This window comes from Christensenellaceae bacterium (assembly GCA_031260975.1).
Classification (GTDB): domain Bacteria; phylum Bacillota; class Clostridia; order Christensenellales; family UBA1242; genus JAISKJ01.
Map to the genome: position 1 here is coordinate 230,687 of JAISKJ010000003.1, position 57,671 is coordinate 288,357.

54 protein-coding genes (1 of these 54 cut by a window edge) are annotated in these 57,671 nt (G+C 40.7%); 48 read left to right on the top strand and 6 right to left on the bottom strand.

Annotated elements, in window-relative coordinates; genetic code table 11:
* The 15 genes from LBN07_01675 to LBN07_01745 form a co-directional block, all read left to right on the top strand.
* Positions 1 to 5,574, top strand: the 3' portion of a protein-coding gene (locus LBN07_01675) for an InlB B-repeat-containing protein (protein MDR0850172.1). It extends 1,179 nt beyond the left edge of the window; 5,574 of the gene's 6,753 nt are visible here — the last part of the coding sequence; its start codon lies off the left edge, out of view; the stop codon is at positions 5,572 to 5,574.
* Positions 5,575 to 5,751: 177 nt separating this feature from the next.
* The gene (locus tag LBN07_01680) at positions 5,752 to 7,152 is read left to right on the top strand and encodes an aminotransferase class V-fold PLP-dependent enzyme (protein MDR0850173.1); all 1,401 of its coding nucleotides are present in this window, start codon (positions 5,752 to 5,754) and stop codon (positions 7,150 to 7,152) included.
* 99 nt (positions 7,153 to 7,251) lie between these two features.
* Complete coding sequence (locus LBN07_01685; GenBank protein MDR0850174.1) at positions 7,252 to 7,611, top strand: hypothetical protein; 360 nt, start codon at positions 7,252 to 7,254, stop codon at positions 7,609 to 7,611.
* 123 nt (positions 7,612 to 7,734) lie between these two features.
* A complete protein-coding gene (gene scfA, locus LBN07_01690) occupies positions 7,735 to 7,896 on the top strand; it encodes a six-cysteine ranthipeptide SCIFF (protein MDR0850175.1) in 162 nt (53 codons plus the stop codon).
* Between the two features lie 192 nt (positions 7,897 to 8,088).
* Complete coding sequence (gene scfB / locus LBN07_01695) at positions 8,089 to 9,441, top strand: thioether cross-link-forming SCIFF peptide maturase (GenBank protein ID MDR0850176.1); 1,353 nt, start codon at positions 8,089 to 8,091, stop codon at positions 9,439 to 9,441.
* 200 nt (positions 9,442 to 9,641) lie between these two features.
* Complete coding sequence (rplU, locus tag LBN07_01700; protein ID MDR0850177.1) at positions 9,642 to 9,947, top strand: 50S ribosomal protein L21; 306 nt, start codon at positions 9,642 to 9,644, stop codon at positions 9,945 to 9,947.
* A gap of 25 nt (positions 9,948 to 9,972) precedes the next feature.
* Positions 9,973 to 10,296, top strand: coding sequence for a ribosomal-processing cysteine protease Prp (locus LBN07_01705; GenBank protein MDR0850178.1), 324 nt, complete (start codon positions 9,973 to 9,975; stop codon positions 10,294 to 10,296).
* Position 10,297: 1 nt separating this feature from the next.
* Positions 10,298 to 10,567 carry a 50S ribosomal protein L27 gene (gene rpmA, locus LBN07_01710; protein ID MDR0850179.1) on the top strand — a complete coding sequence of 90 codons (270 nt, stop codon included), beginning with the start codon at positions 10,298 to 10,300 and terminating at the stop codon, positions 10,565 to 10,567.
* A 268-nt stretch (positions 10,568 to 10,835) separates the two neighbouring features.
* On the top strand, positions 10,836 to 11,861 hold the full coding sequence (locus tag LBN07_01715) for a rod shape-determining protein (GenBank protein ID MDR0850180.1): 1,026 nt from the start codon (positions 10,836 to 10,838) through the stop codon (positions 11,859 to 11,861).
* Positions 11,862 to 11,978: 117 nt separating this feature from the next.
* Complete coding sequence (gene minD / locus LBN07_01720) at positions 11,979 to 12,764, top strand: septum site-determining protein MinD (protein MDR0850181.1); 786 nt, start codon at positions 11,979 to 11,981, stop codon at positions 12,762 to 12,764.
* 7 nt (positions 12,765 to 12,771) lie between these two features.
* Positions 12,772 to 13,011, top strand: a complete 240-nt coding sequence (locus LBN07_01725) for a cell division topological specificity factor MinE (protein MDR0850182.1) — start codon at positions 12,772 to 12,774, stop codon at positions 13,009 to 13,011.
* 31 nt (positions 13,012 to 13,042) lie between these two features.
* A complete protein-coding gene (locus LBN07_01730) occupies positions 13,043 to 13,954 on the top strand; it encodes a hypothetical protein (GenBank protein MDR0850183.1) in 912 nt (303 codons plus the stop codon).
* A gap of 117 nt (positions 13,955 to 14,071) precedes the next feature.
* Entirely contained in the window at positions 14,072 to 16,390 is a 2,319-nt protein-coding gene (locus LBN07_01735) for a hypothetical protein (GenBank protein MDR0850184.1), read from the top strand.
* 4 nt (positions 16,391 to 16,394) lie between these two features.
* Positions 16,395 to 17,090, top strand: coding sequence for a DNA alkylation repair protein (locus LBN07_01740; GenBank protein ID MDR0850185.1), 696 nt, complete (start codon positions 16,395 to 16,397; stop codon positions 17,088 to 17,090).
* Positions 17,091 to 17,138: 48 nt separating this feature from the next.
* A complete protein-coding gene (locus LBN07_01745) occupies positions 17,139 to 17,600 on the top strand; it encodes a hypothetical protein (protein MDR0850186.1) in 462 nt (153 codons plus the stop codon).
* Between the two features lie 44 nt (positions 17,601 to 17,644).
* On the opposite strand, the gene LBN07_01750 is transcribed toward LBN07_01745, so the two are convergent.
* From LBN07_01750 to LBN07_01765, 4 genes are all read right to left on the bottom strand, one after another.
* On the bottom strand, positions 17,645 to 18,334 hold the full coding sequence (locus tag LBN07_01750) for an RluA family pseudouridine synthase (GenBank protein MDR0850187.1): 690 nt from the start codon (positions 18,332 to 18,334) through the stop codon (positions 17,645 to 17,647).
* 100 nt (positions 18,335 to 18,434) lie between these two features.
* A complete protein-coding gene (locus tag LBN07_01755; GenBank protein ID MDR0850188.1) occupies positions 18,435 to 19,502 on the bottom strand; it encodes an NAD-dependent epimerase/dehydratase family protein in 1,068 nt (355 codons plus the stop codon).
* Between the two features lie 134 nt (positions 19,503 to 19,636).
* Complete coding sequence (groL, locus tag LBN07_01760) at positions 19,637 to 21,196, bottom strand: chaperonin GroEL (GenBank protein MDR0850189.1); 1,560 nt, start codon at positions 21,194 to 21,196, stop codon at positions 19,637 to 19,639.
* Positions 21,196 to 21,453 carry a co-chaperone GroES family protein gene (locus LBN07_01765; GenBank protein MDR0850190.1) on the bottom strand — a complete coding sequence of 86 codons (258 nt, stop codon included), beginning with the start codon at positions 21,451 to 21,453 and terminating at the stop codon, positions 21,196 to 21,198. The genes groL and LBN07_01765 overlap by 1 nt, the downstream gene beginning before the upstream one ends.
* A 201-nt stretch (positions 21,454 to 21,654) precedes the next feature.
* On the opposite strand from LBN07_01765, the gene LBN07_01770 reads away from it, so the two are divergent.
* Together LBN07_01770 and LBN07_01775 are read left to right on the top strand one after the other, a co-directional pair.
* Entirely contained in the window at positions 21,655 to 22,410 is a 756-nt protein-coding gene (locus LBN07_01770) for a hypothetical protein (GenBank protein MDR0850191.1), read from the top strand.
* Between the two features lie 63 nt (positions 22,411 to 22,473).
* A complete protein-coding gene (locus LBN07_01775) occupies positions 22,474 to 22,614 on the top strand; it encodes a zinc ribbon-containing protein (GenBank protein MDR0850192.1) in 141 nt (46 codons plus the stop codon).
* Positions 22,615 to 22,661: 47 nt separating this feature from the next.
* On the opposite strand, the gene LBN07_01780 is transcribed toward LBN07_01775, so the two are convergent.
* Positions 22,662 to 23,498: an RluA family pseudouridine synthase gene (locus tag LBN07_01780; GenBank protein MDR0850193.1), complete on the bottom strand. Its 837-nt coding sequence runs from the start codon at positions 23,496 to 23,498 to the stop codon at positions 22,662 to 22,664.
* Positions 23,499 to 23,745: 247 nt separating this feature from the next.
* Here LBN07_01780 and LBN07_01785 point away from each other — a divergent pair, with 247 nt between their 5' ends.
* From LBN07_01785 to LBN07_01810, 6 genes are all read left to right on the top strand, one after another.
* Positions 23,746 to 24,582, top strand: a complete 837-nt coding sequence (locus LBN07_01785) for an SDR family NAD(P)-dependent oxidoreductase (GenBank protein MDR0850194.1) — start codon at positions 23,746 to 23,748, stop codon at positions 24,580 to 24,582.
* 9 nt (positions 24,583 to 24,591) lie between these two features.
* Positions 24,592 to 25,512, top strand: coding sequence for a nucleoside kinase (locus tag LBN07_01790; protein ID MDR0850195.1), 921 nt, complete (start codon positions 24,592 to 24,594; stop codon positions 25,510 to 25,512).
* Between the two features lie 41 nt (positions 25,513 to 25,553).
* Positions 25,554 to 26,078, top strand: coding sequence for a YgjV family protein (locus LBN07_01795; GenBank protein MDR0850196.1), 525 nt, complete (start codon positions 25,554 to 25,556; stop codon positions 26,076 to 26,078).
* Positions 26,079 to 26,138: 60 nt separating this feature from the next.
* Complete coding sequence (locus LBN07_01800) at positions 26,139 to 29,063, top strand: ATP-binding cassette domain-containing protein (protein ID MDR0850197.1); 2,925 nt, start codon at positions 26,139 to 26,141, stop codon at positions 29,061 to 29,063.
* Positions 29,064 to 29,097: 34 nt separating this feature from the next.
* Positions 29,098 to 29,673 carry an MBL fold metallo-hydrolase gene (locus LBN07_01805; GenBank protein MDR0850198.1) on the top strand — a complete coding sequence of 192 codons (576 nt, stop codon included), beginning with the start codon at positions 29,098 to 29,100 and terminating at the stop codon, positions 29,671 to 29,673.
* 72 nt (positions 29,674 to 29,745) lie between these two features.
* The gene (locus LBN07_01810; GenBank protein ID MDR0850199.1) at positions 29,746 to 30,990 is read left to right on the top strand and encodes a hypothetical protein; all 1,245 of its coding nucleotides are present in this window, start codon (positions 29,746 to 29,748) and stop codon (positions 30,988 to 30,990) included.
* 39 nt (positions 30,991 to 31,029) lie between these two features.
* Here the strand turns inward: LBN07_01810 and LBN07_01815 are convergent, their stop codons facing one another.
* On the bottom strand, positions 31,030 to 31,668 hold the full coding sequence (locus LBN07_01815; GenBank protein MDR0850200.1) for a hypothetical protein: 639 nt from the start codon (positions 31,666 to 31,668) through the stop codon (positions 31,030 to 31,032).
* A 173-nt stretch (positions 31,669 to 31,841) separates the two neighbouring features.
* Between LBN07_01815 and LBN07_01820 the strand changes: the two genes are divergently transcribed.
* The 25 genes from LBN07_01820 (at position 31,842) to LBN07_01940 (ending at position 57,556) form a co-directional block, all read left to right on the top strand.
* A complete protein-coding gene (locus tag LBN07_01820; protein ID MDR0850201.1) occupies positions 31,842 to 32,546 on the top strand; it encodes a metallophosphoesterase in 705 nt (234 codons plus the stop codon).
* A 10-nt stretch (positions 32,547 to 32,556) separates the two neighbouring features.
* A complete protein-coding gene (locus LBN07_01825) occupies positions 32,557 to 33,105 on the top strand; it encodes a hypothetical protein (protein MDR0850202.1) in 549 nt (182 codons plus the stop codon).
* Positions 33,106 to 33,494: 389 nt separating this feature from the next.
* Positions 33,495 to 33,926 (top strand): division/cell wall cluster transcriptional repressor MraZ, encoded by a 432-nt coding sequence (locus tag LBN07_01830; protein ID MDR0850203.1) that lies wholly within the window; start codon positions 33,495 to 33,497, stop codon positions 33,924 to 33,926.
* Positions 33,916 to 34,848 (top strand): 16S rRNA (cytosine(1402)-N(4))-methyltransferase RsmH, encoded by a 933-nt coding sequence (gene rsmH, locus LBN07_01835; protein MDR0850204.1) that lies wholly within the window; start codon positions 33,916 to 33,918, stop codon positions 34,846 to 34,848. Before LBN07_01830 ends, rsmH begins: the two co-directional genes overlap by 11 nt.
* A gap of 30 nt (positions 34,849 to 34,878) precedes the next feature.
* Positions 34,879 to 35,475, top strand: a complete 597-nt coding sequence (locus LBN07_01840; protein MDR0850205.1) for a hypothetical protein — start codon at positions 34,879 to 34,881, stop codon at positions 35,473 to 35,475.
* 36 nt (positions 35,476 to 35,511) lie between these two features.
* The gene (locus LBN07_01845; GenBank protein ID MDR0850206.1) at positions 35,512 to 37,362 is read left to right on the top strand and encodes a PASTA domain-containing protein; all 1,851 of its coding nucleotides are present in this window, start codon (positions 35,512 to 35,514) and stop codon (positions 37,360 to 37,362) included.
* A 141-nt stretch (positions 37,363 to 37,503) separates the two neighbouring features.
* Positions 37,504 to 38,943, top strand: a complete 1,440-nt coding sequence (locus LBN07_01850; protein ID MDR0850207.1) for a UDP-N-acetylmuramoyl-L-alanyl-D-glutamate--2,6-diaminopimelate ligase — start codon at positions 37,504 to 37,506, stop codon at positions 38,941 to 38,943.
* The gene (gene mraY, locus LBN07_01855) at positions 38,940 to 39,923 is read left to right on the top strand and encodes a phospho-N-acetylmuramoyl-pentapeptide-transferase (GenBank protein ID MDR0850208.1); all 984 of its coding nucleotides are present in this window, start codon (positions 38,940 to 38,942) and stop codon (positions 39,921 to 39,923) included. Before LBN07_01850 ends, mraY begins: the two co-directional genes overlap by 4 nt.
* The gene (murD, locus tag LBN07_01860) at positions 39,920 to 41,260 is read left to right on the top strand and encodes a UDP-N-acetylmuramoyl-L-alanine--D-glutamate ligase (protein ID MDR0850209.1); all 1,341 of its coding nucleotides are present in this window, start codon (positions 39,920 to 39,922) and stop codon (positions 41,258 to 41,260) included. Before mraY ends, murD begins: the two co-directional genes overlap by 4 nt.
* Positions 41,253 to 42,347 (top strand): putative lipid II flippase FtsW, encoded by a 1,095-nt coding sequence (ftsW, locus tag LBN07_01865; protein MDR0850210.1) that lies wholly within the window; start codon positions 41,253 to 41,255, stop codon positions 42,345 to 42,347. Before murD ends, ftsW begins: the two co-directional genes overlap by 8 nt.
* Positions 42,348 to 42,392: 45 nt before the next feature.
* The gene (gene murA / locus LBN07_01870) at positions 42,393 to 43,652 is read left to right on the top strand and encodes a UDP-N-acetylglucosamine 1-carboxyvinyltransferase (protein MDR0850211.1); all 1,260 of its coding nucleotides are present in this window, start codon (positions 42,393 to 42,395) and stop codon (positions 43,650 to 43,652) included.
* Between the two features lie 7 nt (positions 43,653 to 43,659).
* Complete coding sequence (locus LBN07_01875) at positions 43,660 to 44,619, top strand: FtsQ-type POTRA domain-containing protein (GenBank protein ID MDR0850212.1); 960 nt, start codon at positions 43,660 to 43,662, stop codon at positions 44,617 to 44,619.
* 240 nt (positions 44,620 to 44,859) lie between these two features.
* Positions 44,860 to 46,041 carry a hypothetical protein gene (locus LBN07_01880; GenBank protein MDR0850213.1) on the top strand — a complete coding sequence of 394 codons (1,182 nt, stop codon included), beginning with the start codon at positions 44,860 to 44,862 and terminating at the stop codon, positions 46,039 to 46,041.
* A 13-nt stretch (positions 46,042 to 46,054) separates the two neighbouring features.
* Positions 46,055 to 47,260 carry a cell division protein FtsZ gene (gene ftsZ, locus LBN07_01885; GenBank protein MDR0850214.1) on the top strand — a complete coding sequence of 402 codons (1,206 nt, stop codon included), beginning with the start codon at positions 46,055 to 46,057 and terminating at the stop codon, positions 47,258 to 47,260.
* A gap of 93 nt (positions 47,261 to 47,353) precedes the next feature.
* Positions 47,354 to 48,121, top strand: coding sequence for a sigma-E processing peptidase SpoIIGA (locus tag LBN07_01890; protein ID MDR0850215.1), 768 nt, complete (start codon positions 47,354 to 47,356; stop codon positions 48,119 to 48,121).
* Positions 48,122 to 48,817: an RNA polymerase sporulation sigma factor SigE gene (gene sigE / locus LBN07_01895; protein MDR0850216.1), complete on the top strand. Its 696-nt coding sequence runs from the start codon at positions 48,122 to 48,124 to the stop codon at positions 48,815 to 48,817. It abuts the gene before it with no gap.
* 122 nt (positions 48,818 to 48,939) lie between these two features.
* The gene (sigG, locus tag LBN07_01900; GenBank protein ID MDR0850217.1) at positions 48,940 to 49,710 is read left to right on the top strand and encodes an RNA polymerase sporulation sigma factor SigG; all 771 of its coding nucleotides are present in this window, start codon (positions 48,940 to 48,942) and stop codon (positions 49,708 to 49,710) included.
* Positions 49,711 to 49,933: 223 nt separating this feature from the next.
* On the top strand, positions 49,934 to 50,398 hold the full coding sequence (locus LBN07_01905; protein ID MDR0850218.1) for a YlmC/YmxH family sporulation protein: 465 nt from the start codon (positions 49,934 to 49,936) through the stop codon (positions 50,396 to 50,398).
* A gap of 109 nt (positions 50,399 to 50,507) precedes the next feature.
* Complete coding sequence (nrdR, locus tag LBN07_01910; protein ID MDR0850219.1) at positions 50,508 to 50,951, top strand: transcriptional regulator NrdR; 444 nt, start codon at positions 50,508 to 50,510, stop codon at positions 50,949 to 50,951.
* 136 nt (positions 50,952 to 51,087) lie between these two features.
* The gene (locus tag LBN07_01915; protein MDR0850220.1) at positions 51,088 to 51,783 is read left to right on the top strand and encodes a hypothetical protein; all 696 of its coding nucleotides are present in this window, start codon (positions 51,088 to 51,090) and stop codon (positions 51,781 to 51,783) included.
* Positions 51,784 to 51,848: 65 nt separating this feature from the next.
* Positions 51,849 to 52,577, top strand: a complete 729-nt coding sequence (locus LBN07_01920) for a hypothetical protein (protein MDR0850221.1) — start codon at positions 51,849 to 51,851, stop codon at positions 52,575 to 52,577.
* A gap of 136 nt (positions 52,578 to 52,713) precedes the next feature.
* Positions 52,714 to 52,935, top strand: a complete 222-nt coding sequence (locus LBN07_01925; GenBank protein ID MDR0850222.1) for a ferrous iron transport protein A — start codon at positions 52,714 to 52,716, stop codon at positions 52,933 to 52,935.
* Positions 52,932 to 55,031: a ferrous iron transport protein B gene (feoB, locus tag LBN07_01930; GenBank protein ID MDR0850223.1), complete on the top strand. Its 2,100-nt coding sequence runs from the start codon at positions 52,932 to 52,934 to the stop codon at positions 55,029 to 55,031. Before LBN07_01925 ends, feoB begins: the two co-directional genes overlap by 4 nt.
* A gap of 112 nt (positions 55,032 to 55,143) precedes the next feature.
* Entirely contained in the window at positions 55,144 to 56,466 is a 1,323-nt protein-coding gene (der, locus tag LBN07_01935) for a ribosome biogenesis GTPase Der (GenBank protein ID MDR0850224.1), read from the top strand.
* Positions 56,467 to 56,827: 361 nt separating this feature from the next.
* Positions 56,828 to 57,556: a glycerol-3-phosphate acyltransferase gene (locus LBN07_01940; protein ID MDR0850225.1), complete on the top strand. Its 729-nt coding sequence runs from the start codon at positions 56,828 to 56,830 to the stop codon at positions 57,554 to 57,556.
* The last annotated feature ends 115 nt before the right edge of the window (positions 57,557 to 57,671 follow it).

A 57,671-nucleotide genomic window follows, 5' to 3' on the forward strand; every position in this document is an offset into this window, starting at 1 on the left:
GACGACAAATGCGAATTTAAGTATTGGGTAACCGAGGAAAACAAGGACCTTTCTTATGAAGATATAGATTTATTAGGTCTCACCAAATATGTTGCAGGAAGCTATATGTCTAATATCAGCAGCAATATAACCCTTTATGCTATTTGGGCACCAAAGCCCAAGCCCATGGCGGTGGAGTATAAGCTGACCAACACAGGAGTTGCGGCGGCGAGTGAAGCCTATGTTCAAGGGCTGTTTGCAAACGATTACACCACAGAATACGGATATTATTATACCATTCCAAGCTATGACGCAAGCTTGATTTTGCATGAATATAACGACAAGCTATTTGGCGGGTTTAAGATATTAAATGACTTGACAAACACAGCATATACTTCGGGCCAGCAGATTTTAGTGCTTGATGACATTACGCTTGTGTTTAATTGGGTTGACACCGGAAACAACATTATATTTGACCTTGGCGGGGGATACATGACAAGTGTAAGTGTGCCAAGCTATGTTGAAGGCTTTACGTTTACGATGCCGCCGGTTCCGTCACCTGAACGAACCAACTTTGAATTTAGGGGCTGGGTTTTGCAGAGTTATCTTGATGAGGAGCACGGCGGTGTTGCCCCTGATTGGGATTTGATACCTGATACGTGGCAAACAGAAACTGTAAAGTTTGCAAGTCTTAGCGGGCTTCTGTTTGTAATGCCCGAGGGAGGTATAACTTTTGTTGCGGTCTGGAGGGCGGCAGCATATAGCATAGAATTCAGCAAGGGCCTTAACACATATATAGAAGGCTCAATGTCTATGATATCCACAGTATTTGGTGCGTCATATGTTGTAACAAGTGATTATGATAGTGTAAATTCGGCTGTAGCGGGAAATCTTAAGGTGGGCTTTAGTTACTATGGTTATGAATTTATGGGTTGGTCGACAAGGGCAAACCAGACAAACCCAGAGTATAGCATAGGCAGCACTATAATTATGGACGCCGGCATAGGTAACAGGCATCTGATGCTTTATCCGTGCTTTAAGAGCATTAAAATCGTTATTAAGTATGACGGCAACGGTGGAACACATGAGGGTATGAACATTTTTGAAAACCAAAATTATTATTTTGGGCAGTTCATAACACTTAATCAGGCTTTTGAAAAACAGAATTATGAGTTTGTGGGCTGGAGCGTTGTTTCTGACGCAACACTCACAGGGTATAGTAACGGTGATGTCAGAACTGTTGCTCCCGCAGGGTCAACTATACTTGTTGACAGTCTGTTTATAGAGCAGCTGGATGCTTTGAGTATATCGCACTTTGCAAACGGTGATATAACAATTACACTTTATGCAATTTGGAGAGGAGCGCAGACGAATATTGTGTTTAGCAGTAACGGCGGCTTTGGCACAATGACTGCTCAGAGTGTTAGATATGGCGACACAGGTGTTGTGCTCACAACAAATACTTTTGTGAGAAACGGCTATGAATTTATGGGCTGGAGCACCAGCTCAAACGGGAGCGTGGAGTATGCTGATGCTGATTTAATTGATATTGCCGGCCCCATAACTCTTTATGCAAAATGGCGCGGTGTGGCGGTAACTCTGACAATCTATCTTAATGACCATGACTACACCTATTCGCCTGACTTTATAACAATAACACATGCCGGAGGGAATATCCTGCGTTTTGGCGACACATACAATTTTGAATCGATAGGCAATTTTGTGACTGTTAACCCCAATAAGGAGTTTTTTAGGTATAACACTCTGGCAACCGGCACCGGAGCCTCATATGACCCGGGCAGTGCTAACTCTCAAGACAGAAGTATTGTGCTTGGAAGCACAAATAACTTCTATGTAATATGGAAGGGAAAATCTAAAAATGTAACTTATGACCTGAGTGATGTAAGGCTTGACAACGGAAATACAATGTCAAACAAGACCTCGACAGGCGAATATAATCAGGCCTTTAGACTGACGCACATAAACGTAGATTATCAAGTTTACAGGCATTATAGTCCTCTGGGAGACCCATTGAACCACTATATAGTAGCAGGAGACATTGTGGCAGGTTTATGGATAAGCAACATCGGCAGCACAAGTTATACTTTTGTTGATGGTGTTACTACAATATATCCGTTGGGTTCAAATATTTTGATAACCGACAACACTGTTCTTAAAATATATTGGACAACCGACATGGCTCAGGCGGCAACTGTCACATTTGACCTGAATAACGACACTGATATTTCGACGGCACCGGGCAGTATAAATCCGATGGCCGGCGTGATAAATGCTCAGATAACCCTGCCTGTTGGACCCACGCGAAACAACTACATTTTTGACGGCTGGAACACTAAAGCTGACGGCACAGGCATAGGCTATGACGCGGGCGACCCTTATACATTAATCAGTGCGGCCTCTACGCTTTATGCACAGTGGACGCCTAAGAATAAGTTTATAAGATATAATGCAAACGGCGGAACGTTCAGCGGGCTTGCTCTTAACGGCGGCGACTATCTGTCAAGCGGAATTGCAGTCAAAGCTACCACATTGCTTGCTACATTCACTGCAGTGCAGCTTAGCAAGACCGATTATGAGCTTGTGGGCTTTAGTTTATCGGCTCAGGGCAATGGCGGCGGACAGCATGTGTATGCTCCGGGTGCGGCCTTCTATATGGCCGAGAGTCTGTTTAGCAACAGTGGTGCCGAAGTGACAGAAGTTACGCTTTATGCAATCTGGAGAGGTCAGGCGGTCACTATAAACTTCTTGGGTCAGGGCGGCACAATTTCAAGCAGTTCACCCACTTATAGCATAACAGCAAGAGTGGGCGACACAGTATCGCTGTATAACGACTTTAGCAGAACGGGTTACACCTTTAAATACTTTACTCATACTTCTTCTGACAGTGGAACAAAATATTGCGAAGTCAGCACTCCGTTGTCATTCAGTATTAATATAACAACGGCGGGCAGTATAACGCTTTATGCTCAGTGGCAGGCGCAGACAATGACCGTTACCATCAAAAAAGATACCACAGGCACCGTAAGTTATGAAATAGAAGTTCCGTATGGTGGCACATGGATTATGTTTGACCCATCAAGCACGACAGACGGTTGGAGCTTCCCGACAGGTGACGCTTTGTGGACTACTCCCGACAACGGAACTTTCTTGGGCTGGAAACAGGGCAGCACCGAATATCCGTGGAATGTTGCTTACCCGGGTGAAATAATTGTTACAGACTTCGTTGAATTTGAGGCTATGTGGAGCGTTACTCCGCCTATTACAATAATATTTGACAGAGGAACAGGACTTATAAACGATGCAGGAGTTCTTACGCAAGTATCAATTTCGGCGGCACTCGGCGGCGGATTTACCATACCGGGAAATCTTATAACCTACAGCGGCGGTACAGCACAGTTCTCTAAGGCAGGCTTTAGTTTTGACGGCTGGACATATATCACTAATTCCACAGAGTTTTATGTGGGCAGCAATGTTATGCTTAACAGTCTATATTTTAACACCTCTGACCTTAGCGCTTATACAATTACATTAACAGCAAGATTTGTTTCAAACACATATATTATAAATTATATCGCCGAAAACGGCACATTTGAGGGAGGATACCCAACTATTGTGGTGGTTGACCCCAATGTTATGCCGGCAAATTATGAGGTATATGGCGTCAACACAGTAACTCATCTTTCGGGAAATTATATTCTTGCAGGCTGGGATTTAATGGTTGCGGGAATATTTGACGGGGTTATAGATTATACACCGCTTCAGATAATTTCTACTCCGACAGGCAATATTACGCTCAGAGCGATTTGGGCGCCCAAAACCAAGACCGTTGATATTGTCAGCGGTGAGGCTACCTTTGTGCCTCTGACATCGTTGTCGTCAGGCGAAAAACTTACAATTGAGGCTGCTATCGCAACAGCTCTTGGCGGCATTGGCGGATTAGGCGGACTTTATGCGTTGACAGCACCCAACATTTACTATCCTGAGGTGTCAAACAGCACAATAGTAAGTATAGGTGTGTCTTATGGAAGTAAAATTAATATGTACGGCGAATTTGGAGCCTTTTGGCTTATTGTCGTTGTTAATGCAAGTGGTAATGTGACTGACATATATGTGGTTGAGATTGATGTGCCCATGGTAGGACTTACCCCCCAAACAGCAAAATTCTTCTCAAACGATAACGGAATTACTAAGCATGCAATCGGCGGCGTAAACGCCGGAGGAGCCGCGGTTGTGATTGCGGGCTATGTTGAATATACTATCTTGTGGCAGGGCGAGCAGCGCAACGTTGTGTTTGAAGGCAACGGCGGAACTTTAGGCAGTCATACGACGGTTTATACTTCAGTGCACTATGTGGGAGAGACTATAAACCTTGCCAACATATTCGTTAAAGACAACAGCACCTTTGACAAGTGGCTTTATAGCAACGATGCCGAAAGCGGCAGCGAAACTTATATTGCAGTTGGCGGAGCCTTTACTATTGACACCGGCAGTTACCTTCACAATGGCACTGATATAGTGTTTGTCGCTCAGTGGACGCCTAACAGCGTATATATAAACTATCAGGGCAACGGCGGTAGCATACTTGTTCAAATTGCAGGTCAAGGAACCCCTTATGACACAACTGACGATGAATACAGTAATCAGACATTGGTTCAGGATGCTGCACCGCTTGGAGAATATGTATATTATGAGGTTATTTCAAATCCGTTTATTTATTCAAGCTTCCAATTCCTCTATTGGAGCACAAGCAGTGCTTCTGACGCCACAAATGCCGGCACAAAATATTATCCGGGAAATTTTAGTAGCGGCCGTATAGAAAGCATCTTGGCATCCCTTACGCTTTATGCCATTTGGGGCTTGCCGCAATATACACTGACATTTAATAACAACAACGGCGGAGTAGTAGTTCAGGTTCAGGCAAGGGGCCCTGTAGTGGTTCCGGCACCGGGTGCACAGTTTAATGGTTCGCTGATAGATATTTCTAAGCCATATTGCAAGCTGTTGTATTGGAACACAATGCCAAACGGTCTGGGCATTATATACCATCCGGGCGACACCTTAGAAGTTAACGACAATATCACATTGTATGCAATTTGGGCTGACATTCCGGTTTATGTATACTTTGACGCAAATGGCGGAACGGGTAGCGTTTCATATGACCCTGTTGCACGTTTGGTTGGTGCTTCATATATTACTCCGCAGTGGTTTATTGAATTTACACCGCCTATGGGCGCAACCTTTATGGGTTGGAGCTTTGACCAATGGGCCACCGAGTTTGAAGCCGTGGCAGCAGGTCAGCCAATTATTATTGACGGCAGTTTTGCGGTGCTTGTGGGCGGCAATCCCGATTATTATGAAATTACATTGTTTGCAGTTTATGACGGGATATTTGCGGCTCCAAAAGTGTTTAACCAAATCAACACTCCGTTTACATACATGGGTTGGTACCCTAAAACCTTTGTGGGCACGGCGCTTAATACTACGCTTAATGGTGAGCAGGGTGGTCTTGGTCAATCAATTACAAGTGTTACATATAACATAGGTCTTCGTCCTGCTTTGAGGATAGCTATATAAATTTAAAATATTTTTTGTGAGCAACGGAGAAGCTGCCCTCTGAAAAGGGGGGCAGTTTCTTATAGCCCTAAAAAGTTTAAGCAGATATAAATGATTTGTATATCAAAACACAAATGAAAACACAAACAGAAGAAAAGATAAACAAAAAATATTATATAAATCAAAGGAGAAAAGAGCATGTCACTTTTGAAAATGCTGAAAAAAAATTATAAGGAAAATGTTTTGGCTATGCATATGCCGGGTCATAAAAGAAAGCCCATGGGAGGGCTTCCTACCGATATTGACATAACCGAAATTGAGGGTTTTGGCAATCTTATGCACGTTGACAACATTTTGGGGGACTTGCAGGCTGAGGCTGCCGAGGTTTTTGGGGCGGAGCGGGCTTTCTTTGTTGTCAACGGCAGCACGGGGGCAGTGCTTTCGTCGATTGTGGGGCTCACTCAGTATGGCGATGAGGTGATTATGACGCGCAACTGCCATAAGTCGGTTTATAGCGCGATTGAAATAAACGGACTTAAACCCACATATATTGCGCCAAATCTTGACGAAAACGGCATCGCCCAAAGTATTACTGTGGGACAAATTGAAGAAGCTATAAAAAAGGCACCTAAGGCCACCATTGTAATAGTTACTTGCCCCACATTTGAAGGTGTGGTGAGTGACATTAAAAGTATTGCTGAGGTTATTCACAAAAGCGGCAAAAAACTTATTGTAGACAGCGCACACGGGGCGCACTTTGGGTTTTGGGGTATGCCTGAGCACGCCAACAAATGCGGTGCCGATGTTGTAATTTGTAGCCTTCACAAGACTTTGCCAGCAATGACTTCAACATCCCTTTTGTTTTGTAAAAAAGAATTGGGCGAAATTATTGCCAAGTATGTGACTATGTTTCAGACAACCAGCCCGTCGTATGTGCTTATGGCCAGCATAGTTGAATGTGTAAATTTGTTAAAGACAGACGGCAGCAGAATATTTAAAGAATATGTAGTCAACCTTAAAGAATTTAGTGAAGGCACAAAACAGTTAAAGCATTTGAAGGTGCTTTGTAATGGATTTGATTCAAAACAAAATCATAAAGACTATTTTGATTATGACTTTGGCAAAATTGTAATACTGACCACCGGCACCAATATTACGGGGCCGGCACTTATGTCAAGCTTACGTAAACAAAAAATAGAGGCGGAAATGAGTTATAACAAATATGTTATTGCCATGACCAGCATTTTTGACACTAAAGCAGACTTGAAAAGACTGCTTGATGCTCTCATTTTGATAGACAAAACGCTGTCGCAGAAAGCTGACAAATATGTAGTTTCTTCGGTATATATTCCCGAATTTGTTTGCAGGTCAAGTGACTTAAAGCCTTTGAAGGCTGTTAAAACCGAAATAGGGCAGAGTTTAGGTAAGGTTAGTGCTGAATATATATGGGTTTATCCGCCGGGAATTCCGATTGTTGTTCCGGGCGAGAAAATAGACAAAAAGATTTTGGATATTTTAAAAGTGCTCCAACAAAACGGACTGAAAATCAACAGCACAGGCGGGCAGATGCCCGGGTTTGTTTTTGTGGCTGATAAATAACTTTTCTGTCGGAAAAAATATTATTTTTAGGTGTTGACAACGGTTAGATCTTTGTATATAATAAAAATATAATTTATGTATGGGGGGGGGTAAAGAATTATGGAAAATTTAGGAGTATTCGGTGAACTTTTCTATTTGGAGGGAGCGGCTTTAGAAAACTCTCAGCCGGTTAAAAGATGTGTAGAGTGTATAAAGTGGCGAGAAGCTTTTAGATGTAAATATTTTAAAAAAGTTGAAGACAATGACAATATCTTTACTGATATTATGAAGTGTAGAGCTCTGGATGAACGGGTTCATTATGATTATCCTCTTGAATATGGTGATTGGAATGTCAGAGCGTTACCAAATTGCCCGCTTATAAAACAACGTGGTGTATTTGTGGAGAGCACTGCCACTGCCGAAACATTTCCGGATTACCTACTGATGAAAGATGAGGCTGTAACATTTGAAGGCGGTTAATAACAAAAAAAGGTTATGTTATCAAACTATTTTTAACGCAGTAACAGATTTTATGTTAGGAATAGTTGACAGCAGGGCAAAAAAATGCTAAAGTTACGTATACTTATAAGGGCGGTAGATATTATGAAACACATAAAGACTTTGGTCAAAGGGAATTTAAATAAAAAGTACGGCGGTTGCGGAGAATGCGCTACCGGATGTCAATCGGCATGCAAGACTTCTAACCCTATGATATATCAAAGATGTGAAGCAAAGGCCAGAGGCCAGCGTATTAACAGAGATTAATAAATCAATTTAACAATTTTGTCGGCTGAGCCGGCATTTTTGTTGGGGCTGGAGCGGGTATTATGGGTGCGGTTTTGCGCGCCGCGATAGCGCGGCGCCAGCGCAGGCACTCTTTGTGCCTGCGTTGCAAAAACAAAGTTTTTGCGCAAAACCGCATCACTTTTGGTCCGGCAACCACTAGGGAGAAAAGAAATGATACATGAATATAAACTAAACGGCAAAAATATTGTGATAGACTGCGGCAGCGGGAGTATCCATTGTATGGATGATTTGGCGTTTGACATAACCACTGAATATGAAAGAGCTGACAGAAAGAAGCTTTTAGAAAAGATACAGAAACTGTACCCGAAAGTTAGTGAAAAAGATATACTTAATGCCATAAGTGAAATTGATGAGCTTAAAAGCCGGGACCTTCTTTTTGTACCTGACCCCCTGTGCAACGGCTGTATGGACTTGACAAATATGAAAAAGGATATCAAATCTTTATGTTTGCATGTTTCACATACTTGTAACCTTAATTGCAGTTATTGTTTTGCCGCAGGTGGAAAATATCACGGAGCGGATGCCCTTATGAGTTTTGACACAGCCAAGGCAGCGATAGATTTTTTGATAAAAAACAGTGGCAGCAAAAAGCTTTTGGATGTTGACTTTTTCGGCGGCGAGCCGCTTATAAATTTGGGAGTTGTAAAAGACACCATAAAATATGCCAGAACTCTTGAGAAAAAATATAATAAGGAATTTAGGTTTACTATCACCACAAACGGTATGCTCATTAATGACGATTTCATAGATTTTTGCAATAAGGAAATCTATACGCTTGTGCTCAGTCTTGACGGTAGGAAGACAGTCCATGACCGTTTCAGAAGGACACTTGGGGACACCGGCAGTTATGATATTGTGGTGTCAAAATTTAAAAAGCTGGTGGAAAAGAGAGGCGGCAAGGGATATTATATAAGAGGTACATTCACACATAGCAACACAGATTTTGCAAGTGATATTTTGCATATGTTTGATTTGGGCTTTAATGAAATCAGTATGGAACCTGTGGTGAGCTCCCCAAAAACACCGTATGCTTTGACCGACGAGGACTTGCCCAAGATAAAGCAGCAATATGAAATTTTGGCAAATAAAATTTTGGAACTGAAACAGCAGAATAAAATTCTTAATTTTTATCATTTAAACCTAAATCTGAATGACGGTCCGTGTATTTATAAGAGATTGTCCGGCTGCGGTGCGGGCAGCGAATATCTGGCAGTTACGCCGCAGGGGGAAATTTATCCTTGCCATCAGTTTGTAAGTGACCCCGAATATTGTCTTGGAAATGTATTTGACGGAATTAAAGACGCCCAAAAACAGCAACAGTTTAAGGGCTGCAATATCAATGAGCGAACCGAGTGTAAGACGTGTTGGGCAAAGTTTTATTGTGGAGGCGGGTGTTTTGCAAATTCTTATCATGCCAAAGGAGATGTAAGTGCCGTTCATAGTTATAGCTGTGAGATATTCAAAAAGCGGCTGGAGTGTGCCATTATGATGCAGTGTGAATAATATGCATTAATATATGCACATATAATAATCTGAGCGGAATTGTTGTGTTAAAAGCACGGAGGGATATAAAATATCCTCTGTGCTTTTTGGTTGACAAACACGGCGAATTGTGATATATTTGGTCTATCACCGCATAAGAAAGGTTTTAAAGACTTGGGTCACCTTTGCTTAGCGAGTCCGTAAAATAGGAGGAAGAGAAAATGTTTGCAATAATTCAGACCGGAGGCAAGCAGTATAAAGTTGAAGTAGGCCAGAGTATTGATATCGAAAAGCTTGAATGTCAGGTTGGCGACAAGCTCAAGTTTGATGTGCTTTTGATTAGCGACGGCGACAAGATCAGAACCGGCACACCCACACTCAAGGATGCAGTATGCGAAGCTGAAGTTGTGGCTCAGGGCAAGGCTGACAAGATAATTGTTTATAAGTATAAAGCCAAAAAGAACGAACGCAAAAAACAGGGACACCGTCAGCCCTTTACTCGCGTGAAAATTGTTAGTATAAAATAAGCGAAAGTCTCAGCGAGGCAAAGATATGACTAAGATAAAAATAACAAAAAAAGACGGTCACATAATATTTTTGGAGTGTGACGGTCACACAGGTTATGGCGTAGAAGGCGAGGACATAGTTTGCAGTGCTCTTTCAAGCATTGTGCAGACAGCAGTACTTGGTATTGTAGGAGTTGCTGGTATCAACGCCACACTAAAACGTAAGGAAGGCTTTTTGAGCCTTAAAATCCCTTTTGATATAACCCCAGAACAAAAGCATGATGCTGATATAATTTTAAATACCATGCTTTGCGGAGTTCAGGATTTATACGAAGGATATTCAGATTTTATAGAATTGGAGGTGAAATGATATGTTTATAAAAATTCAGCTGTTTGCCCACAAAAAAGGCGGAGGCAGCAGCCGTAATGGCAGAGACAGTGAAAGCAAGCGTTTGGGAGTAAAGACAGGCGACGGCACTCTTGTCAAAGCCGGAAATATTTTGGTGCGCCAGCGCGGCACAAAAATGAAGGCCGGAGCAAACGTTGGGGTAGGCAGAGACCACACCTTGTTTGCGCTTAAAGACGGCGTTGTGAAGTTTGAGACTAAGGACGGCGGCCGCAAATTTGTATCAATAAAATGATGCTATACTTGTCACGTTCTAGAGGTAGCAGTTGTGTCCGCTGTGTAGTCATGTATCTTTGTATACACACCCTACACATCGTCCACAACTGCTACCTCTATTATATGGCAATTATATCGTCATTTTTTCTTTTAACAAGTATTCATTAATGAATATCTTGATATGATTTGAGGCTTTTAGCCTCTTTTTTAATTCCGTGGGAATTTCTGGAGTATAGCTAGAGATTTTTCTTGCCTGAATGGCAAAAGAAGTGATATAATATTCATATATGGGGGTGAAGGGTTTGGCGGCTATAGAAATTGCGATAGATTTGGGTAGTAGCTTTACTACGATATATAAAAAAGGCAGCGGTATAGTGCTCAAAGAGCCCAGCGTTGTTTGTATTCAGGCGGGCGGCAAAAATCTGAAAGTTATAGAGGTGGGACTTAAAGCCAAAAAGATGCAGGGGCGCACGGGCGAAAATCTGGTGATTGTAAGCCCCATATGTGAAGGCATCGTAAAAAACATGGAGCTGGCTGTTGTTATGCTCAAAAGCTTTATTCAGAAGATTGTGCCGGCGTCTTTAGTTAAGTCTAAGATCAGTGCGCTTGTTTGCGTGCCTTGCGGTGTTACAGATGAAGAACTTAAGGACCTTGAAAAGGTTATATATTTGTCGGGTATAGGCAAGCTGCAGTTTGTACCTTCGGTCATAGCTTCTGCAATGGGGGACAGACTGAAAACTTCTTCACCTAGGGGATATGTCGTTGTAAACATAGGCGGCGGCACTACTGAAGTGGCAGTAATCAGCCTTAATACAATCTTAAATGCGTGCAGCATCGGGATTGGCGGCAAACTGATGGATATATCGGTGAGCGAATATATAAAAGATCATTATAATATTTTGATAAGCGGCGCAACAGCTGAAAAGATACGAAAGGATATAGGCAGTCTTTATGACAGCGACAAAAGTAATATAGAGTTTAGCGGAGCCGATATCAGCAGCAGCAGGCCTGTTACAGATGTGATTGGTGCAGGTGACGTTAAAACCGCGGTATGCTATTTTTATGACAGAATTGCCGAAGCGGTTCAAGTAACAATAAACTCCTGCAAGCCGGATATTATTGCCGATATCACTGACACAGGTATAATTGTGGCAGGTGGTGCAGCTTTGATAACAGGGCTGGAGCAATATTTTAAGAGTTGTCTTAATCTGCCGGTGACGCTGAGCGAGCAGCCTGAAAATGCAGTTATTTTGGGCGCTGCGGCACTTATTAATGACCAAAGACTTTTGCAAGCGGTGATTGATAATAATTAGGCCTAAAGCAAATAATTAGTTTGTTTGTAACAATTTGTAGAAAATAAAAACAAGGGGTGTTCGCCCCTTTATTTTTTTTAAGTTTGTCTGTATAATATTTTTAAGGGAGAGAATTCTATGGCGAGAAAGATTGTTATTACAAGCGGTAAAGGCGGTGTTGGCAAAACCACAATATGTGCCAATCTTGGCATGCATCTGGCTCAGATGGGGCTGAGGGTTGTTTTAATTGACGTGGACATTGGGCTTAATAATCTGGATGTGGTGATGAGCATAGAAAACAAGGTGGTGTTTGATATTGTGGACGTCATTGAAAATCGCTGCCGCGTGCGTCAGGCCCTGATACAAGATTTTTTGAATAGTAACTTATATACACTCCCCAGTGTTCACTCACACAGTGCAGTTTTGGTAACAGGTGAGAATATCAAGAAGGTTATAGATAATCTTGCTACTTTTTTTGATTATATTCTTATAGACTGTCCGGCCGGCATTGACGCGCCGTTTATGAGGGCTATCTTTGGAGCTCAGGAAGCTATTGTAGTGGTAACTCCGCACCTGCCGAGTTTGAGAGATGCTGACAAGGTGATTAATCTTTTATTAAGCCGCGGCATTAAGCATATCGGGCTTATTATTAACCGCGTGAGGGGCGACCTTATTATAGAAAAGGAAATTATGACGGTGACCGACATATCGCAGGCACTTAATCTGCCTCTTCTGGGGGTGATTCCGGAGGATGACAAGATGGCAGCGGGGCTCATCAGAACAAATTCGGCAGGTGCATTTAGAGCTATTAATATGTCGGCTAAAAATCTTCACAACAACACCGACAAAATTTATGACTGCACACTGCAGTTTAAAGGAATTTTTGGGGCAATTAAGCGGAGCCTGAAAAAGAATATTGGATGAGGTGGATATGAAAAATGCCGGCAAAACAAAAAATAGATTGAAGCAGCTTTTGGTATGTGACAAAAAGGGGGTATCGCCGCGGCTGCTGGGAATTATAAAAAATGACGTTGAGGGAGTTTTGTGTAATTACGCTTTCTTAAAGCAGAACGAGACACATGTAAATTTTAATATAGCCGAAAACGGAGAGTATAACATTTGTATAACCGCTAAGGCCGGCAGAGTTAAGGATTTTGGGATTTATCACTAATATATTGTTTTTTAAAAACATAAATTAGATTATGGGTAAAACAAGTATTGGGGCTCCGGAGCAGGTCCGTAAAAATTTTTCTCACCCGCAGATAAAAATATCGTTGGACTTATCGTTCTTGCTTTTTGCGCTACTACTGATATATCTGGGAAGTTTTATTTTGCTCCTTAACTATATAGCGGTGTTATTTTTGCATGAGTATGCCCATGCGTATGCTGCAAAACGGTTGGGGTATAGCGCAGGACATATAAAAGTTTCAGCTTTTGGTGTAAGGCTTAATATGAATAACTCCGTAATGCGTCACAGTGATGAAATAAAAATTGCGCTTGCAGGTCCGCTTATGAATATCATACTTGTGGTTATTTGTTTGGCTCTCTGGTGGGTATTTCCGGTAACATATCACTTTACAAATTTATTCTGTTTATGCAGCCTAATTACCGCCGCAGTCAATCTTATTCCCGCGCACCCATTAGATGGTGGAAGAGCTATTTCGTGTCTTTTAAGCCGTTTTGCAGGCCCCAGGCCGGCCGGCATAATTTGTGCGGTGCTGAATATTGTGATTTCTCTTGGTCTTTTTGCCGTATTTTTTGTGACACTAAAATACGGACTTAATCTTACATATTTATTTATGGGGGCGTTTATTTTGGTATCAAGTATTAATAAAAATCCGGGCAGAGGATTTGACTTTTTGAGGTATAAGAATCTTAAGCAAAAAAGCGGAACAAAGGTAAAAACAATTATAATTTCAAGTGATATGCCGCTTTTTAAAGTTCTGGGATTTGTCGTGGCCGGGAGCTTTTTGCATCTTTTAATAATGCACAACGGCGCTCTTTTGGGCGAGCTTTATGAAAGCGACTTGGAAAAGGTTTGTTCAGGTTATTCTCCAAACATTGCAATCGGTGAAGTGGACTTTAGAAATTTTGGTGTTAAAGGGCCAAAATAGCTATGAAAAACACAGATTTTGTGCCAAACGTTTGGTTTTTGAACACAAGTGTGATATCATTACGAAGTAACAAGACTTTGATAAATTAAGCATTGTTTAGTTGGTGAGGATAAAAATATGAAGATACTTAAGAGTATGGAGGATTTTGAAAGCTATTTGAGGGAGGTGCTTGGTAGCGCTTTTAGTGATAGTTTAACTCAAGAATTGATTGAGTTTATAGGTTTTGACAAGGGGGATAATAAAATCCTTAAAAAAGCGAAGGATGAACTTGACGGAGCACCGCTTCCTAATAAGCTTGCTGAATTTGGCGAGTGTATTTTTCAGTTGCAAAACTATAAGGGTGTGCTTAAAAATTTTGTGGAGTTTTTGCTGAGCTGTGAGGCGTATGAAAATATATGTGCTTTTGTAAACAGGCTTTTTGTGCCGCATATCGGAAGTATGCATTATAAAAGCGTGGGAGAATATACCATTGAGCAGCGCTATTTTGATAGATTTGTTGAAATTATTCAGTATTGTGATATTGACCGAAACCTGCTTATGCCTTTTTTTGTCAAGATTTTTGAATCAAGCGGCAAGAGTGTGTTGTTTAATTATAAGGCACCGCTCAGTGAGTATATGAAAGTCTTTGCTAAAAACGGTGAGGAGGATATATTTAAATATTTTGATATAAGCAGGAGCTTGCAGGGAATTGATTACTTTTTGTCGATTGACAAATTCAGAACGATAAATGCGCTTATTGATGGGTTTATTTTGCAGCAGACTAATATGGCGGGTGAGATTAGGAGCTTTATTATACATCACAAGACCGAGGCATTGGAAATTTTGGAACGCAAGCTGCATGATCAGGACCCCAACCGTGCTTTGAGAGCGCTTATGCTACTCAGCACCTTTAAGGGCAGCGTTGAGGTGGACAGCCTTATTCTTAATATCTATCAAAACACAACAAATGCTAAAATAAAGACATTTATTCAAAAAGAGCTTAATTTTGAAAAGTCACAGAAGTTTTCATCCAAAGCCGAATTTTTTGATGAAGTCGAGAAAACAACAGACAAAGTTCAACAGCGGCTTTATGGGCTAAGGCTTACCAGATATTTTGAAGAAGAAAACATTAATAACGATAAGGTTATGACCTATATTATGGAAAGCTTTAAAAGCCTTGAGAGTGAAGCGATGCTGAAATTTATGAGCGATAGGTTTAAGTTTGTGGACGAAAATATCAAGCGGGCACTTGCGCGGATTGTATATAAAGTGGCAACTGAGAGGGATACACTTGAAAGCAGTAAGTGGGCACTGAGGCTTATTGCGGTGCTGGGCTCAAGCGATATGCTAAGTGAAATGTTAAACACAGTTGTAGGATTATATAAAGCAAACCAAAAGATAGCCGAATATTTTGTTCTCTGTGTAGTTTTGAGTTTGCGAAATGATGCTATCGGGTTTATTAAAAACTTGAAAGCTCGGCTTGGCGGCAAAGCACAAAAATATCTTGATAAAATGCTTGAGATATATTCTGTAAACTCAGGCCGAAACATAGAGGAAATTTTTGACGAGCTGGCGGATGACTTTGGGCTGAATATGGGGCAGCGTATATTTGATTTAGGCCGGCGGAAGCTCAAAATTGTTATCGTCAAAAACAAGGTTACGGCACTAAACGCCCAAACAAATAAAAGTGCCAGAATTTCGGCGGGGCTGATTGCTGAAGATATTAACCTAAAGGAATATATCACAAAGCTTCAAAAAGAGATTAACTTTCAAAATAAGCGCTTTTATCATACCTTTTTAAACAATCGAAAATATAGCAAACAGCAATTTATAAACCTCATTATTAACCACAATTTGCTGGGGGTTTTGGCAGAGGGTCTTCTTTGGGGAAAATATAAAAACGGCAGGCTTTATGAGACCTTTAAGCTGGTTGAGAAAAAGCTTTTGCACATAAGCGGAACTTATATTTTGGATAGCGAAGATTATTATATAGCACTAGTAAACCCGCTTGATATTGACGCGGAGCTTTTGAAAGACCAGATAGGGCACCTTAGTATAAATCAGTTGGGCTTCCCAAAATTTAGGGCCTCTGCGCCAAACGCTGTGTGGGTAGATAGCTTTGCGGGAATGTTTGTAAACGCACATATGTTTATCACCCGCCTTCAAAAGCTGACCTATAAATTAAACGGACGCGTGGAGGATATGTATAACACAATGGTTAAGGCTAATAATAGCACCAATCTGCTGACTGAAGTGGAATTTGACAACATAAAGCTTGGTGGGGAAAAGAATTATACCACAACTATTTCAAAAATCAGGTTTTATAAGCTGGACACTTTGCTTAAAGACGGAAAGAATTATATCATTAACCGTGCCGAGGCACTGCCTATCGGCAGCATAGATGAGCATATTTTCAGCAACGAATTAGCTTTGATTTTTATGTCCGCACACAGGTGAAGATATGGATATATATAATCCGAATGATTTAATAGAATATTTTGAAACAAACAAAAAGCCGGGACTTGGGGATTTTCATAGAAAGCTTATTCCTACCAAATATCATATAATTGGTGTGCCCAGCAAAATTGTGCATAATTTGTCTCGCCAAATTGCGACGGAATGTGATATTGAAAGATTTTTTGTGCTTGACAACAAAAGATATTTTGAGCTTGTCATGACAAAAGGTTTGGTTGTTGCGGTTTCAAAACTGCCGCCGTTAAAAAAACGGGAGCTTTTGAAGGAATTTATTCAATATATTGATAATTGGGCCATTAACGATGTTGTGTGCAGCAAAATTAATGTTAAAAAAGATTATGAAGGCTATTTTGATTTTTTTGTTAACCTGCTTGGCGGCGGGGCTTTTAGTGTAAGGTTTGGGTTGTGCGGGTTTTTAGAATATCTTGATGATAGTCATATAGACCAAGTTTTGAAGCTTGCGGGGGATATCAAAAGCCAAGAATATTATGTAAGAATGATGCAGGCTTGGCTTATATCGGATGCTTTTATTAAACAAAAAGAAAAAACTTTGAAGTTTTTAAAAAATAGTCCGCTTGACAGGTTCACTCACAACAAGGCTATTCAAAAAATCAGAGAGAGTCTTAGAGTAAGCTTGGAAGATAAAGAGATGCTGCTGACACTTAAAAAGAGTAATATATAAATATTTATTTAATTTAAAGAACAATAAAAAATAAGGAAGTATTTTTGCATGGCAAGTAACGGAATAGCAGGAGAATTTTTTGTAGCGGCGGAGTTAACTAAACGCGGTATGATTGCCACGATTACAGGCAAGAATACAAAAGATATTGATGTTTTGGCAGCCAACCCCGAAACAGGTAAAACGGTTCTTATTCAAGTTAAAGAAAAATCTTTAACCAATTCGTCCCATCAATGGAAAATGACAGGTGAAGTAAAAGAAAAACAAATCAAAATGGACATTTGGTATATATTTGTAGATTTAGCTGACTTCAAATGTTATATCATAAGTGCAAAAGAAATGTTCCCATTATTAAAGAAAAGACAGGATGATTGGAATAATGGCTATAGCAAAAGAACAGGCGAAAAACATAAGCCTGACCCCCATTTCTTTTTTGACCGAACATATGATTTGCTTGATAGTAATGGAAATCCTAAATGTAATAATTGGGAGGATTTACCTATTTTTAAATGATGTTCAAATAAACAAAAAAACAGTGTTTGGCACTGTTTTTTTGTTTAGCTGTCTATATTAAGCGTTGTGTTAATATTAAAGCTGTTCCATGGAGCATCCTGCGGAGGAAAAACGCAAAAGCTCATACGCTTGCCCGTTGTTGGATGATTGAATTTGAGTATGGCTGCCCAGAGCGCAAGAGGGGTGGAAGCTTTAACTTCTCCATATTTTGTGTCGCCCACAACAGGGCATTTTATTGCACTCATCTGCACCCGTATTTGATGGCTTCTGCCGGTAAGCAGGTTTATTTTGATCAAGCTCATTTTGTTTTTTGTGTCAATCGTGCGATAATCAAGCTCGGCAAGCTTACTGCCAGTTTCCAGCTGCGTGGCTATACGCACCATGTTTTCTTTTTCGTCTTTTTTAAGATAGTGGGTAAGTCTGCCGTAACCAAGTCTGGGTTTTCCGGTGACTACCGCAAGATAAGTCTTTTCAAAGCTACCGTCTTTAATTCCTGTACTAAGCCTAGAAGCCGCTTTGCTGGTTTTGGCAAAAACCATAACCCCGCCCGTGGGGCGGTCAAGTCTGTGCACAAGTCCCACAAAAACATTGCCGGGTTTTTGATAGGTTTGTTTGATATAATCCTTAATTTCGCTAAGAAGGTCCAAATCTTTGCTGTTATCTTCTTGCGTAGGCATATTCTGGGGCTTAATCACCACAATTATATGGTTGTCCTCATATATAATATTTGGCATAAAATACCTCTGAAAACAGTATATCGCAAACTTTAGATTATTGCAAGTAAAAACTCCCCGCGCTTTTTGCGTGGGGAGGGTAATTTGCTGCTGTCGGGTTTTATTTCAAAATATTTTGTGCCGGTGAGCTTTTTAGAAGAACAATAGACCCCTTACTTTTATTGTCTGTTATTTTGGCCTTTTGAGCCATATAAAATTTGGTATGGTCTTTGAGAGACTCTTCAACCGGTCGCGGAGTATATCCTGTGAGTTTGGTCAACCTAGCATGAGAAAAATTACAGTTATCTTGCAATACTTTCATTGAATAGGGTGTGAATGTGGGTTTGCGTTTTTTTCTTAAGGCATGTTTTTCGGCAATACCGGCAAACATTTTCACTAAGAAAAGAGGAACAAAATGCTTAATTCTTTTAATTCCGGCAGTTTCCGCTACGATGTTCATCATTTCTTTTACTGTAATAACATTGCCGCTTACTATATAACTTTGGCCATTTTCACCTTTCTGTGCCAAATCGCAAAATGCGCAGGCCAAGTCACGTACGTCTACAAAATCATATTTACCTTTGATAAAGATGCGCAAATTGCCGTCTGCTACCTGTGCTACCATTTCTCCGAAGTTGGAGTTTGTAAATTCATAAGGGCCTATAATTCCGGAAGGTAGAACTAGCACAACATCAAGTCCTTTTTCTTTGGCATCCAAAACCAAATTGGCGGCTATTGCCTTTGATTTTGCATAGCCTCCGTAAACTGTGTCGGGATTAAACCTGTTCGGCTCCATAATAATGCCGGTTTTGTTGTCTGTTTCGAGCATGTGCACCGAACCGGTGTGAATTAACCTTTTTATATTATGCCTCAGGCAGCCGTCAATTACGTTTTGTGTTCCTTTTATATTAACTTCCTCAAGCAGTTTGGTGGGCTTGCTTTCAATGGATACGATTCCCGCTAAGTGATATACAAATGTTCCGCCGCCAAAAGCTTGGTCTATATTATGCGGATTGGTTACGTCGCAATAAACAACCTCGCATCCCAAAGCTTTAAGCTGCTCGGTTGCTTCGTTTTCTACTATATCCAAGGCTCTGACTTTTGCCCCTCGTTTAATTAGTTCTAGGCACAAAGGAAATCCCGTTCTTCCCGCAGCACCGGTCACTATATGAATATCATTATCTTTCATTTTCTCTCCGCAGATTATTTTTTTAACAAAATCTTTTAATTTATAAAAAACATGTATTTTGTATTATATAGGTAATTCTGTTGTATTGTCAAACATTTTTCTTGTATGTCTTTTTATTTTTTAAAAGATAAAATTTATGAAGAAGAGGGGAGTTTAATTAAGTCGGTTATCATAGCCTCGGTTGTAATAAGCGTACGTGCTACACTTACGGCGCCTGTAAGAGCTGTTTTAGTGACCTTACACGGGTCAATTATGCCATGCTCAATTAGATTACAAAGTTTGCCGCTTCCTGCATCAAATCCAAATTCGGGATCATTTTTATCCAGAATTTCTTTGATAATTCCCGGCTCAATCTCGGCATTTTGCAAAATTTGTTTTATGGGTGCGCGCAAAGCATGCTTTAAGATGTTTTTAGCAGGAGAACTATCAAGAGTTTGTGAGCAGTTCAGCAGTGCTACACCTCCTCCTGCCACAACACCGCCTTCTATTGCTGCATTTGTTGCATTGACGGCATCTTCTATTCTTAGCTTTTTTTCTTTTTGTTCAACCTCAGTGTGTGCGCCTACAAAAATTACTGCAACGCCTCCCGAGAGTTTGCTGAGGCGCTCCTTTAGTTTATCTCGGTCAAAATCGTTTGAGGCGCACTCAATTTGTGTCTTTATTTGGGCTATGCGTGTGTCAAGAGCATTTTTATCTACGTTTTGCGGCAATATTGTGGTGTTGTCGGCTGTAACCTTAAGCTGTTTGAGTCGGGCAAGGTCTTTTAGGTTTGTTTGCCGCAAATCTGTGCCTGTTGCGTGGCTTATGACCTTGGTGCCGATGAGCACTGCGAGGTCTTCTAAAAAGGCTTCGCGCTTGTCGGCAAAGTAGGGTGCTTTTATAACCACGCAGTTAAAGGTTCCTCTCAATTTATTTAGCACCAGGGTTGATAAAACTTCTTCTTCAATGTCGTCACAAATGATAGCGAGCTTTTCACCTCCGGCCACAATTTGTTCAAGAACGCCCAGAAGCTGACCGAAGGAAGTTATCTTGCCGCTGGTGATAAGCAAAAGACAGTTGTCAAAAACTACTTGCAGCTTCTCGTCTGTGCAGAAGTAGGGCGAAGCATAACCTTTGTTAAACTGCATACCCTCGGCTACGCTGAGCTCGGTGTGTTCGCTTGTGCTATCTTGAAGTGTAATGACGCCATCCATTCCTATTTTTTGTTTTGCGCTTGCAATAAGAGCACCGATTTCAGGGTCGCCTGATGATATTGCGGCGATTTTCTCAATGTCGGTGTTTTTAATTGGCATGTTCATTTTATCAAGAATTTTAACGCACTCAGCGCAGGCGTCTTTGAGCTCTGTGCTCAGCTCTATTGGAGAGACTCCCGCTGCTATATGCTTGTGAGCTCCGTTTAAGATTGCTTGTGCCAGAACTATTGCTGTGGTGGTGCCGTCGCCCGCCACCGAATTAGTTTTGGTGCATACCTCTTGAATAACGCGTGCTCCCATATTTTCAAATGGGTCACTCAGTGTTATTTCTTTGGCAATAGTTACTCCGTCGTTGGTGATAAGGGGCGGCAAAAATTCTCTGTCAAGCATAATGTTTTTGCCCTTTGGTCCCAGAGTAAGCTTTACTATATCCGCTACTTTATTGACACCGTTTATGATACTGCTTCTGGCGTCAGCACCGCTTAAAATTTGTTTTGCCATTATTCTTCCTCCATTTTAGCCAAGATATCTATTGCTTTGATTAAGTATTTCGGCATGCCTTTTAGCATAACCTTGTATGCCGTGTGCTCCTCAAAAAGCACAAGGTCGCCGATTGAAAAAACTGCATCGGCACTTTCAAGCACTTTGCCGTATTTAATGTCCTCATCGTTTTGGCTTATAATTATGCCGCTTTGTGTGTGTTTGGGGGCGCTTACGGGCTCAAGTAGCACACGGTTGAAGATAGGGATGATTTTCATAATGTTTTCTCCTTTTGCGGCGGTTGAGTGTCACACTTGATACTGCCGCTGTTGACTTTTTTGATGTGATATTGATATTCGGTTTTTGTAATATATTCATAAAAGCCTAAAGAATTTCGTATTTTTATATTATAGAAGTAATTATATACTTGTCACATCCAATATAATTATAAACGCAGGCCGGAGGATTTTCAAGATTTGATGACACACAGGATTTGTTGTAAGAAAAATAAACCGCAAAAAACACGGGTGCTTGGCACGCTGTTTATTTTGGCGTTAGCCGGACTTTCGTTTTTTGTAATTTTGAACATAGCGGATTTTATTTCAAGCACGCTTATGAGTAAATCCAGCATATTTTATGGCGGAAATGTAAGAACTAACGGATACGTAATGTATGGAATATGCTTCTATCAAGTCAGCGGAAAGCCGGAGGCAGAGGCGCTTTCAAAGAGCATACAAAATCAGGGTGGAGCTGGCTATGTAAATCAGCAGGGGGATTATTTTATATATGCGTCTATGTATAGCAGTTTCTCTGACGCCACCAGCGTAAAAGAAAAGCTGGGGGGAAGTGCTGGTATCATAAATATAAGTGTTCCTGCCATCAGTTTTAAGTTTGGCGGAAACGCTGATGAGGTTGTGGCGGCTATAGGGGATTTAAAGAAAATTTATCAGTCGCTTTATCAAACATCAATAGATTATGATCAGGGGGTTATAGATACAATCGGTGCAAAAGGTGCTATTGAAGACTGTATGGAGTTGGTGCAGCAAAACATTGAGAAGATATCAGATATAAAAGACAATAAGATAAAGCTTGTTGTTAGTTATTTAAACAAAACTTTGGAGCATCTTGAAGCTCTTGTTCAGCGGGGGTATTGGGGGCTGGAGTTTAATGCGGCAATAAAATATGCATATTTTGAAGCGATTTTTAATAATATCGCTCTTGCAAAGGCGCTTTAGCGGGCTTTTTGATGTCCGTTTAAAATTTGATTTTTTGCATAAACTACTCCTAAGGAGGAGATTATGGAAAAGATAGTTACCGGAACGTCCCCCGGAGGCGGAGTATATAACTGCCGCAACTGCGGGCAGAGAATAGACCTTGGGGCAAACGACACCATGCCGCCATGCCCCCGGTGCGGAAACACCACTTTCAACAAGCATTAATGGTGTGTGAAAAAAATATTGCCGATGGTAGGCAATATTTTTTATGTTTAAAATTTTATGTCAGCTAAAAGATCGGCAAAGTAAGGCTTTATTTCAAAGGTTTTTTCATTTAGGTATTTTAGTGTTCCGTTAAAGTTAAACTCAAGCTTATATGCGCACAGACATTGTTTGTGCACATGATATTTTTGGTTGATTATGCGATCTCCATATTTGTTGTCACCCAAAACCGGGTAACCCGCGAAAGCCAGATGTGCCCTGATTTGATGTGTGCGTCCTGTTATAATCTGAATTTTAAGCGCTGAAATATCACCGAAACTGCTGAGTAGTTCATAATTTGTTTTGACGGATTTGCTGTCAGGCGTCTTTGTTTGAGATATTGTCACAACCGAGTTTTCGGCGTCTTTTGTGAGATACGCACTAAGCGTTGCTGCCTTTTCTTTTGGAGTGCCGGACACCAACCCCAGATAATATTTGTTTATAAGTCCTTTTTTGAAAGCGTCCAGAATTTCTTTATGAGCCTCAGTGGTTTTGCTGAAAATCACAAGTCCTGCTGTATTGGTGTCAATGCGGTGACAAGCTGTGATATTAGGTTCATTTTGTTTGAGAAGGGTTTCAAGGCTGTTTTCGCCTACCGTAGCTATGCCCATAGACTTGTTCACAATTATTATATTTTGGTCCTCAAACACAACCTCATAGCGTTTTGGCGGCTCGGCGTAGGCTATAATTTCGTCGCCTTGGTTTACTTTTATGTTTTTATTGATACGCTTGTCGTTTATTTTAATATCTTTTTTCCGAAGCAGTTTGCTTACAGCCGAAAAAGGAAGACCTTCATGCACAAGAAGTTTGGCTATGTATTCGTTTTTTGAGGCTATAAGTTTTATCATAGGTATAATATAACACAACCACTTAATAACTGCAATCAAATCAACCCATAATAGGTTGTCTTGAAATTCATCTTCGCTCGCATATATCTGTGCAAGCACGATATTTTATTCGCTTCAGTTGAATTACAACGTAAAACGACGATTTAATAAAGAAGAAAAGAGTGTGTTTTGTTAAATCTCACCAATTTGGTTGCAAAAAAAAGGTTAATATTATAAAATAAAGAAAGAAGAAAGAGGCGGGAATATTATGAAAACGGGAGAAGATATGAGAGTAGTTGTAATTACCGGCGGAACAAGCGGAATAGGCAAGGAATGTGCCGAATATTTTGTTGCGCACGGTGACACCGTTGTGGTGCTGGCCAGAAAGCCTGTGGGTGGAGTAAAAAACTTTTATATGTGCGACGTATCAATCAATCAGATGGTGCACGATGTCTTTGCGCAGATAAATCAGAAGTTTGGAAAAATTGATATTTTGATTAACAACGCAGGTTACGGCGTGAGCGGAGCTACCGAAATCATCAAAGATGAGGTGGCAAGAGAAATATTTGACGTAAACTATTTTGGTGCGTTAAACTGCATACGTAATGTTCTTACGTATATGCCCAAAACAGGCAAAATAATTAATGTAAGCAGCATCGTGGGATTTTTCCCCATGCCATACAGGGCCTTTTATGCGGCAAGCAAGGCGGCCCTCAATTCGCTGTCAGCATCAGTTGATGCTGAGCTTAAGCCTTATGGCATAAGGTCGGTTGCGGTTTGTCCGGGGGATGTTGCCACAAACTTTGGCACAAACCGAGTTAAGAGCTTTGAAACCAACGAGCGGTATGGAGAACGGGTTAAAAATGCAACCATGTGCATAAACGAGGATGCTTCAACGCGTATGCCTCCTATCAAGATTGCAAAAATTGTTTATAAAATAAGCCTTAAAAAAGACCCCAAACCTTATACTTTAATTGGCGGGGGATATAAAACGCTTTATGCGGCCAGCCGTATATTCAGACTAAAAACGGTATATAAAATCTTGGGCAAAATTTTTGACGGCAGAAAGCCGAAAAAACAAAAAGACCCCAAAGATGAAAAATAAGGAAAGGTTATGGAATCTGAAAAGTATCAGGCACGAATAGAGCAAGTGAACGATTTGGCCATGAAGGATATAGGACACCTTATCAGGCAGTCTGAAAACAACTATGCCAATCAAATCACAAGGCTTGTAGATAGTATAATAGGTGGGGGCAAAAAGATTGTGCTTGTGGCCGGTCCGTCGTCTGCCGGAAAGACTACTTCGGCATATAAAATTAAGCAGGGGCTTATTGGCAGAGGCATAAATGCTTTTGTAATATCCCTTGATGATTTTTTATTTTCGGTGGATGAGTTGCCGCTGAAACCCAACGGTAAGCCCGACTTTGAAACGGTTTATTCGCTTGATATTCACTGTGTGCAGCAGTGCCTCAATGAAATTTTATTTAAGAACCGAACTGCGTTGCCTATCTTTGACTTCAGGCTTGGAAGGCGCTCTGACAAGTGGATAATTTGTTCGCTTAAGCCCAACGATGTTGTAATAATAGAGGGGCTACACGCACTTAACCCTTTGATTATAGGTTCCCTTGACAGTGACAAGTTTTTTAGAGTGTATGTTCAGACGAATACTGTGTTCAGTTATAATGATAAGCCGCTTATAAGCGGAAGAGAATTAAGACTGTTCAGGCGTATAATAAGGGATAGCCGCGAGCGGAATACCAATCCTCTCAGGACTGTTACCATGTGGGCGGATGTGTGTCATGGTGAGGATATATATATACGGCCACATATGCATCTGGTTGAATATTTTCTTGACACAACACATTTGTTTGAGCCGCTTATGTATAAAAATATAGCAATAAAACAACTGTCTCCTCTTGACAATTCACTTGCCAAAACCATGCTCAGCAAGCTTAATTTTGTGGGCACGATAGATGGAACTCTGGTGCCTTCAGACAGCTTGGTCAGAGAGTTTTATAAAAATGACGACCTATAGTTTATAGGCGTTTTTTGTTTAAGTGCGGCATAGAGTATGATATGAGTTTAATTTTTGGTGTTCTGGCGCTGGTGTTTTCCGCTTTCAGTTTGTTTTGCAAAAACAAAGTAAAGATGCTACTTTGTCAAATTCCGGCAAATATTTTTTATTGCTTAAGTTTTGTTTTTGCCGGAGCTTTTGCTCCCTTTGTGGGGGTGGCTGTTGCAACTGTCAGAACGACGGTGTTTTTTGTGTTTGACCTAAGGCGCTTTCGTCCCAATATTTGGTTTTTGATTTTATTTGAGGTTTTGACCATAGCCGCCGTTATAATAGTTTTTAAGTCTACACTTGACTTGCTTCCGCTTTTGGGGCTACTTATGTTCACCTACGGAATGTGGCAGAATAGTGAAGATGTGCTGCGGGTCTGTGCTATAGTATCCTCAGTTTTATTTGTGATATTTAATTTAATATTTGGGCTGTATGTGGGTGTTTTGCAAGAGGGTATTATGATTGCGGCGGGTATTGTTTCTGTCATAAAATACGGAAAAAATTCACAATACACCACAATAGGTTTGGATAAATTATGATAGTTTGATATACTTAAACAGTAGTTTCTTTTATGTCCGATATCCGTTTAAGGAGGGGTTATGCTTACGCTTAAAAACATAAAAAAGACCTATAAAAGTAAGAAGGGGACAGCGTCTGCTGCCCTTAAAGGGATCAACATACAATTCCCTGATAACGGTCTGGTTTTTATACTTGGCAAGTCAGGAAGCGGAAAAAGTACGCTTCTTAATATTGTGGGCGGACTTGATTCACCTGACAGCGGACAGATTATTATAAAGGGCAAAAGCAATAAAGATTTCAGCGGACAGGATTATGATTCATACCGAAACACTTATCTGGGGTTTATCTTTCAAGAGTATAACGTTTTGGATGAGTTCAGCGTTTATGATAATGTGGCACTGTCACTCAGGCTTCAGGGCAAAAAAGCTGAAAAAGAAGCCGTCGGAAAAATATTGCATCAGGTGGGGCTTAATGGGTTTGAAAAACGAAAGCCCAATGAACTGAGCGGAGGGCAGAAGCAGAGGGTGGCTATTGCCCGGGCACTTGTTAAGGAGCCTGAAATAATCTTTGCCGATGAGCCTACCGGGAACCTTGACAGCGCAACTAGTGCTCAGATTTTTAATTTGCTTGGGAAGCTTTCAAAAGAAAAGCTGGTAGTGATAGTAAGTCACGACCGCGATTCGGCCGAACGTTATGCTGACCGCATAATTGAGCTTGCTGACGGGATTGTTATAAGTGATATAACAAAACATAATGCATCTGAAAATGAATTTGAGATAAATAGCGGCGTAATTTCAATTCCTAAATCCAGAGTTCTTAATGGCACTGAAATTGAACAACTTAATCAGACTATACAAAAAAGTAAGGGCAAGGTTACAATACAACATTCGACAGCCAACTCGTTCAGCAATACCGGCGAAGTCAAAACAGAAAAGACCGACGGGTTTAAGCTGATAAAATCACGTCTTCCCAATAGGTTTGCTGCGTCAATCGGTGCGTCAAATTTTAAGACCAAAAAGTTCAGATTGATTGTTACAATTTTTTTGACGGTGGTGGCTCTGGCGCTTTTTGGCCTAAGTCAGATTTTTTCGGGCTATAACATAGCATATGCTTCTGCTCAGAGCTTTGAAAAGAACGGTATAACGAATATAATTTTGAAACAGGGTCAGCATATAGAACAATATAATACCTTTAATAGAAACACTGTTGAAGTGTTTAATGTGCAGTCATATAACAAAATTAGGGAATATTTGGATGACGAAGATGTTATAAATTTTTATGGCAACGGCATCAGTTTTGGGCCCTATTCTATCACCAATGTGAGAGATATGCTAAAAAGGCTTATTGGAAAGACGCTTTCAAGCCCTATTACCAGTGAAAGCGAAGGTTTGGTTGTGATGAGTGAAGAGCAGCTCAAAAAATATTATTTGAAACCCGGTAAGACAGAGATAGAATATCTTACAATTCCGGCGTTTCCGCCGCTGTTTAGCGTGCCTTTTACTTTTGGAGGATATCCGACTGAGCAGGATAGCATAGACGGCAAAGTGCTTATTACTGACTATCTGGCTTGGTGCCTGCTTGTTTATCAGATGGATGAGCGTCCTGATATGTTATATCCTCTTAATGATGATTACAACTATGTTCACAATTTGATTATGCTTTATCAAAATGGATTTACCGACCCAAATGGGTTTCATATAAACATAAGCGGAATTATAGACACAGGATTTATTGACCAGACAGGATTTTATAAAAAGTGGGAAAATATTTTTAAAAATTCAGAAGATTTTTCAGAGAACCCTGATTATTATGATTATGTAGATGCCGCAGTTAACTATTATTCACTTATGATAGCGGGAGACACGGAGTATATAAATCAATATGTTGTGCAAAACAAAGCAACCTCAAGCATTAAGAACGTAAAAATTCAGGCATACAGCATGTCTGGCAGTGAGCCAAAGTATTCGCAGAGTACGCCTGGAAATCTTGGAATTATTAAAATCGGAGAGTTGCTCAAATATTATAGTGAAACTGATTTATATGACAACGACTATTTGACTGAGGACAGTTTGCTGAGACTTAGTGACACAAGTATTGAAAATCCTATTATTCTAACGGCTCAAAGATATGACAGTATTTTTGCAACCGACATATCAAAACTACTCAAAAACGGTATCTATGATATACATAACGATTTTACTCCCAGACAGTTTACTGTAGGTAATTTTAAACCTTTCAGTGAAAAAGACCCGCCGCTGAGTGAAACTGTTTATACTGTGGTTGGAATACTTAACGATGAGCAAATAATTGAAGATATGCCAACAACACCCGCGACATTAGCTTACGCGTTGCAAGGTATTAGGCGTCTTGTGTCGAGTGGTGCTTTGGGATGGGTTCCCGATGAAGTCGTAGAGCCTTTGATTGCCGAGGATTATCAGATTAAGGGTATGTATATAACACTGCCTTCGTCAGTGCATACCAGCGAAGCTATGCTTAAGTTTGCCAATGACCACTATATATATCATGAAAGCGGAATATCCAACACTGTTTATATGATAGCTCAGGTATTTGATATTTTTGCAATAATTTTTAGATATTTAGCACTTATTCTTGGGATATTCTCAACAATATTGCTGTTTAACTTTGTATCACTGAGTGTAATTAATAAACAAAAGGAAATAGGAATTTTGCGGGCAATCGGGGCACGCGGCATAGATGTGAGCAAGATATTTTTGATAGAGGCATTTATTATCGCAGCAATCACTGTGGCTTTTGCGTGGCTACTAATGTTTGTTGGAGTGTGGGCCGTGAATGCTTTGCTTATAGACAACCTTCAAACCTTTTTACAGTCAAATGTTATTACAAAAATTTCGCTGCTTGCAGTCAGTGTTTCTCCGCTGGTGTTTGTATTGGTGGCTTGCGGGATAATTACGCTTATTGCAACGCTTATTCCGGTGATAAAAATAAGCCGCATGCGGCCGGTTGATGCCATAAAGAAGATTTAAAAACTTTTATAATAATACGTTTAGGTGAATAAATATGCAAATTCAAATAAATCTTGTTAAAGGCTTGTGTAATGTATACGTTATAAAATATAATGATAAAGCCGTAGTAGTTGATGCTGCGGCTGATATAAAAGCGCTCTGCGAGGTCATAGGGGACTTAGAAGTTGTCGGTGTAATTCTTACGCACGGGCATTATGACCATATGAGAGGCTTATCTGAAATACTTAAACATTTTAATACTAAATGCTATTTGCATAAAAATGCAATTGATAAGCTGCATAAACCTGACACAAACTGCAGCGTTTTTTTCGGACTTAGGTTTATAAGTGATGCGGACAAAAAAGATCTGAGGATTTTGAGTGAGGGCAAGCTTGATTTGTTGGATTTGCCGATTAACATAGTTTTTACACCGGGGCACACCGATTGCAGTGTGAGTTTCGAAATTGACGGCGTTGTGTTTACGGGGGATACATTGTTTAAGGGTGGTGTAGGAAGATTTGATTTGCCCACTTCAAACGAAGATGATTTGATTAGGTCTTTAGATAAACTGAAAAAGCTATATAGCGGGCATCAGTTTTTGCCGGGGCATGGCTCGGGAGGCAGTATTTAAAATTCAATCCGTAACAAAATTCAATCTTGACAAACAGCACTTATAAAGTATAATATAATAGGGGGGTGCAATATGAAAAAGATAAGCGAAGAAAGGACTAAAAAAGAACTGTTAAGGTGTCTTGATGCTGACGGATTTATTAGAGATTTAGGAACCAGAAATCCGGCTCTTTATAGCAGATTTAGGGGGCAGGTCAGACGTGAAGCTTTGGCGGAAACAGCCGCAAACGGCGATGCTGCTGAGCATTCCTTTGCCTCTTTGTTGGCTGCTCGCATAGAAGAAATAACAGGCTATCCTTATGACCCTAACCAAAATCACCTAAGGGAAGAGAAAAATATTCAATTATTTATGGGGCTGATTAATCATTTAGATTATGACGGGGTTATCAGGGTTGAAAGAGGCGACTTGTTTCATAAAGATTTGACAAATTCCAGCCGTAATTCCAGCTTTCCGACGGGTTTTAAGAAGAATGATTATGTAGAGGCCATAACAGGTTTATCCTATGACAGCGGTATGCGTTTTAGAGATGAAGAGGGTTTTATAGGTTATGTAGACAAACTTGCGCAGGAAAATGGCGGTTGTATTGACATATTGAGAGAGGCGCGTTCCGACATAACTAATTTTTGGAATTATGCGTATAGAAATGACATGTCACAGTACGCTTATGCTAAGAGCCATGGATGGTATTTCAGTAAAGGCTACATGGATATAGATGCAGTGGCATACGCAAAGTATAAACTTCATCAGCCTGAATTTCCTGATTTTGAAACTAATGGGAATTGGTTTAAAGATTGCACAGGGCTACGCGAGCGTGACAGGAGCTTATATAATCTTGTATCATCAATAAAAAGAAGTTTTCCCGAGTACGCCAACGGTACTATATCGGATATGCTGTTAAAGTGGGGTTGTTGGGATCCTCCTAAACAACTGAATCAGGATGGACCAATAATACATACTGATGAACATGTTGATGAGTTGATAGAAAAATCGGTTAAAAAATATGGCCGCTTAAGTGTCACTCGTGACGACGAATTGGGAACGGGTCTGGCAACTCTTTCAAGAAGAGAATGTAAAAGTAATAAGGAAGTAGCTGAAAAGAAAGGAGTTATTACTGATAATCTATATGATATGGATCCGGAAAAATATCGCTTAACAAGTATGGAATATAATAATACTGAGGAATTAATGGAGCTTGAAAGCATTAAGGAAACTGATTTGTATAAATATTTTTGCAAAGAAACCAAGGATTTGTATGCTCGCAACCGAAACTGGATAAAAGAAAACGGATATAGCGATAAAACCGGAACTTTGATTTAGGAATTTTAAGAGAAAAAAACACCTAAAGGTGTTTTTTTATTATAGTGCTGATGGGAAGATTGGAAGACTCATTGCACCGCTGCATATTTGTTGGGTGTAGTCTTTGCATTGGGGCGGAGTGCTGTAACCGTAGGTGGGAACGAGAATGTCGGCGTTTACCACAACTTTAGCTACAACTGTCATACAACACGATATTGAGAATGTGCTGCCTTCAACAAAATTGCCGATTGCGCCGTTGATTGAACCGAAAACTTCTATTGAATATGGTGTGATTGCAGGCTGCGGAACAAATAAGACCACATCCAGGCTTGACGTAAGTATACCTTCACCCGAGCCGGGTACGCCGTTGGCGTCAGTATAGCTGATTGTTATCGGAATTGTAACATTGGCGGAAACTCTTGCAAAGTTTGGTTTGTCAAGAAGTCTGTCAACCACAAGATTGCTGATTTCGGCAGGGCCATTATTTCCGGCACTGACAAAAGTTAGCGGAAGAGCAGGATTTATCGGAGTAAGGTTTGTTATTGTAACCTGAACATTTTGAAGCTGTGTTTGTTTCATGCAGGCGTCAAGAACTTTGTTGACTTCAATTACAGCCCGTTCACAAATTCCGTTTAGTGCGTTTCCGTTGAGCGGCCCGGGGCAGTTACCTCTGCTGTTGCCGCAAGTATAATAAGACATAAAAAATACCTCCTTTTTTAAATATATGAAAACTGTTTTTTAATTGTTACAAAGGAGGGTTGGGCAGCGCATATATATATCCGTTCACTTAAAAATGGGTATTTACAAAGTGCCCAAAAGATGATAATATATAAGTACTTGTCAAGCAGGCCAAAATGTGGCATAATGGATATATGAAAGTTTTTGCAATTAGTGATTTGCATATGTCTATAAACAATCCAAAGCCTATGGATATTTTTGGGCCGGTCTGGGATAATTATCTTGACGATATATGGGCCGATTGGCGAAAAAAAGTTACTGATGATGATGTTGTAATAGTGGCAGGTGACATAAGTTGGGCTATGACTCTTGAAAATGCTCAGGCTGACCTAAAACTTCTTTCAGAAAACGCCGGCAAAAAGATAATCATACGTGGTAACCATGACTATTGGTGGAGTAGCATATCAAAGCTGAGAAGTACTTTGCCGCAAAAGATGTATGCCATTCAAAACGACTGCCTGAAATTTGGAGATGTAATTTTTTGCGGAACAAGAGGTTGGATGGTGCCGGAGGGTAGCGGACCTATGGGGCCGCAGAACCAAAAAATTTTTGAAAGAGAAGTTATCAGGCTGGAGCTTACGCTAAAGGCTGCCAAAGAGCAGCAGACAAACGGCGAAAAAATAGTCTGCATAATGCATTATCCGCCGTTTAACAAAAGGCAGGATGACAGCGCATTTACCAAACTTCTTGAAGATTACGGTGTGCACAGTGTTATATATGGGCATTTGCATGGGGCAAAATATATAAAAAATCCAATCAAACTTGTTAAAAGTGGCATACCATACTACCTGACATCTTGCGACTTGCTGCAAAATAAGCTGATAGAAATAGAAATTTAAGGGGGAGCATATGAAAAACATATTTATACTTCACGGAACGGAAAAAACTTTTTACGGAGCTACTTTTGACAAAGTAAACAAATACTTTGCTGAGCGCGGCAGACAAGTTTATGTGCCGACATTGCCTACTGTTCAGGGAATGAACTACAAAAATTGGGAGAAAGTTCTTGAAGGCTTTTTGGATGCGGGGCTTATAACCAAAGATACCACTTTTGTTTGTCACGGAATTGCTGCGGTGTTTTTGGTAAAATTTATTTTGCGTCATAAGTCAAATATTAAAAGAGCGGTTTTGGTAGACGGATTTTATGCTCCGACTGGCGACGCAAGCATAGACAGTGCTTATGCCGACTTTTTTGAGATTGACCTGCGCTCGTTTAAGGAATATTGTTCTGAGCGAATTTGTATATATGCCCAGAACGGCAACAAAACCGTAAGCTTTGATGTGCTAAAAACCTTTGCCGACTTTATTTATGCCGAGAGCGTATATAACCAAGGCGGAAACTCCGAAGTAATTGCAGCTACTCTTGAGCAGATTATAAGATATGTAAACCGCAGATAATCAATATTTCAACTTAAAAACCTCACCAAACGGTGAGGTTTTTTGCGGGTATGCACCTGCCGGCGATATTGGTCAAACGTGAAAACCTAATTTAATGTAAAAATAGATAAATGTGTTTTATCTACTTTGTGGTCTGCAGAATTTTTCAGTGATACTTATTGCACCGCTATAATAGAGGAGAAAAGAGGGAAAGGGTGAGGTATTTTTATGATTTGTGCATGTGCACAAAATTTTTTAAAAGTGGTCAAAAGTGGTTGAAAGTGGTCAAAAATTATGCTACAATATCCGTAACGTCAGAATAGGCCCTTTCTATTTTAGGTCAGTTCTGTCAAGAAGCGTAAATTGTGAGGGTTTTGTCTCAAGTAAATGAGCGCTTTAAAAGGAGAGTTATGTTAAGCGGAGAGTTTAAGCATGTGGCCGATGAAAAATTCAGACTGCGCCTGCCGCCTAAGTTCAAAAAAGAACTAGGGTCAGGTTATGTTGTCACGCGCGGAAACGACGGGTGTCTGTTTGTGTTTTCTCACGAACAGCTCGAAGCACTTCTTAACAAAACTTCTTCAATTCCAATGTTCAGTAGCAATCTCCAACAGCCGCTGAGGCTTTTGTATTCATCAGCCTATGAAGTTGCTGAGGACAATCAGGGGAGGTTCCTGCTTCCGCAAAGCTTGAGAGACGCGGCAGCCATCAAAAAGGAAGTATATTTTGTGGGTGTTGGCACACGTGCCGAAATTTGGAGCGCCGAGCGGTGGGAGGAGTATAAAAAACAGGGTAGCGTAAACTTTGACGATATAGTAGAAGAGCTGGGCAAATATGGAATTTAGGCATATACCGGTTTTATTTGATGAGTGCATTGAGGCTCTTAGTATAAAATCCAGCGGCATATATGTTGACGCCACTATGGGCGGAGCGGGCCACAGTTGCGGCATTATAAACAAATTAAGTTCGCGTGGCACATTTGTGGGTATTGACAAAGACGCCGAGGCTATAGCCGCTGCAACTCAAAAACTAAAGTATGTCAAATGCAAGGCTCATATAATCAAAAGCGACTTCAAAAACTATGCTCAGATTTTGAAGGACTTAAATTTAACGGGCGTTGACGGTGTGCTTATAGACCTGGGAGTATCATCCCATCAGATTGACAGCAGTGAGAGGGGTTTTAGTTATAATCAAGACGGCCCGCTTGATATGCGGATGAATAGAGATGACAAAACTAGTGCCAAAGATATAGTAAACACCTATAGCGAAGAAGAGCTCACAAAGATATTTTTTAAATATGGTGAGGAACCATTAAGCCGCAGGATTGCAAAAAAGATTGTAAGTGAGCGAAAAGAAAGAGAAATCAAAACAACCGTGCAGCTTGCGGATATAATAAAAGGCGCAGTACCTATTAAACTTCAGCTTAAAAACAACAGTGTGGCAAAAATATTTCAGGCTTTGAGAATTGAAACCAATCATGAGCTGAAAGACTTAGATAAGTGTCTTGAAGATATGATAACAAGTCTGAATTCAGGCGGCAGACTTTGCGTGATAAGCTTTCATTCGCTTGAAGACAGAATTGTAAAGAATATATTTAGAAAAGAAAGCACGGATTGCTTATGTGACAAAAATTTGCCGATATGCGTGTGCAAGCACAAGGCAAGCGTGAAACTCATAAACAAAAAACCTATAGAAGCTAACCCGAAAGAAACAGAACAAAACAAACGAAGCAGCTCGGCAAAGTTAAGAATCTGCGAAAAATTATGACAAAAACAAAATAAAAAAGGAGGCGTTTTAATGTTAAAAAGCACATATGATATAGACCAGGCAAACATATCCAAAATGGAAAGCGTCAGCAAGGTTGCGCAAGAGCAATTAGAACGCTTCAATCAGACCAGCACTGAAGCATATAATCAGATGCGCAGTGACTTAATGGAAGTAGAGGCTCCGGCGCAGACGGCTTATGAGCTTGAGGTCTATGAGCCCGAGGGGCTTCCGACTATTATAAATGAAAATAAACAGATTTCTGCCGTCGAACAGACGGTTGCATTTAAGCTTAATCTGCGAGGCAAGCTTATTGTTGCCATTACGGCGTCTATTTTGGCGCTCCTTAGCATATTATTGATATATAATGCAATATCAATCAGTAATTACAACACTCAGATATTGGCCAGCCAGCAGGAGCTTGTAATTGAGCAGGAAAGGTATAATACCTTGATGACGGAGCTTGAAGCTCTGATAGATGGTATCTCGCCCGAGGCTCTGGGAATGACGCAAAATATACCTTCGGTGGGTCTTGGCGGAGTGACTGTCGGGACTACCGAAACATATAGTGCGCCCACAAACTGGTTTGATGCATTATGCAACTTTATTGCAAGTATTTTTGGAGGCTAAATGCATTTCTCATTATTAAGTTTACAAAAGAGGTTATTGGTATTGGTTTTACTGATAACCTTTATTTTTTGTGCGCTGTTCATTAGACTATTTGTAATCGGCGGCATTTACAGTGACAATCTTATGATTAAGGCAGCACCTCAATGGGTGCGTAGTCTTCCGCTGTCAGCTAAGCGTGGCAGTATTATAGATAGCAGTGGCTGCACTCTGGTGCACTCCCATACCTTATATGACGTGTATGTGCGGGCAAAAAACGTGGAGAATCCCGAAGAAGTTACGCGGTTTTTATCCGCTCTTTTAGGTCTTGATTATCAAAGCCTTTATAAAAAAGTTACCAATAAAGGTGTGAGTGAGGTTTTGATTAAGCTTGACATAGACGATGAAACCGCTCACATAATTATGGATAAAAGCCTTAAGGGCATAGTGCTTGGTGAAAATATTGGAAGAAACTATAATAATGGCAATTTTTTAAGTCAGGTTTTAGGTTTTATTACAGTTGACAATGTGGGGCAGGCGGGGCTTGAAGCATATTATAACACTTTTCTAAAGGGAGTTGACGGCAAGGTCCTCAACCAAAGTGATGTTAAGGGTATTGAGATTGAAGATACGCTAAAATATTTTATTGAACCTGTTGCCGGACTGAATTTGCAGCTTAATATTGACAGCAGCATTCAAAAAATTGTTGAGGGTGTGCTTGGCGAAATTATGACGGAACACAACCCTAAATCGGTTTCGGCAATTGTTATGGATACTCAGGGCAGAATTGTTTCAATGGCAAAAACGCCATCGCTTGACAACAATAATTTGCCGAGAGATGATGTTAAAATGCTTATGGAATACACTAAAAACTCCATGATAACCGACATCTATGAGCCGGGTTCAACCTTCAAAATTCTGACATTGGCAGCGGCCTTGAGTGAAGGACTGACAAACGTAAATGAGTATTTCTATTGCCCGGGATATAGAATTGTGTCAGGGGAGAAGATAAAGTGCTGGAAAACTACGGGACATGGCTCACAGACATTGGTGGAGGGAGTCAGAAATTCGTGCAACTGTGTGTTTATGGATTTGGCAATGAGGCTTGGGGCGGATAAGTTATATCAATATCTCACTGCCTTTGGTCTGGGTTCTCCTACGGGTGTAGACTTTTTGGGTGAAAGCGGCGGAATTATTATGCCAAAGCAAAGTATTCAGCCCGTTGACCTTGCGCGCATTGGTTTTGGGCAAGCGGTGGCCACAACTCAGCTGCAGCTGCTGAGTGCCTTTACGGCGGCGGTAAATGGCGGTATGCTTTATCAGCCATATTTTGTTGACAATATTTATACCGATGCAGGCGTAAAGGTTCAGCAGAATATGCCTATCAAAAAGAAGCAGGTCATAAGTCCGCAGGTGAGTGAGACAATAAATTATCTGTTGTATAACGTGGTCAACAAGGGCGAGGGGCAGGACTTTTTAAGCGGCTATGATATAGGCGGAAAAACAGGAACTGCGCAGAAATATGAAAACGGCAAAATCGCTCAGGGTAAGTATGTATCAAGCTTTTTTGGAATGTATCCAACCAAAAATCCGCAGTTTGCAATACTTCTTTGCGTGGATGAACCCGGAAACGGTGTGTATTATGGCAGCGTAGTTGCGTCTCCGTTTGCAAAAAAAATATTTGAGGGAATCTTTGAATATAAAAATATATGCCCCAATACTGCTACTGCGGCGACCACAAGTGTTGAAGTGCCAAATCTCGTGGGAATGAGTTTGTCTGCAGCAAACATTTTGCTGAACAATCTGGGGTTTTATATGGAGCTTGACGGCGAAGGGCTGTATGTTAAAAACCAATATCCGAGAGCAGGCACAGTTCTTAGCCGTGGAAGCGATGTTATGGTCATGACGTAGGCTTAAACTGTGAATAACAAAATTGTGCACTTCAAAAAATTTACAGCGTTCAAGAAGTAATAAAAATGTAAATTTTTTGTGCATTAGCAATTTTGTTATTCACAGTTTAAGAAAAATGAGCGAGGGAAGGAGGAGGGGGATATGCAGCTAAAAAATTTAATTAAAAATATAGAATGTGAAATCAGAGGCGAGGGCAGCGTCAGTATAAAAGCACTCAGTCTTAACCCAAACGATTGCAAAAATGCTCTGCTGTTTTGTTATAAGGGTGTTAAAAGCGACGGACATGATTATTTAGAAATTGCACAAAATTGCGGTGCTACGGCGCTTGTGGTAGAACGATTTCTAGACACAGCATTGCCTCAGATAAGGGTGCTGAACACGCGAAAGGTTATGGGACCTATTTGTCGGGATTTTTATTTAAGCCCAAACAGAGGGCTTAAGATGATAGGGGTATGCGGTACAAATGGCAAAACAACAACAACCTTTATGCTGAAGCAAATTTTTGAAGCAGCGGGGCATAAGGTGTGTCTTATAGGTACTTCAGGTGTGATGATGGGAAGTAAGCTGCTTCCTGCAACCCTTACTACTCCGGACCCGCCTGTGTTGCACAAATTATTGAGGCAGGCTTATGACAACGGCTGCACGGTGGTTGTGATGGAAGTTTCGGCTCATGCGATGGACCTAGATAAGCTTGAGGGCATCAGGTTTGACATGGGAGTTTTTAGCAATCTTACACAAGACCATTTGGATTATTTTGGTACGATGGAAAATTATGCCGCTGCCAAACAAAAGTTTTTTGACAGATTTTGTGAATTTTGTATATTTAATTTAGATAATGCTTATGGAAAGCTCTTTTTTAAAAGCTGCCCGTCACACAAAATCGGTTTTGGGCTTATGAGCGGAGAATATAGAGCGAGCGTAACAAAAAGCACGCTTGAGGGCAGTGATTTTAGTGTAGTTAAGGAGGGAAATCCTTCTTTGCATATTAAAATTAATATGGCCGGCAGGTTTAATGTTTATAATGCGTTATCCGCCGCCGCTGCGGCAAATGTAATGGGTATCAGTGATAATTCTGTCATAAAAGGACTTCACAGCCTCAGTCAGGTTGATGGCAGATTTAATGTAACAAGGTTTGACAAAGTGTTTATTGTAATTGATTATGCTCACAGCCCGGACGGTGTTCTAAATATATTAAAAGCAGTTAAAGAAGTTGTATACGGAAAGATTTTGACTGTGTTTGGCTGCGGAGGGGAGCGCGATAGTTTAAAACGCCCTATTATGGGCAGAATTGTAGCGGAGTTGAGTGATGAAATAATTATCACCAGCGACAATCCGCGAAGCGAAAATCCTGACGATATAATAGCGCAAATCAAAGCGGGTGTATCACATGAGTGTGTTTGTATAACAGACCGAAGAGAAGCGATTCTTTATGCGCTTAAAAGTGCACACCCGGGCGACACTGTGGTGATTTTGGGCAAGGGGGCCGAAACTACGCAGGAGATAGCGGGGATTAAATACCCTTTCTGCGATACAAGTGTAGTACATGAGTTTTTTGAAGGCGGGCCTAAGGAGAGCGTATGACAAATTTCATTTTTGTATTTTTGTTTGGATTTGTGTTGTGTGCGGGACTCACTCCGCTTGTTATCATTTTGTCGCGAAGGCTTAAGTTTGGGCAGAATATACTCCATTATGTAGAAAGCCACACCGCAAAACAGGGTACCCCTACTATGGGCGGCATAGCCTTTGTGTTAAGTACGGTTCTGGCCAGCTTGTTTTTTATCAACACCAACTATTCATTTGGTTTTTTGATTTTGGCGCTGGGGCTTGGTTTTGGCGTGCTTGGGTTTTTGGATGATTTCATAAAAATAAGGTTTAAGCGAAATATGGGCTTGCGGGCCTATCAAAAAATTATCGGACAAGCATCTCTTGCAATTATAGCAGCACTTTTTGTTTATCTTAATCCAAATATTGAAAACAGTGTAATTCTGCCGTTTAGCAACACGAGTATTGAGCTGGGCTTTTTTGTGGTGCCGCTTATCGTTTTTGTGTTTCTGGCCTTGACCAACAGCGTAAATCTGACTGACGGCCTTGACGGGCTTGCCTCAGGGGTGAGCCTTATGTATCTGCTGGGCTTTGCGTTTATAACCTATTTTTATATAGGCACAGGCCTCACTCACACCATGAACAGCGATGTTATATTGATTTCTCTGGCTCTTGTGGGCAGTCTGTTTGCCTTTTTAATGTTTAATTGCTATCCTGCCAAAATATTTATGGGTGACACGGGCTCTCTTGCAATCGGAGCGTTTCTTGCTTCGCTTGCGTGTTTTAACGGGATGATGCTTTATGTGCCTATATTGGGTTTTATGTTTGTTTTGTCGAGTATATCTGTAATTATTCAGGTGCTTCACTTTAAGCGAACCAAAAGACGTGTGTTTTTGATGACGCCTCTTCATCACCATTTTGAAAAGAAAGGAGTGCATGAAAGCCGGATTGTCGCCATATATATAGTAATAACAGCGGTGATAGCATTATTTTGTTTGCTGCTTTTGGGGGGCATATGAAATTAAAAAATTGCAATATTCTGATTTATGGATTGGGTAAAAGCGGAAGGGCGGCGTTGAAGTTGCTTTACAGCGAAAAATCCCGTTTCTTTTTGTTTGACGATGACACCAAACAGTTTGAAAACTTGCTTGGCAAAGTGAAGGGCCTTGATAATATATTTTTGCTAAATAAACTCACTAAGGATATGGTTGACGAGATGGATTTGATTATCCTCAGTCCCGGTGTGAGCGTAGACAACGCGATTTTGAAATATGCAAAAACAAAAAATAAGCGCATTATGGGCGAGCTCGAGCTGGGCTTTGTCAGCTGCAAAAATGACTTTTTATGTGTTACCGGAACAAACGGAAAAACCACTACAGTAAATCTGTTATGGGCCATATTCAATCAGGCAAAAAAACGGTGCTCGGTTGTGGGTAATGTGGGTGTACCGGTATGTGATAAGATATCTAAAGAAACCAAGAAAGATATTTTTGTATGCGAGGTCAGCAGCTTTCAACTTGAGAGTATCAAAAACTTCAGGCCCAAGATTGCGTCTATCCTCAATATTGATGTAGATCATCTAGACCGCCATAAGACAAAAAAAGTTTATGCTCAGGCAAAGTATAAGATTGCGCAGAATATGAAAAAGAAAGATTGTCTTGTGCTCAACCAGAACTGCGCCGTCAGCATGAAGCTTGCCCCAAAGACCCGATGCAAGATATATTATTTTAATACTGAGAAGGAATGCATTGGTGCATACATAAAAGATGATAAGGTATGTATAAACATAAAAAAGCCGATAGAGATTATGAATGTGTCGGATATTAAGCTTGTAGGGCGGCATAATCAGGAAAATATTTTATGTGCAGCTTTGATGGCATATCTATATAAAATTAGGCCTATACATATCAAACAGGCGATAAGTGAATTTGTTTTGCCTCATCACAGAATTGAAAAGGTTGATACGATAGGCGGAGTTACATACATAAACGACAGCAAGGCCACCAACATAGGTGCTACTATCGCCGCCCTCAAAGCTATAACCGAGCCCATAAATCTGATTTTGGGTGGCAGTGACAAGGGCTATGATTATATGCTTTTGTTTAAGCATTTGCCAAGTAATGTCATAAGAATTGCAGCAGCGGGCGCCGTGGGTGACAAGATTATGGCGGCGGCAGGTGAGTTTAGCGAAATTACAAGAGTAAAAACACTTAAGGATGCGGTTACGCTTTTAAAGAATAAGGCACAGGCGGGGGAGGTTGTGCTTTTGAGTCCTGCCAGCGCCAGCTTTGACGAGTTTAACGGATATGCCGAGCGGGGTCAGAAGTTTTGTGAATATGTGAGGGCAAATGAATAGGCTCACAGGGGCTGTCACAATTACGCTTACTATAATTCTGCTGCTGCTGGGGCTTGTGTTTGTATACAGCGCAAGCAGTTATTCAGCGCAGGTGTATTATGGGAACGAGTATTATTTTTTGTTTAAACAGATTATAGGCGTGCTTTTGGGTGTTGTGGCGCTTATTATTATGTCTTTTTTGGATTATAACAAGCTAAAGAGATTTAAGTGGTGGTTCGCGGGCCTTGGTTTTGTTCTGCTGGCTATAGTATTTATTCCGGGTGTGGGAATAGAAAATTACGGCGCCAAACGCTGGATTGGAATCGGAAGCTTTACTATTCAAAGCAGTGAGATTGCCAAATTCTGTTTTGTTATATTTGCGGCAATTCATCTGAGTCAGCATTATGACAAGGTCAAGACCTTTAAGGGAATTCTGCCTGTGGTGCTTGTGGGCAGCTTATTTTGCGCGCTTATTTTGCTGGAACCCAATATGTCGGTGACAATATGCTGCGGAGTGGTTTTGGTCAGTATGCTGTTTGTGGGCGGAATAAAATTTAAGCATATGGCATTTTTACTCATTCCGGCGCTCGTTTTAGTGCCGCTGCTGATTATTATTGAGCCTTATAGGCTTGACAGACTTATGGCTTTCATTAACCCATGGGCCAGCCCTCAGGGGGAAGGGTATCAGCTGATACAATCTCTGTTCTCTATCGGCAGCGGCGGTTTGTTTGGCGTAGGGTTATTTGCGTCAAGGCAAAAATACTTATTTTTACCTTTTGCTGAAAGTGATTTTATATTTTCGATAATCACCGAAGAGATAGGAATTGTGGGCGCGGGCTTTGTGCTTTTGTTGTTTTTGGCGCTTATAATTTGCGGAATAAAAATTGCAAAATCAGCCAAAGACAGGTTTGGAAGCTATCTTGCTGCAGGAATTACCTCGCTTATTGCAATACAGGTTTTGGTTAATGTGGCGGTTGTCACGGGGGCTATTCCGCCAACGGGGCTTCCGCTGCCGTTTATCAGTGCCGGCAGCAGCTCAATTATTGTGCTTATGGCAGCGGTAGGTGTGCTTGTTAATATTCACCGCAGTGGCGTTAAAGCTAAATAGTCACCAATTTATTGCTGTAAGCGTAAAATGGACTAGGAGAGTATTATGGATAAATTTGTTATAAACGGGGGCAATTCTCTTGAGGGAGAACTTGATATTCCGTGTTCGAAAAATGCTTATCTTCCAATTCTCGCAGCCTGTATGCTTCACAGCGGCAAAATAATGCTAAAAAAAGTGCCTGACTTCAGTGACATAAATAAAATGATAGAGATTTTGGTTACACTTGGCTGCAGGGTTCAAAAGACAGACCAAACACTTTTGATAGACTGTGAGAATGCCACCAAATATGAAATACCCGGCAAACTCGCCGGTGAGATAAGGTCCTCCATTTTTTTGATGGGGGCGATTTTGGGAAAATTAAAAAAGGCAAAGGTAGCTTATCCCGGTGGGTGCGACATAGGAGCTAGGCCTATTGATTTACATCTTAAAGGACTGCGTAACCTTAATATAGATATAACCGAGCATTTCGGAATGATAGAGTGTGACGCAAGAAATTTTAAAAATGATATTGTACATCTGGACTTTCCTAGCGTCGGCGCCACCGAAAACATTATGATGGCGTCGGTCTTGTCAAAGGGAACAACCTACATATTTAACGCGGCAAAGGAGCCTGAGATTATAGACCTAGCGGGTTTCATAAACTCTATGGGCGGCAAGGTGTATGGTGCCGGAACAAGTACTATTACTATTGTTGGTGTTGAAGGACTTCATGATACTGAATATACCGCTATTGCCGACAGGATAATAGCCGGTACTCACATAATCGCTGTGGCTTCCTGCGGCGGTGATGTTTTGCTTAATTATGCTAACTTTAATCATATATATCCGCTTATTACAAAATTCAAAAATTCTGCTTGCAAAATAGTGCAGACTAGTGATAAAATAAGGATAGTATCGACAGGAAAGTTAAAAAGCTTCGGCAATATCGAAACTTCGCCCTATCCGGGATTTCCGACTGACCTTCAGGCGCAAACTATGGTCTTGCAGACAATCAGCCGCGGCACTTGTGTAATTTTGGAAAATCTTTTTGAAACCAGATTTAAGCATGTGCCAGAACTTGTTAAAATGGGAGCTAAAATTATTATGCGTGACCGTATGGCAGTGGTGAGCGGCGTTGACCGGCTTTATGGCACCGAGGTCACAGCAACTGACCTAAGAGGCGGGGCAGCTCTGACTATAGCGGGACTTGTGGCAAAAGGGCAGACGGTGGTTAGTGGTGTGGGGCATATAGACCGTGGCTATGAGCATCTCGACCGGCAGTTTAAAAAGTTGGGGGCTGATATAATCAGGACATCAGACACTTAGGAGGATTATGAAAAATAAGGTTCTTATTTCAATATTGTGCTGTTTTGCATTTGTGGTGCTTATTGTTGTGCTGTCGTCAACGGTTTTTACGCTTAAAGAGGTCAGGGTGGAGTTTTATGACACCAACGACCAGCTGATAACCGATTATAACACGCTTAAACACTTTACTGCCGCTGACACCCAGAGTATTATTGACAGCGCAAATTTTAATATGGGCCAAAATATATTTTTAGTCAAAAAAGAACAATACACAAACAGTCTTGAAAAGAATAATCCCTATCTTAAGGTAATTACGCTTACTACATATTTCCCAAATAAAATTATAATCAAAGTGCACGAGCGAGAAGAGTTGTTTGCGGTGCCGTATGGAAGCAGCGGGCTATATGCCATAACTGACGGAGAAATGAAAGTGCTTTATACCACCGACACACCTGACCCATTCGGAGCGGTTGTGGTGAGCGGTCTTGACATAGATGCTGCCGGTGTGATTGTAGGGCAGAAACTGACGGGAGGTAATGTTGATGTGGCGGCGCAGCTAAATTATGGACTTCAAAAGAGTTTGGACATAGTTCTGGCGCTGAAAAATCAGGTAATACTTCAGGTGTTTAAAAGTGCCGTGTTTGAGGTTGACACCTTAAATAGTGAACACATTATGCTCAGGATGATGACACGGGATCATATCCCTTTGTATGACACAAACGGTAATCCGATTCTTGACTCGATAACAGGACTTCCAAAGAGCATAACAATAGCCGGAATGAAGATTGAAATTCATAATGCAGCATATAGGCTTGATTATAAAATCCAGAGTGCTTTTCAGATTTTTGAATATATCGTAAATCAAGAATACGGTCAAATTGAGGTTGAGGGCAGCGGCACAATAGAAGAATATAAGGGTACCATAAAAATTTTTGATGACGCCGGCTCACCCAACGGACTTAAAAAAGTGTATGTTCCGGCACTGTGACCCAATTGGTTATTGCGAAGCGGTATAATTATCATTTTAAAGCCACAGGCGATTAGTTGTCGTCATTTAATAATAAATTGATAGAGGGATTTTTTAGCCCTCTTTTTATTGTTTTTTGTGCCAAATATAAAAAAATATTCAAATCTTCTCAAAATGGGTTGACATTATTTCTATTAGAAAGTATACTATCTACACATACTAATCGGGGCAGTTTTAAAGGCCAAAAATGAAGGAAGTATTATGCCAAAGAAAGAAGAAGTTGCAGTTTTAGATTTTGGGTCAGAGCGGATAACTGTTGTTATCGGAACCAGGGATGTTAACAACACCTTTAGGGTCATGGGCAGCGGCGAAGCTGAATACGCTGGATTTATGGACGGCGAATTTTTGGAAATTCAGGAGCTTAAGCTTGCCATGGGTATGGCAATCAGCAACGCTGAAGGAAACAGTAAAACCGAAATTAAGGAGCTTTTTATCGGTGTGCCTACCGAGTTTTTGTTTTGCGTCTGCAAAAATGTGGGGCAGAATTACCCCAAAGCGCGAACTATAAAACAGCGCGATATTGATGAGCTTTTTTTTAGAGCAAGCGACTTTTCAAAATATAACACCCATTCGGTTATTAACCAATCGGCAGTATATTATGTTTTAGATGACGGGCAGGCGGTGACCAACCCTATAGGTCAGGTTACCTCAAAGCTTAATGCATGTCTTTCATATATCCTGGTTGAAAAGGGCTTTATAGACCTGATTAACGGTTTTGTGAGGGATTTGGGGCTCAGCCGCGTAACATATATTTCGAGCGACTTGGCTCAGATGCAGTATTTGTTTGATGAGGACGAGCGTGAGCGTTATGTTATTATGGTGGATGTTGGATATATTACCACAAGCGTGTGTCTTATTAAGGGCAGCGGAATGCTGAGCATGAGCAGCTTCAGTATGGGAGGGGGACATATCACGGCAGACCTCAGTGAGTGTCTTAAAATCAGTTTCAGCGAGGCCGAAGCGCTCAAGCGCAAGATTGTGCTTAGCATAGAGCCCAAGCTAAAAGACGTATATGAAGTTATGGTTGACGGAAATGTCGTTCCGATAAACGCTAAAAACGCAAACGATATAGTGAGAGCCCGCATAGACATTATCGGGGCGGGAATATCAAAGTCGCTCAGTGTATGTAAGTATGAGTATCCTGATTATATTCCAATCAGCCTCACGGGCGGCGGACTTAATTATCTTAAAGGTGCAAAGGATTATTTGGGCAAAGTTATGGGTAAAGCGGTTGAACCGGTCAACATATCAGACCCGAACATAGACAAGCCGCACCTCTCATCAGTATTAGGGCTGCTGGACGCAGCACTTAGACAAAAAGAGCAAATAAAATCGGGGTTTGGTTCAAGAATAATAAAAGCAATCAAAGGTATCTTTGGATGAAAAGGAGAGAAATATGTATAACACAAATAACCCAATTGACCAGGTAGCAAGTATAAAAGTAATAGGTGTAGGCGGAGGCGGAGGAAATGCCGTTAACCGTATGGTGGCAGCAGGTATTAGAAGTGCGCAGTTTGTGGCAATCAACACTGACAAACAGGCCCTTCTGATGAGCCAGGCCACTCACCGCATTCAGATAGGAGAAAAACTCACCCGCGGTCTTGGTGCCGGTGCTGACCCTGAAATCGGGCTTAAAGCCGCCGAAGAGAGCAAACAGGTAGTAACCGAAATGCTAAAAGGTTGTGACCTTGCTTTTATAACGGCAGGTATGGGCGGCGGAACGGGAACGGGAGCAGCTCCTGTTGTGGCGCAGATAGCCAGAGAAATGGGAATTCTGACCATTGCCGTTGTAACCAAACCCTTTAACTTTGAAGGTAAACGCCGTATGGAAAACGCTGAAAAGGGTATTGACGCGCTCAAAAAATACGTTGACACGCTGGTTGTTATTCCAAACGACAAGCTTTTGAAGATTGTTCCTAAAGGAACACCTATTGTAGAAGCTTTTAGATGTGCCGATGATGTTTTAAGACAGGGTATTCAGGGCATAAGTGATTTGATTGTAACACCAAGCCTTATTAACCTTGACTTTGCCGATGTTAAGACCATTATGAAAAACAAGGGCCTTGCTCACATGGGTATAGGCTATGGAAAAGGCGAAAACAAGACAATTGAAGCTGTTAAACAGGCTGTTCAAAGTCCTCTTCTTGAAACCACTATTGAAGGCGCAACAGGCGTACTTTTGAATGTTAAGGGTGGGTTGGACCTGCCTATTGACGAGGTTAACGAGGCCGCTGAGCTTGTGCGTGAGGTTCTGGACCCCAGCTGTAACATTATATTTGGTGCGGGCATTGATGAAAGTTTGCAGGAGCAGGTTGAAATTACTATTATTGCAACAGGTTTTAACGGTGCCGGAGAAGAAAAACAAAAGCCCCGCAATGCTGATGCTGAAATCCGCCCCAACTTTGGCGGCTATGACAAAGACAAGTATGAACAGATGCTGAAAGGCAACGCAAAACCCAAATTGTATGAAGAAAAGGCAGGCGGCTCACCCGCTACGCCCACGAGAGAAGCGGAGCCTCAAGAGACAGGTAAACCCACTTCACGTATTAAAGTTGACGACAGCAGTATACCTCCATTTTTGAGAAGAATTAGAAAAGATTAAGAAGAGGTAAAAAGCAAAACGATAAAAAAAGACAAGGTTATGTTAAACTTGTCTTTTTTCTTTTTGTAAAATGGTAATGCGTTTTTATATAATATAGTTATGAGTTTTGTGGGTGAACTTATTTTTATAGCGGTGTTGCTTCTCACCAACTTCAGCCTGAGGCAAAAAATGCATCTGGGGCGCATTCTCAGTGCCTGCGTTTTTGTGTGCAGTTTTGCCGGTTTTTTTCCTGTGATAAACCTTGGCGGAGTGTTTTTGTTTTGCTATCGGATTTTAACAGGTCTCATTGTTTGTGTGATTGCAACAAACCTGAAGTTGCGTCAGTTTTTGCTGTATTTTTTGGTCTATTTAATTCATATGTTTGTGCTGTTTGGAGTGGGCGATTTTGTGAGCCGCACGCTGGGAGGAGCCGATATTTGGCTTAGAACGTCCTTAATGGCATTGTTTAGTGTTGTTATGGTTAAGATTATCAACCTGTTTTATGCAAAAAAACGCATACATAATTTTGTTTATAAAGTTTCTATAACAGTAAAGAAAACCATAAAAATAAACGCCTTTTTGGATAGCGGAAACGGGCTTAAAGACCCTGAAACAGGTATTCCGATTGTGATAATAAACCTGCGGGCATTTGTCAAACTCTTTGGGGTAGACGCAAAGAGTGTGATGAAAGGAAAGTTAACCGATCACGCTGACGGGAGATATGTTGAGTGTAATACGATTGCAGGCGGTCACAAAATCTTTGTGTTTGAACCTAAGAGCATAACTGTTGAAGGTAGAAGCGTGACGGCTCTTGTGGGTCTGAGCCTTAATAACTTTGGCGCAGAATTTGACTGTCTGCTTAATAGATATGTGGAGGTATAAATGCTGAAAAAACTTATAAAATTTATTAAACGTGTATTTGGTGCCGACCTGGAGCTGCTTATAGCCTATATTTGTGGGGGAGAAGCTCTTCCTCAGCCGCTTGAGCCTGAAGAGGAGCGCAAGCTTATTATAAAGCTTGGTGAGGGTGATGAGAGTGCTAAAAACACTTTGATTGAACGCAATCTGCGGCTTGTGGTATATATCGCTAAAAAGTTTGAAAATACCAGAATTGACATGGACGACCTAATTTCGGTTGGTGCTATCGGCCTTATTAAAGCTGTAGGCTCGTTTGATACCACTAAAAATATTAAGCTTGCCACTTATGCCTCAAGGTGTATTGAAAACGAAATTTTAATGTATCTGAGGAAAGTCACCAAACACAAACAGGAGGTCAGCCTTGACGAGCCTCTTAATTTTGACAAAGACGGCAACGAGCTTTTGCTGGCAGATGTGCTTGCTACCGAAAACGACATTGTGAGCAAAGACATTGAACTAAATGCCGAAAAACAGCTTTTGATGTGTGCCATCGGAAAGCTGAACCCACGCGAACAGCAGATTATGTGTTTGAGGTTTGGCCTCAAGCAGCATGAAGAGAGCACTCAAAAAGAGGTGGCTGATATGCTGGGGATATCACAGAGTTATATTTCGAGAATAGAAAAGAAGGTGCTAACACGCCTGAAAAAAGAAATCAGTTGATTTTTAAACAAAAATAATGTATTTTTATTGCCGGTATTATGCCGGCATATTTTTTGTCTTTATGTATAATTTTGTTGGGTTTGGGGGAATATATCACAAAACCATTCAATGGAGGGTTCCCTTTGGCAAACAAAGTTGTTATTTGTGGGGTTAATACTTCACTTCTTCCAAAACTTAAGGGTAAAGAGATAGCTGAGCTTATGGTCAGACTTAAGGCCGGCGACAGAGAAGCACGGCAGCTTTTTATTTTCAGTAATATGCGTTTGGTGCTTAGTGTAGTGCAGCGTTTTTGCATGCACAAAAGCAACGTCGATGATGTGTTTCAGGTGGGTTGCGTAGGTTTGATTAAGGCCATGGAAAACTTTGACGAAGGTTTTAACGTAAAGTTTTCAACTTACGCTGTGCCTATGATTATTGGTGAGATAAGAAGGTATCTTCGGGATAACACCAGTGTTAGGGTGAGCAGAAGCTTAAGGGATATAGCCTATAAGGCACTGCAGTCAAGGGAGCGTCTTGGGGCAAACAAAACAGAGGAGCCTAGGCTTGAGGATATTGCAAACGATATTTGTGAGCCGCTCATAAATGTAATCAGCGCACTTGATGCCATAAGCGATCCTGTTTCGCTTTATGACCCTGTGTATAATGATGGTGAGGATACTATGGTGATGGACCAAATTGGAGACAGCAAAAACACCAGCGAAAATTTGATAGAGCAGGTAGCTTTGCAAGAGGCTATGGGTAAGCTGGGTGAGCGCGAAAAGCAGATTTTAAGACTTCGGTATTTTTTGGGTAAGACCCAGACAGAAATAAGTGATGAAGTGGGCATAAGTCAGGCGCAGGTAAGTCGTCTTGAAAAAAATGCTTTGAGTGAGTTGAAGAAGTCATTAGTCTAAACTTTTGTTTTAAACCTGTATTAGATATTTATTGGATTTTAGCTGTTCGGCAAAAGAGACAAAGAAGATGTGAAAAATTTTGCCTTACATCTAAAAGTCCAAGTAAACATATCATACAGGTTTTTTTACTATATATCCATAATAAAGGGAAAAAGCGGGTTATTTTATGTAATGTTTTGTTCTTTCCGGGCGAAAAATCGCATATAATACGGCGAGGTGGATTTTGGAAAGTTCATTTAGCGAAATGAGGTGTAAGCATGTTATTAATGTGGCTGACGGCAGCCTGCTCGGTCATATTATTGATCTTGTGTTTGATATCAGAACAAGCAGAATTTTGGGCTTTGTTGTGCCGGGTTGCAGGTCGTCTTTTAATTTTTTTAAGTCCCCGCCAGAAATTTTTATTCCGTATTGCAACATTTGTAAAATAGGGGAAGACGTAGTTTTGGTAGAGGTGCATAACCTGCCTTCGAGGCATAAGCGCATAAAGGTATTAAACGATGCTAAAACGCTTGGTTCCCCCGCGGGGCAATATCAGAACCCGCAAGATTATGAAAATGTTACGGCTACAAATAAACCAAACACAAACCCTAACATAAAAAATACTATGGAAAAGGGCAGTAGTCCCAATTATTATATAGGTGACTATGAAACAAACGATGGAAAAGATGACATTTTTTTGAATAAATAAAGTCAATAATACAAAAATTGGCAATATGCTCAAAAATGCTAGCGCAAAACCTCGATATGTTGTATAATCAAAACAAGTTTAGCAATATACGTGGGGGAGGGGCCTGCCTATGAAATGTGTTTTTTGCGGATTTGAAGAAAGTAAAGTTATAGACTCGCGGTCAACCGAAGATTCTAATTCGATCAGAAGGCGCAGAGAGTGTCTTAAGTGCGGAAAGCGTTTTACTACCTATGAGACGGTGGAAAGTGTTCCTATTTTGGTGATTAAGAGCAATGGCTCAAGACAGCCGTTTGATGTTCAGAAGATTAAGAGAGGCATAATTAAGGCCTGTGAAAAACGCCCTATAACACTTTCGCAGATTGAGGATGTTGTGACGGGTATAGAAAAGAAAATCACCAATAGCCTTGATCAGGAAGTTTCAAGCAATTATATCGGTGAGCTGGTTATGGAGGGGTTAAAGCCCCTTGACGAAATAGCTTATGTAAGATTTGCGGCAGTCTATCGCAAATTTAAGGATATATCCATGTTTAAAACTTTTATAAACGAAATATGAGCAGGACAGTACCCTGCTTTATTTTTTGTTTAAATACTCTTGAAATTTTTGATTTTTTTTGTTTTGGGTATTTACATTTGACATAAACTGTGGTATAAATAGAATGCATAGGTTGCAGGAGAGAAGGTGGGAGTTAATGGCACAAAAACAGTTTAAAATTTTTAATAAGGGAATGCATTATTTTGATCCCGATAAAATGATTATAACTGAAACCGAGGCTGATGCGGATGTGGTTGTAGAAAGGCTTATAGTTAATTATGTCAGAGAAAACAAAGAAGCTCCGTTTGAAGTAAAGTCAGTAAAAAGTGATCACAGAATAATAACTATGAAGAAAATAGAAACCCGTGATTTTTATGATCATTTTAGGCAAGAGCGGTCCCTTGTTTCAAGTCCGCTTAGTTGGACTGTGACTGCTTATCATGTAACGGTATTTGATGTTGATGAAACTGCACAATTTCTTGGCGGCGGATATTCTCCCAGATGGGATGAATTTAGAAAGCTGGAAGAAGATATGAAAATAGAACAGGCTGAGAGCTTGGAAAATTTTGAGAAAGAAGAGGAGAAAATTGATATGGTTGGAATTGGAAGCAACTGTTTTGGAAGAGGCGTAAACTTTAAGAAGCCTGAGGTTAAAAAAGAAGTGCCTGAGGTTGTAGGGAGTATTGAAATAACCGGAAATCCGATATTTGACGAAGAAATTAGAGATGATGTTGCTATTTTTGGTTTTTCTGGTAATGAACCTGAAATTGCTGTAGTGGCAGGAGAGGTTTCTGTTGATGAAACTACAGTGGAAGCAAAGGCGGCAATTCCGCCGCGAACGTGGTGTTGTTAATTAAACTATAATATAAATTGTTTAAAGTTAGTAAACTAAAAAAAACAAGGGGGGGGGGTGAGCTTATGGCAGAAATCTTTTCTAAGGAAGATGATGTTTTGTCGGGCAAGGAAGCGATGAAGTCGCTCATGTGTTTGGTGCGCAACTACATAAGACACATAAACAAACCCAAATACAGCAAAGAAGCAATTATAAAAGACCAATTTATGGCAGCAGCTATTTGCGCCAATATGGTAAATGCCATATCGCTTGGCAAAAAGGATTTTTCATACTTCGGAATTACTGCTTCTCAAGTGCTTGAATGGAGTACTAAAAAGAATAATCCGTTTTCGAGGGCAGCATGTAATGTTAGAAAGGACTGTTGGCGTGATATGTTTAAGGATTGGGCGGTAAATTACAAAAGAGGCCAAAGCGGCATAGAGAGTGATGATATTTGTAAAAACATAATGAAATTTGAGGGAAATCCGCATATAAACAGCAACCTAGAGTTTAAAACCAAATGGTTTTTAAAAGAAGTGTGCTCTAAAGAGGAGATTAAATCTGCTAAGGACGAAGGCGATGAAGGTATAAAAACTTTGGCGAATACATCCGTCATAAAAGTGCTCAATGATTTGGTTTCGGTAAGCGAACAGCGAATGGAAATTGAAGGTATGCCAAAATTCGGATTGCCGCACATACACAATAAAGTTAAAGAGAGTGATATTAGTGTTGCTCAGTGGATGGCGGGAACTTCTAAAGACAATACGCATATAAAAGCACACAAAACCGAAACTCCGCAAGCGCATGCTTTTTAATCAAAAAACATCAAAACTAAGTTTTGGTGTTTTTCTTTTTAAAACCACATCGAGGCATACTGAAACACCTACATAATTATTAAGAATAAGTCTATTAGTTTTTCATGAAATATTTAGCATGTAAATATAATATGGTATGATAAGTTTGAGTGAAGGTAAGGTTGGTGTGCCTTATATGGTAGTGGAAATTGAGGGAGAGCCCAAAGTGAAACGCAGGCTTTGTGACTTAGGTTTTTTGGGGGCAACAGTAAAGATTGACAAGATATCAAGCCTTAAGGGAGTATATCTTATAGAAATAAGAGGCGCTCTTTTGAGCCTTAGAGCACGGATACTTAAAAACATAAGGGTGAGGGTATGAAAATTGTTTTGACGGGCAACCCGAATGTGGGAAAGACAAGCTTGTTTAACAAAATCACCCGCAGCTCCCTTCATGTGGGAAATTGGCACGGGGTGAGCGTAGAAATAAAACACAAGCGCATAAAAAAGGGCGTGGATACGCTGGATGTTGTTGACCTTCCGGGGTTATATGCTTTGAGCGCCTTAGGTGAGGATGAACAAGTCCCCATAGATTATATTTTAAGCAGCTATGACGCCCATTTTGTAAATATACTTGATGCTAATATGTTGGGGCGCAATCTCTATTTTTTGCTTCAGCTTTTGGAGGCGGGGCTGAATGTTTCGTTGTATATTAACTTTGCTAAGGAGGCCGGTAAGCGCGGCACGATAATAGACAAAACCAAGCTTATGAGCGTACTTGGAGTGAGAGTAGTTGATAATCCGCTTGATATAAAACAGGGCAAAAGTGAGTATTTGCTACCGTATTTAAGTGACAGGACCATTAAGCAACTGAGGGCGATAATTGAGCTAAATGCCAACAATAGCGGTTTAAACCCAAATTTCTGTGCCATTAAGCTGATTGAATGTGATGAAACTATAAAAAGCAGGCTACACCTGAGCCCTGAACAGACCCGTCAAATAGACCGTATTTTAGATGATGTTGACATAGGATACATTGCAAGACTGAGATATGAATATATCGACAAAGTCGTCAGTCAGTGTGTAATAAAATCAAAAAAGTGTGTCGGAAAATATAAAATAGACAAAATTATTCTCAATAAATATTTGGCTTTGCCCATATTTATTTTGATATTGGGAGTTATATTTTTTATCACCTTTTCTTATCCGGGGCAGGCGTGTTCAAGGTTTATTAAGTCATCTATAAATAAATTCTTAGGCATACCCATAAATGCCTGGCTGGTGGACCATGAAGCTCCGCTGTGGGTGATTGATATGGTAAGCTCAGGTATAATGTCGGGAGTAGGCGGTCTGCTTAGCTTCTTGCCGCAGATTGTACTGCTGTTTTTGTTTCTGACTATTCTTGAAGACAGCGGATATTTAAGCCGCCTGGCCTTTTCGCTGGAAGATATCTTCAAAAAGGTGGGGCTTAGCGGCAAAAGTGTATTTACGCTCCTTATGGGTTTTGGCTGTGCTACAAGCGCTGTAATAACCAGCCGCAACCTTGAAGATAAAAATAGCAAAATTAAAACTGCTATGATAACGCCTTATATGAGCTGCAGCGCAAAGCTCCCGCTTTATGCAATTTTAGGCGGATGCTTTTTTGGCGTGGGCAACATTTTTGTGGTGATGGGTCTCTATCTTTTGGGTGTTATTGTGGCGCTGCTTTTGTCTGTGATTTTAGAAAAAACAATGCTGAAAAGCAAAACCGACAGTTTTATGCTGGAGTTTCCGCCCTATCGGATGATTAGGTTCCGCAGAGTTCTGGGGGCAATATGGCAAAACTCCAAGATATTTATAATAAGAATAGGTTCATTTTTGCTGGCGCTGAACATAATTGTTTGGCTGCTTCAGAGCTTTTCGTTCAGCTTTGAGTATATTGTGGGCACCACACACAAAAGTATGCTTCAGACGATTGGCGAAATCGTGGCACCGCTCCTTGCCCCAATCGGGCTCAATAATTGGGGAATTGCCGTAAGTCTGCTTGTGGGGATTGTAGCCAAAGAAATGGTAGTAAGCTCAATTGCTATAATAAACAATGTGCCAAGCAGCGTAAATTTTAACGCCATGGTGGGAGCAACTATATTAAGCTCGGCGTCAGTTATACATTTTGACCCGCTTACGGCAGTTGTTTGCATGATTTTTGTGCTTCTTTATTGCCCTTGCCTTTCAACCTTCAGTGTTATGAAAAGAGAAATAGGCTTTAATATGGCAGCTTTCAGCGCATTGCTTCAGTTGGCGGTGGCATACAGTATATGTTTGGTGGTATATAATGTTGGCAGATTGTTCATAAATTTTGGAGGGGTTATGATATTCGGTGTTTTGGGTGCGATTGTGGTAGCGCTAAGTATTTGGTTTGTAATAAAAAAAATTGTCAGTAAAAAAACCTGCGGATATTGCAAGAACTGCGACAGGTGCAATGTTAAGAGAAGTAAGTAGGCACCTTGCAGTGACAGTTAGAATTGTCGTGCCTTGCGGGTTGCAATGACAATTATTCTTCTATCATGTGTTTTAGTTGCGCGTATACGAGTATTTGTGTTAGAATATAGATATGAAAAAACCGCTTGTTGCCATTGTGGGCAGGCCTAATGTGGGCAAGAGTACATTTTTTAATAGAATTAACGGCAAACGTATCAGCATTGTGGAGGACACTCCCGGTGTTACCCGTGACCGTATTTATGCCGACGCCGAATGGTGCGGGCATTATTTTACTATGGTTGACACGGGCGGGCTGGATTTTTCCGACAAGGGCGAAATGCAGAGAAATATATTCAATCAGGCGCAAATTGCTATGGATTTGGCGGACGTTATATTGTTGATGGTTGACGGCAAGCAAGGGCTTGTAAGCAGCGATATTGAAATTGCTGAGTACCTTAGAAAAAGTAAAAAGCCTATAGTTTTGGCAGTGAATAAAATAGATAATAATGAGGTTGAGCTGACTTATGATTTTTATAAGTTGAACCTTGGCGAGCCTTATGCGATATCTTCAGCTCAGCCTAAGGGGCTCGGGGATGTTTTGGACGCCGTTGTAGCAAACTTTGAGCGCAGTGTTAAAGAAGGCGACAAGGAGCCCGGCATAAAGATAGCTATAGTTGGCAAACCTAATGCCGGAAAGAGCAGCCTTACAAACAAAATTCTGGGTGAAGAAAGAGTTGTGGTAAGCTCAATAGCCGGAACCACACGTGACGCTATTGATACGCCTTTTAGATATAACGGAAAGGATTTTGTTTTGATTGACACGGCCGGAATGAGAAAAAAGAGCGCAATTGACAAGGAAAGTGTTGAAAGATATAGCATAATCAGAGCTCTTGAAGCAGTGAAACGCTCAGACATTGTTCTTGTTATGATTGATGCAAATGAAGGTATAAGCGAACAGGACGTTAAGATTGCCGGTTTTGTGCATGAGCAGAACAAGCCGAGTATTATTGTGGTCAACAAGTGGGATGTAGTAGAAAAAGACGATAAGACAATAAATGAATATAACGCAAGGCTCAGCGAGGACCTTAAGTTTATGGGCTATTTTGTGCCGCTATATGTTTCGGCGCTCACAGGTCAGCGGCTGAATAAAATTATGCCGACGGTAGAGAAGATATTAGAAAACACCAATCGAAGAATCACCACCGGAGTTTTAAACGATATTATTCAGCAGGCAATAACGGTAAAAGAACCTCCGATAACGGGTGGGAGACGGTTAAAGATTATGTTTGCTACGCAGGTGTCTGTTGCTCCTCCAACCTTTGTGCTGTTTGTAAACGACGCCAAGCTTATACACTTTTCATATCAGCGGTATCTTGAAAACTGCATCAGACGCAGTGTTGACTTCAGCGGCACGCCGATTAAGCTTGTTGTGAAGTCAAGAGAAGATAAAGATTAAAAATGGCGAGAGTGTGTACATGTATCTTTTATTAAAGTTGTGGCTGCTTGCATGCGGGATTTAAAATTGTTCATTCCAAAAATTTTACAGAACCAAGGCCCGTCTGATGGTTGAAATGTAAAATTTTGTGTGCACTCACAATTTCAAAACTTACATTGCAGCCTGCATATTGACTACAAGATTGTTCATGACTGATCACTCCACCACCTGAGGGAGAAAAGGGGCGGATTATATGGTTTGCATAAATGTTTAGAGACATATATACATATTTGACGGATGAGGATAGAAGAAATGCGAGATATCAAGCTTGCAGGCATTTGTAGAATTATCGGTAAGAAATTTTAAATAAAAAGGAGTTCCTATGGGAGTGGAGTTGTGGAAGTATGTTGTCATTATAATTTTTGGTTACTTAATGGGCAACATATTTTTTGGAAGGATAATTGCAAGGATAAAAAGGATTGACTTGTCAAGGGGTACAGGCAATCCGGGTACCATGAATATGCTGCGAAACTATGGCATGGGTATGGGAATGCTTACACTTGTTCTTGATGCTCTTAAGGGGGCAATTCCGGCAGTTGTTGGGTTCTATTTATTCAACGATTTTAACAACATTCAGCATTTGGGCCAGGCTTTAAGCGACGCCAATGTGCGTTGTTATCTAGGGCTTTATATTGGAGGACTGAGTGCTTTGGTTGGGGCTGTTTATCCGGTGTTTTATAAGTTTAAGGGCGGCAAGGGTGCGGCTACAATATACGGTATGTATCTGGTTGCCGATTGGAAGCCGGGGCTCATAATTTTTGGAGTTGGCATCTTGTGGCTGCTGCTTATGGACTACGGTTCGCTGGCATCTTTCACCATGGTGACAATCTATACCGTTGTGCAGGGCATAAACGCCTATGGACATATTGCCATCAGCATAATTTTATTTGTGATATTTGCGCTTATGTGGTTTGCTTTCAGGTCCAATATATTTAGACTTCTTATAGGCAAAGAAAACAAGGTAAACTTCATTAGAGGACTTAAGAAACTTAAAAAGAAACGGCTTGAGAAAATTGAGGCTAAGGCGCGCAACTCAAATGAGCTGGGATAAGTTAGTATGGGTTGTGCATATATCTATCATTTCACTAAGGCTTCGACCATTACGTGGTCTGCAGAAACGTTCAGTGATAGATGTGCGCACAACCCTGAGTATAGAGAATAGACGA

What these genes read in the sequence shown, in the direction of transcription:
- LBN07_01785 (MDR0850194.1), top strand. Translation starts at nt 23,746, where the DNA reads ATGAAAACGGGAGAAGATATGAGAGTAGTTGTAATTACCGGCGGAACA.
- feoB (MDR0850223.1), top strand. Translation starts at nt 52,932, where the DNA reads ATGAAAATTGTTTTGACGGGCAACCCGAATGTGGGAAAGACAAGCTTG.
- LBN07_01875 (MDR0850212.1), top strand. Translation starts at nt 43,660, where the DNA reads ATGAAAAATAAGGTTCTTATTTCAATATTGTGCTGTTTTGCATTTGTG.
- LBN07_01825 (MDR0850202.1), top strand. Translation starts at nt 32,557, where the DNA reads ATGAAAAACATATTTATACTTCACGGAACGGAAAAAACTTTTTACGGA.
- LBN07_01915 (MDR0850220.1), top strand. Translation starts at nt 51,088, where the DNA reads ATGGCACAAAAACAGTTTAAAATTTTTAATAAGGGAATGCATTATTTT.
- LBN07_01800 (MDR0850197.1), top strand. Translation starts at nt 26,139, where the DNA reads ATGCTTACGCTTAAAAACATAAAAAAGACCTATAAAAGTAAGAAGGGG.
- LBN07_01775 (MDR0850192.1), top strand. Translation starts at nt 22,474, where the DNA reads ATGGAAAAGATAGTTACCGGAACGTCCCCCGGAGGCGGAGTATATAAC.
- LBN07_01745 (MDR0850186.1), top strand. Translation starts at nt 17,139, where the DNA reads ATGGCAAGTAACGGAATAGCAGGAGAATTTTTTGTAGCGGCGGAGTTA.
- LBN07_01795 (MDR0850196.1), top strand. Translation starts at nt 25,554, where the DNA reads ATGAGTTTAATTTTTGGTGTTCTGGCGCTGGTGTTTTCCGCTTTCAGT.
- LBN07_01780 (MDR0850193.1), bottom strand. Translation starts at nt 23,498, where the DNA reads ATGATAAAACTTATAGCCTCAAAAAACGAATACATAGCCAAACTTCTT.
- LBN07_01685 (MDR0850174.1), top strand. Translation starts at nt 7,252, where the DNA reads ATGGAAAATTTAGGAGTATTCGGTGAACTTTTCTATTTGGAGGGAGCG.
- LBN07_01725 (MDR0850182.1), top strand. Translation starts at nt 12,772, where the DNA reads ATGAAAAATGCCGGCAAAACAAAAAATAGATTGAAGCAGCTTTTGGTA.
- LBN07_01850 (MDR0850207.1), top strand. Translation starts at nt 37,504, where the DNA reads ATGCAGCTAAAAAATTTAATTAAAAATATAGAATGTGAAATCAGAGGC.
- scfB (MDR0850176.1), top strand. Translation starts at nt 8,089, where the DNA reads ATGATACATGAATATAAACTAAACGGCAAAAATATTGTGATAGACTGC.
- LBN07_01765 (MDR0850190.1), bottom strand. Translation starts at nt 21,453, where the DNA reads ATGAAAATCATCCCTATCTTCAACCGTGTGCTACTTGAGCCCGTAAGC.
- murD (MDR0850209.1), top strand. Translation starts at nt 39,920, where the DNA reads ATGAAATTAAAAAATTGCAATATTCTGATTTATGGATTGGGTAAAAGC.
- mraY (MDR0850208.1), top strand. Translation starts at nt 38,940, where the DNA reads ATGACAAATTTCATTTTTGTATTTTTGTTTGGATTTGTGTTGTGTGCG.
- LBN07_01790 (MDR0850195.1), top strand. Translation starts at nt 24,592, where the DNA reads ATGGAATCTGAAAAGTATCAGGCACGAATAGAGCAAGTGAACGATTTG.
- LBN07_01715 (MDR0850180.1), top strand. Translation starts at nt 10,836, where the DNA reads ATGGGGGTGAAGGGTTTGGCGGCTATAGAAATTGCGATAGATTTGGGT.
- LBN07_01705 (MDR0850178.1), top strand. Translation starts at nt 9,973, where the DNA reads ATGACTAAGATAAAAATAACAAAAAAAGACGGTCACATAATATTTTTG.
- LBN07_01750 (MDR0850187.1), bottom strand. Translation starts at nt 18,334, where the DNA reads ATGCCAAATATTATATATGAGGACAACCATATAATTGTGGTGATTAAG.
- groL (MDR0850189.1), bottom strand. Translation starts at nt 21,196, where the DNA reads ATGGCAAAACAAATTTTAAGCGGTGCTGACGCCAGAAGCAGTATCATA.
- murA (MDR0850211.1), top strand. Translation starts at nt 42,393, where the DNA reads ATGGATAAATTTGTTATAAACGGGGGCAATTCTCTTGAGGGAGAACTT.
- LBN07_01840 (MDR0850205.1), top strand. Translation starts at nt 34,879, where the DNA reads ATGTTAAAAAGCACATATGATATAGACCAGGCAAACATATCCAAAATG.
- rpmA (MDR0850179.1), top strand. Translation starts at nt 10,298, where the DNA reads ATGTTTATAAAAATTCAGCTGTTTGCCCACAAAAAAGGCGGAGGCAGC.
- ftsW (MDR0850210.1), top strand. Translation starts at nt 41,253, where the DNA reads ATGAATAGGCTCACAGGGGCTGTCACAATTACGCTTACTATAATTCTG.
- scfA (MDR0850175.1), top strand. Translation starts at nt 7,735, where the DNA reads ATGAAACACATAAAGACTTTGGTCAAAGGGAATTTAAATAAAAAGTAC.
- rplU (MDR0850177.1), top strand. Translation starts at nt 9,642, where the DNA reads ATGTTTGCAATAATTCAGACCGGAGGCAAGCAGTATAAAGTTGAAGTA.
- LBN07_01880 (MDR0850213.1), top strand. Translation starts at nt 44,860, where the DNA reads ATGCCAAAGAAAGAAGAAGTTGCAGTTTTAGATTTTGGGTCAGAGCGG.
- ftsZ (MDR0850214.1), top strand. Translation starts at nt 46,055, where the DNA reads ATGTATAACACAAATAACCCAATTGACCAGGTAGCAAGTATAAAAGTA.
- LBN07_01735 (MDR0850184.1), top strand. Translation starts at nt 14,072, where the DNA reads ATGAAGATACTTAAGAGTATGGAGGATTTTGAAAGCTATTTGAGGGAG.
- LBN07_01805 (MDR0850198.1), top strand. Translation starts at nt 29,098, where the DNA reads ATGCAAATTCAAATAAATCTTGTTAAAGGCTTGTGTAATGTATACGTT.
- LBN07_01740 (MDR0850185.1), top strand. Translation starts at nt 16,395, where the DNA reads ATGGATATATATAATCCGAATGATTTAATAGAATATTTTGAAACAAAC.
- LBN07_01680 (MDR0850173.1), top strand. Translation starts at nt 5,752, where the DNA reads ATGTCACTTTTGAAAATGCTGAAAAAAAATTATAAGGAAAATGTTTTG.
- LBN07_01770 (MDR0850191.1), top strand. Translation starts at nt 21,655, where the DNA reads ATGACACACAGGATTTGTTGTAAGAAAAATAAACCGCAAAAAACACGG.
- sigE (MDR0850216.1), top strand. Translation starts at nt 48,122, where the DNA reads ATGCTGAAAAAACTTATAAAATTTATTAAACGTGTATTTGGTGCCGAC.
- LBN07_01730 (MDR0850183.1), top strand. Translation starts at nt 13,043, where the DNA reads ATGGGTAAAACAAGTATTGGGGCTCCGGAGCAGGTCCGTAAAAATTTT.
- LBN07_01820 (MDR0850201.1), top strand. Translation starts at nt 31,842, where the DNA reads ATGAAAGTTTTTGCAATTAGTGATTTGCATATGTCTATAAACAATCCA.
- rsmH (MDR0850204.1), top strand. Translation starts at nt 33,916, where the DNA reads ATGGAATTTAGGCATATACCGGTTTTATTTGATGAGTGCATTGAGGCT.
- LBN07_01815 (MDR0850200.1), bottom strand. Translation starts at nt 31,668, where the DNA reads ATGTCTTATTATACTTGCGGCAACAGCAGAGGTAACTGCCCCGGGCCG.
- LBN07_01925 (MDR0850222.1), top strand. Translation starts at nt 52,714, where the DNA reads ATGATAAGTTTGAGTGAAGGTAAGGTTGGTGTGCCTTATATGGTAGTG.
- LBN07_01810 (MDR0850199.1), top strand. Translation starts at nt 29,746, where the DNA reads ATGAAAAAGATAAGCGAAGAAAGGACTAAAAAAGAACTGTTAAGGTGT.
- der (MDR0850224.1), top strand. Translation starts at nt 55,144, where the DNA reads ATGAAAAAACCGCTTGTTGCCATTGTGGGCAGGCCTAATGTGGGCAAG.
- nrdR (MDR0850219.1), top strand. Translation starts at nt 50,508, where the DNA reads ATGAAATGTGTTTTTTGCGGATTTGAAGAAAGTAAAGTTATAGACTCG.
- LBN07_01920 (MDR0850221.1), top strand. Translation starts at nt 51,849, where the DNA reads ATGGCAGAAATCTTTTCTAAGGAAGATGATGTTTTGTCGGGCAAGGAA.
- LBN07_01830 (MDR0850203.1), top strand. Translation starts at nt 33,495, where the DNA reads ATGTTAAGCGGAGAGTTTAAGCATGTGGCCGATGAAAAATTCAGACTG.
- LBN07_01755 (MDR0850188.1), bottom strand. Translation starts at nt 19,502, where the DNA reads ATGAAAGATAATGATATTCATATAGTGACCGGTGCTGCGGGAAGAACG.
- minD (MDR0850181.1), top strand. Translation starts at nt 11,979, where the DNA reads ATGGCGAGAAAGATTGTTATTACAAGCGGTAAAGGCGGTGTTGGCAAA.
- LBN07_01940 (MDR0850225.1), top strand. Translation starts at nt 56,828, where the DNA reads ATGGGAGTGGAGTTGTGGAAGTATGTTGTCATTATAATTTTTGGTTAC.